General features: G+C 43.4%; 51 protein-coding genes (1 of these 51 running past the window's edge). 31 read left to right on the top strand and 20 right to left on the bottom strand.

The window, feature by feature from the left end; translation table 11 throughout:
- Together ABWY16_RS09625 and ABWY16_RS09620 are read right to left on the bottom strand one after the other, a co-directional pair.
- Window positions 1-357, bottom strand: partial view of an acetate uptake transporter gene (locus tag ABWY16_RS09625; protein WP_353904434.1) — the 5' portion only. It extends 243 nt beyond the left edge of the window; only the first 357 of its 600 coding nucleotides appear in the window; the start codon lies at window positions 355-357; the stop codon falls past the left edge of the window.
- Window positions 358-422: 65 nt separating this feature from the next.
- Window positions 423-806, bottom strand: a complete 384-nt coding sequence (locus ABWY16_RS09620; RefSeq protein ID WP_353904433.1) for a DoxX family protein — start codon at window positions 804-806, stop codon at window positions 423-425.
- 182 nt (window positions 807-988) lie between these two features.
- Here ABWY16_RS09620 and ABWY16_RS09615 point away from each other — a divergent pair, with 182 nt between their 5' ends.
- Genes ABWY16_RS09615 through ABWY16_RS09580 form a run of 8 tightly spaced genes read left to right on the top strand, consistent with a single transcriptional unit; the run spans window position 989 to window position 9,446 of the window.
- Window positions 989-2,044 carry an AAA family ATPase gene (locus tag ABWY16_RS09615; protein WP_502930990.1) on the top strand — a complete coding sequence of 352 codons (1,056 nt, stop codon included), beginning with the start codon at window positions 989-991 and terminating at the stop codon, window positions 2,042-2,044.
- A 22-nt stretch (window positions 2,045-2,066) separates the two neighbouring features.
- On the top strand, window positions 2,067-2,948 hold the full coding sequence (locus ABWY16_RS09610) for a DUF58 domain-containing protein (RefSeq protein WP_353904432.1): 882 nt from the start codon (window positions 2,067-2,069) through the stop codon (window positions 2,946-2,948).
- A gap of 8 nt (window positions 2,949-2,956) precedes the next feature.
- Window positions 2,957-3,994, top strand: coding sequence for a BatD family protein (locus ABWY16_RS09605; RefSeq protein WP_353904431.1), 1,038 nt, complete (start codon window positions 2,957-2,959; stop codon window positions 3,992-3,994).
- Window positions 3,987-4,985: a vWA domain-containing protein gene (locus tag ABWY16_RS09600; RefSeq protein ID WP_353904430.1), complete on the top strand. Its 999-nt coding sequence runs from the start codon at window positions 3,987-3,989 to the stop codon at window positions 4,983-4,985. The genes ABWY16_RS09605 and ABWY16_RS09600 overlap by 8 nt, the downstream gene beginning before the upstream one ends.
- Window positions 4,986-4,989: 4 nt before the next feature.
- Window positions 4,990-6,084 carry a vWA domain-containing protein gene (locus ABWY16_RS09595; protein ID WP_353904429.1) on the top strand — a complete coding sequence of 365 codons (1,095 nt, stop codon included), beginning with the start codon at window positions 4,990-4,992 and terminating at the stop codon, window positions 6,082-6,084.
- Window positions 6,085-6,089: 5 nt separating this feature from the next.
- Window positions 6,090-6,872, top strand: coding sequence for a tetratricopeptide repeat protein (locus ABWY16_RS09590; RefSeq protein WP_353904428.1), 783 nt, complete (start codon window positions 6,090-6,092; stop codon window positions 6,870-6,872).
- Between the two features lie 8 nt (window positions 6,873-6,880).
- Window positions 6,881-8,686 (top strand): BatD family protein, encoded by a 1,806-nt coding sequence (locus ABWY16_RS09585; RefSeq protein ID WP_353904427.1) that lies wholly within the window; start codon window positions 6,881-6,883, stop codon window positions 8,684-8,686.
- On the top strand, window positions 8,676-9,446 hold the full coding sequence (locus ABWY16_RS09580; protein ID WP_353904426.1) for a tetratricopeptide repeat protein: 771 nt from the start codon (window positions 8,676-8,678) through the stop codon (window positions 9,444-9,446). The genes ABWY16_RS09585 and ABWY16_RS09580 overlap by 11 nt, the downstream gene beginning before the upstream one ends.
- A 34-nt stretch (window positions 9,447-9,480) precedes the next feature.
- On the opposite strand, the gene ABWY16_RS09575 is transcribed toward ABWY16_RS09580, so the two are convergent.
- Window positions 9,481-10,197 carry a LytR/AlgR family response regulator transcription factor gene (locus ABWY16_RS09575; RefSeq protein ID WP_353904425.1) on the bottom strand — a complete coding sequence of 239 codons (717 nt, stop codon included), beginning with the start codon at window positions 10,195-10,197 and terminating at the stop codon, window positions 9,481-9,483.
- A complete protein-coding gene (locus ABWY16_RS09570) occupies window positions 10,198-11,238 on the bottom strand; it encodes a sensor histidine kinase (protein WP_353904424.1) in 1,041 nt (346 codons plus the stop codon).
- 241 nt (window positions 11,239-11,479) lie between these two features.
- Here ABWY16_RS09570 and ABWY16_RS09565 point away from each other — a divergent pair, with 241 nt between their 5' ends.
- Window positions 11,480-13,912 carry an outer membrane beta-barrel protein gene (locus ABWY16_RS09565; protein ID WP_353904423.1) on the top strand — a complete coding sequence of 811 codons (2,433 nt, stop codon included), beginning with the start codon at window positions 11,480-11,482 and terminating at the stop codon, window positions 13,910-13,912.
- A gap of 1 nt (window position 13,913) precedes the next feature.
- Here ABWY16_RS09565 and ABWY16_RS09560 read toward each other — a convergent pair whose 3' ends face one another.
- The 3 genes from ABWY16_RS09560 to ABWY16_RS09550 form a co-directional block, all read right to left on the bottom strand.
- On the bottom strand, window positions 13,914-14,933 hold the full coding sequence (locus ABWY16_RS09560) for an alpha/beta hydrolase (RefSeq protein ID WP_353904422.1): 1,020 nt from the start codon (window positions 14,931-14,933) through the stop codon (window positions 13,914-13,916).
- Window positions 14,934-14,939: 6 nt separating this feature from the next.
- Entirely contained in the window at window positions 14,940-16,256 is a 1,317-nt protein-coding gene (locus tag ABWY16_RS09555; RefSeq protein ID WP_353904421.1) for a glycosyltransferase, read from the bottom strand.
- Between the two features lie 61 nt (window positions 16,257-16,317).
- Window positions 16,318-17,718: a sigma-54-dependent transcriptional regulator gene (locus ABWY16_RS09550; RefSeq protein WP_353904420.1), complete on the bottom strand. Its 1,401-nt coding sequence runs from the start codon at window positions 17,716-17,718 to the stop codon at window positions 16,318-16,320.
- 210 nt (window positions 17,719-17,928) lie between these two features.
- On the opposite strand from ABWY16_RS09550, the gene ABWY16_RS09545 reads away from it, so the two are divergent.
- Entirely contained in the window at window positions 17,929-18,747 is an 819-nt protein-coding gene (locus ABWY16_RS09545) for a hypothetical protein (protein ID WP_353904419.1), read from the top strand.
- A 2-nt stretch (window positions 18,748-18,749) separates the two neighbouring features.
- Here the strand turns inward: ABWY16_RS09545 and ABWY16_RS09540 are convergent, their stop codons facing one another.
- Window positions 18,750-19,634: an alpha/beta hydrolase gene (locus tag ABWY16_RS09540; RefSeq protein ID WP_353904418.1), complete on the bottom strand. Its 885-nt coding sequence runs from the start codon at window positions 19,632-19,634 to the stop codon at window positions 18,750-18,752.
- A 243-nt stretch (window positions 19,635-19,877) separates the two neighbouring features.
- Between ABWY16_RS09540 and ABWY16_RS09535 the strand changes: the two genes are divergently transcribed.
- A complete protein-coding gene (locus ABWY16_RS09535) occupies window positions 19,878-20,459 on the top strand; it encodes a Crp/Fnr family transcriptional regulator (RefSeq protein ID WP_353904417.1) in 582 nt (193 codons plus the stop codon).
- Between the two features lie 6 nt (window positions 20,460-20,465).
- Here the strand turns inward: ABWY16_RS09535 and ABWY16_RS09530 are convergent, their stop codons facing one another.
- Window positions 20,466-21,545, bottom strand: a complete 1,080-nt coding sequence (locus ABWY16_RS09530; protein WP_353904416.1) for a universal stress protein — start codon at window positions 21,543-21,545, stop codon at window positions 20,466-20,468.
- Between the two features lie 157 nt (window positions 21,546-21,702).
- Here ABWY16_RS09530 and ABWY16_RS09525 point away from each other — a divergent pair, with 157 nt between their 5' ends.
- Both ABWY16_RS09525 and ABWY16_RS09520 read left to right on the top strand, forming a co-directional pair.
- A complete protein-coding gene (locus ABWY16_RS09525) occupies window positions 21,703-22,923 on the top strand; it encodes a BamA/TamA family outer membrane protein (RefSeq protein ID WP_353904415.1) in 1,221 nt (406 codons plus the stop codon).
- A gap of 120 nt (window positions 22,924-23,043) precedes the next feature.
- Entirely contained in the window at window positions 23,044-24,465 is a 1,422-nt protein-coding gene (locus ABWY16_RS09520) for a 3-keto-disaccharide hydrolase (RefSeq protein ID WP_353904414.1), read from the top strand.
- A 55-nt stretch (window positions 24,466-24,520) separates the two neighbouring features.
- Here the strand turns inward: ABWY16_RS09520 and ABWY16_RS09515 are convergent, their stop codons facing one another.
- The 5 genes from ABWY16_RS09515 to ABWY16_RS09495 all read right to left on the bottom strand — a co-directional run bounded on the left by ABWY16_RS09515 (window position 24,521) and on the right by ABWY16_RS09495 (window position 30,978).
- Window positions 24,521-26,236 (bottom strand): GMC oxidoreductase, encoded by a 1,716-nt coding sequence (locus ABWY16_RS09515; protein WP_353904413.1) that lies wholly within the window; start codon window positions 26,234-26,236, stop codon window positions 24,521-24,523.
- 11 nt (window positions 26,237-26,247) lie between these two features.
- Window positions 26,248-26,772: a gluconate 2-dehydrogenase subunit 3 family protein gene (locus ABWY16_RS09510; protein ID WP_353904412.1), complete on the bottom strand. Its 525-nt coding sequence runs from the start codon at window positions 26,770-26,772 to the stop codon at window positions 26,248-26,250.
- 41 nt (window positions 26,773-26,813) lie between these two features.
- On the bottom strand, window positions 26,814-27,092 hold the full coding sequence (locus ABWY16_RS09505) for a hypothetical protein (RefSeq protein WP_353904411.1): 279 nt from the start codon (window positions 27,090-27,092) through the stop codon (window positions 26,814-26,816).
- A 15-nt stretch (window positions 27,093-27,107) separates the two neighbouring features.
- Window positions 27,108-28,259, bottom strand: coding sequence for a M4 family metallopeptidase (locus tag ABWY16_RS09500; RefSeq protein ID WP_353904410.1), 1,152 nt, complete (start codon window positions 28,257-28,259; stop codon window positions 27,108-27,110).
- A gap of 154 nt (window positions 28,260-28,413) precedes the next feature.
- Complete coding sequence (locus ABWY16_RS09495) at window positions 28,414-30,978, bottom strand: PAS domain-containing protein (RefSeq protein ID WP_353904409.1); 2,565 nt, start codon at window positions 30,976-30,978, stop codon at window positions 28,414-28,416.
- 534 nt (window positions 30,979-31,512) lie between these two features.
- Here ABWY16_RS09495 and ABWY16_RS09490 point away from each other — a divergent pair.
- From ABWY16_RS09490 to xth, 9 genes are all read left to right on the top strand, one after another.
- A complete protein-coding gene (locus ABWY16_RS09490) occupies window positions 31,513-32,418 on the top strand; it encodes a hypothetical protein (protein ID WP_353904408.1) in 906 nt (301 codons plus the stop codon).
- Window positions 32,419-32,475: 57 nt separating this feature from the next.
- Complete coding sequence (locus ABWY16_RS09485; protein WP_353904407.1) at window positions 32,476-32,751, top strand: hypothetical protein; 276 nt, start codon at window positions 32,476-32,478, stop codon at window positions 32,749-32,751.
- Window positions 32,752-32,773: 22 nt separating this feature from the next.
- On the top strand, window positions 32,774-33,442 hold the full coding sequence (locus ABWY16_RS09480) for a DUF4142 domain-containing protein (RefSeq protein ID WP_353904406.1): 669 nt from the start codon (window positions 32,774-32,776) through the stop codon (window positions 33,440-33,442).
- A 75-nt stretch (window positions 33,443-33,517) separates the two neighbouring features.
- A complete protein-coding gene (locus ABWY16_RS09475; protein ID WP_353904405.1) occupies window positions 33,518-33,850 on the top strand; it encodes a YtxH domain-containing protein in 333 nt (110 codons plus the stop codon).
- Between the two features lie 11 nt (window positions 33,851-33,861).
- Entirely contained in the window at window positions 33,862-33,987 is a 126-nt protein-coding gene (locus tag ABWY16_RS09470) for a hypothetical protein (protein WP_353904404.1), read from the top strand.
- 39 nt (window positions 33,988-34,026) lie between these two features.
- Window positions 34,027-34,272, top strand: coding sequence for a hypothetical protein (locus ABWY16_RS09465; RefSeq protein ID WP_353904403.1), 246 nt, complete (start codon window positions 34,027-34,029; stop codon window positions 34,270-34,272).
- Window positions 34,273-34,403: 131 nt separating this feature from the next.
- Window positions 34,404-35,933 carry a GAF domain-containing protein gene (locus ABWY16_RS09460; RefSeq protein ID WP_353904402.1) on the top strand — a complete coding sequence of 510 codons (1,530 nt, stop codon included), beginning with the start codon at window positions 34,404-34,406 and terminating at the stop codon, window positions 35,931-35,933.
- Window positions 35,934-35,938: 5 nt separating this feature from the next.
- Window positions 35,939-40,786: a chemotaxis protein CheB gene (locus tag ABWY16_RS09455; RefSeq protein WP_353904401.1), complete on the top strand. Its 4,848-nt coding sequence runs from the start codon at window positions 35,939-35,941 to the stop codon at window positions 40,784-40,786.
- Window positions 40,787-41,082: 296 nt separating this feature from the next.
- Window positions 41,083-41,856 carry an exodeoxyribonuclease III gene (gene xth, locus ABWY16_RS09450; protein ID WP_353904400.1) on the top strand — a complete coding sequence of 258 codons (774 nt, stop codon included), beginning with the start codon at window positions 41,083-41,085 and terminating at the stop codon, window positions 41,854-41,856.
- A 37-nt stretch (window positions 41,857-41,893) separates the two neighbouring features.
- Here the strand turns inward: xth and ABWY16_RS09445 are convergent, their stop codons facing one another.
- Complete coding sequence (locus tag ABWY16_RS09445) at window positions 41,894-42,319, bottom strand: DUF1810 domain-containing protein (RefSeq protein WP_353904399.1); 426 nt, start codon at window positions 42,317-42,319, stop codon at window positions 41,894-41,896.
- 162 nt (window positions 42,320-42,481) lie between these two features.
- Between ABWY16_RS09445 and ABWY16_RS09440 the strand changes: the two genes are divergently transcribed.
- From ABWY16_RS09440 to ABWY16_RS09430, 3 genes are all read left to right on the top strand, one after another.
- Complete coding sequence (locus ABWY16_RS09440; protein ID WP_353904398.1) at window positions 42,482-42,865, top strand: hypothetical protein; 384 nt, start codon at window positions 42,482-42,484, stop codon at window positions 42,863-42,865.
- 95 nt (window positions 42,866-42,960) lie between these two features.
- Window positions 42,961-43,194 carry a hypothetical protein gene (locus tag ABWY16_RS09435; protein WP_353904397.1) on the top strand — a complete coding sequence of 78 codons (234 nt, stop codon included), beginning with the start codon at window positions 42,961-42,963 and terminating at the stop codon, window positions 43,192-43,194.
- A gap of 117 nt (window positions 43,195-43,311) precedes the next feature.
- Window positions 43,312-43,788: a hypothetical protein gene (locus ABWY16_RS09430; protein WP_353904396.1), complete on the top strand. Its 477-nt coding sequence runs from the start codon at window positions 43,312-43,314 to the stop codon at window positions 43,786-43,788.
- Window positions 43,789-43,790: 2 nt separating this feature from the next.
- Here the strand turns inward: ABWY16_RS09430 and ABWY16_RS09425 are convergent, their stop codons facing one another.
- Window positions 43,791-44,372, bottom strand: coding sequence for a helix-turn-helix domain-containing protein (locus ABWY16_RS09425; protein WP_353904395.1), 582 nt, complete (start codon window positions 44,370-44,372; stop codon window positions 43,791-43,793).
- Between the two features lie 733 nt (window positions 44,373-45,105).
- Here ABWY16_RS09425 and ABWY16_RS09420 point away from each other — a divergent pair.
- Genes ABWY16_RS09420 through ABWY16_RS09410 form a run of 3 tightly spaced genes read left to right on the top strand, consistent with a single transcriptional unit; the run spans window position 45,106 to window position 51,134 of the window.
- Window positions 45,106-48,261: a SusC/RagA family TonB-linked outer membrane protein gene (locus ABWY16_RS09420; RefSeq protein ID WP_353904394.1), complete on the top strand. Its 3,156-nt coding sequence runs from the start codon at window positions 45,106-45,108 to the stop codon at window positions 48,259-48,261.
- A gap of 16 nt (window positions 48,262-48,277) precedes the next feature.
- Window positions 48,278-49,642, top strand: coding sequence for a RagB/SusD family nutrient uptake outer membrane protein (locus tag ABWY16_RS09415; protein ID WP_353904393.1), 1,365 nt, complete (start codon window positions 48,278-48,280; stop codon window positions 49,640-49,642).
- Between the two features lie 40 nt (window positions 49,643-49,682).
- Window positions 49,683-51,134 carry a TlpA family protein disulfide reductase gene (locus tag ABWY16_RS09410; RefSeq protein WP_353904392.1) on the top strand — a complete coding sequence of 484 codons (1,452 nt, stop codon included), beginning with the start codon at window positions 49,683-49,685 and terminating at the stop codon, window positions 51,132-51,134.
- A gap of 58 nt (window positions 51,135-51,192) precedes the next feature.
- Here the strand turns inward: ABWY16_RS09410 and ABWY16_RS09405 are convergent, their stop codons facing one another.
- From ABWY16_RS09405 to ABWY16_RS09390, 4 genes are all read right to left on the bottom strand, one after another.
- A complete protein-coding gene (locus tag ABWY16_RS09405; RefSeq protein WP_353904391.1) occupies window positions 51,193-51,510 on the bottom strand; it encodes a hypothetical protein in 318 nt (105 codons plus the stop codon).
- Window positions 51,511-51,587: 77 nt separating this feature from the next.
- A complete protein-coding gene (locus tag ABWY16_RS09400) occupies window positions 51,588-52,007 on the bottom strand; it encodes a MauE/DoxX family redox-associated membrane protein (protein ID WP_353904390.1) in 420 nt (139 codons plus the stop codon).
- A 140-nt stretch (window positions 52,008-52,147) separates the two neighbouring features.
- Window positions 52,148-52,777, bottom strand: a complete 630-nt coding sequence (locus ABWY16_RS09395) for a hypothetical protein (protein WP_353904389.1) — start codon at window positions 52,775-52,777, stop codon at window positions 52,148-52,150.
- Between the two features lie 22 nt (window positions 52,778-52,799).
- Window positions 52,800-53,432, bottom strand: a complete 633-nt coding sequence (locus tag ABWY16_RS09390) for an outer membrane beta-barrel protein (RefSeq protein WP_353904388.1) — start codon at window positions 53,430-53,432, stop codon at window positions 52,800-52,802.
- Between the two features lie 687 nt (window positions 53,433-54,119).
- Between ABWY16_RS09390 and ABWY16_RS09385 the strand changes: the two genes are divergently transcribed.
- From ABWY16_RS09385 to ABWY16_RS09375, 3 genes are all read left to right on the top strand, one after another.
- A complete protein-coding gene (locus tag ABWY16_RS09385; protein ID WP_353904387.1) occupies window positions 54,120-54,662 on the top strand; it encodes an RNA polymerase sigma-70 factor in 543 nt (180 codons plus the stop codon).
- Between the two features lie 85 nt (window positions 54,663-54,747).
- Entirely contained in the window at window positions 54,748-55,845 is a 1,098-nt protein-coding gene (locus tag ABWY16_RS09380) for a FecR family protein (RefSeq protein WP_353904386.1), read from the top strand.
- Window positions 55,846-56,126: 281 nt separating this feature from the next.
- On the top strand, window positions 56,127-57,671 hold a 1,545-nt coding region (locus ABWY16_RS09375), incomplete at its 3' end, for a SusC/RagA family TonB-linked outer membrane protein (protein ID WP_353904385.1).

Here is a 57,671-nt window from a genome sequence, read left to right as displayed (position 1 = left end):
TGTGAAAACGCCCCAGATGCTCAGATACGCAGCCATGGCTCCGGCAGTCGTTGGAGCAGCCCAGCCAAGTTTAGGCATTACGAGCAGGCCTACGAGCGAGAGCCAGAAGAATCCGTATGAGGTAAAAGCAGTGAGGCCAAATGTATTGTTCTTTTTTGCTTCGATAATCCCTGCGATCACCTGTGCTAATCCGCCGTAAAAGATGCCCATGGCCAGGATCATCGAGTTCATCTCAAAAAAACCGGCATTGTGGATGTTCAGCAGAACGGTGGTCATGCCAAATGCACAAAGGCCTAGTGGAGCTGGATTGGCGGTCTCGGTTACAACGGCCACAATTGTAGGAGTAGATTCTGTCATACTTAATAAATATTTGGTTTTTGTTTTAAATATAAGAATTTACTCCCCGGAAATGCAAAAATTTATCAGACAGCTGTTTGATCCTGTAATTTATGGTAGGTAACATATGAAACAATCAGGATTCCAAAGAAAACCAGCGGAAAATACCACATTGATGTTAAACCGTCAACTGCGAGATGTGCAATGGTAGCAGAGATAAAATCGATACCCAGGGCTACGTAGGCCCATTCTTTTATCATCTTTGAAAAGATTGGCAGGATGAGGATGATGGCCCCGATCGGCTTGCCGATGCTCAGTTCATAGTGGAACCATAGGGGGAGGCCCAGGTGTGCAGTGCCCTCCAGCGCCATTTTACTGCCAATGTAAAGGACCCCCGGTAAAATAAATGCAGCTACAATACCCGTGCTGACCCAGTAAAGGATTTTGGTGTTTTTGTTTGTTGAACTCATACAAGATTTTTTAGGTTTGATAAATATATTACGCCGGTAACAGATTGCTGCGGTGCAGAAGTGCCAATCAGGAGGGGAGGATGAGACAAATTTTAACACTTTTTAACAATTATATCTGATATTTTTCTGGTGAAAAATGGATATACTGTTTATGTTTGCCTAGCTAAAAAATTAAAGGATTAATGGAAGAATTAAAGAGTAATACGGAGCATCAGCCGGCTGATGCTATGGCTGCTAATTCATCGTACTCAACGGATATAAGGGCTGTCAATGAAATGATTCAGCGTGAAAGTGCCTTTGTTGATCTTTTGAAAATGGAGATGGACAAGGTGATCGTTGGACAGAAATATATGGTTGAACGTTTGCTGATCGGTTTACTGGCCGACGGCCATATTTTGCTTGAAGGGGTTCCCGGACTGGCAAAAACGCTGGCGATCAATACATTGTCCAAAGCTATCCAGGCCGATTTCAGCCGGATCCAGTTTACGCCGGACTTGCTGCCTGCGGATGTGATCGGAACGATGATCTACAACCAGAAAAAGGAGGAGTTCGTTGTCAGAAAGGGCCCCTTATTTTCGAACTTTATTCTTGCCGATGAGATCAACCGTGCCCCTGCAAAGGTACAGAGCGCTTTGCTTGAAGCCATGCAGGAGAGACAGGTGACTATCGGCGAGGAGACTTTTCCATTGCCTACACCATTCCTGGTGCTGGCTACCCAGAATCCTATCGAACAGGAAGGAACTTATCCGCTGCCCGAAGCCCAGGTGGATCGTTTTATGCTCAAGGTGGTGATAGGGTATCCTACAAAAGAGGATGAAAAGAGAATCGTGAGGGCAAATATCGCCCCCGGCGGCATGTTAAAACCAAATGCTATTGTACATCCTGATGATATTATCAGGGCACGTAAAGTAGTGAAAGAGGTTTATATGGATGAAAAGATCGAGCAGTATATCATTGATATAGTTTTTGCAACGCGTTTCCCGGATCAGTATAAACTCGTCAACTATAAAAACCTGATCAGTTTCGGTGCTTCGCCAAGGGCAAGTATCAACCTGGCCCTTGCTTCAAAAGCCTATGCTTTTATCAAACGCAGGGGTTATGTGATTCCTGAGGATGTTCGGGCAATCTGCCATGATGTTCTGAGGCACCGTATAGGTTTAACATACGAGGCTGAGGCTGAAAATATGACTACCGAAGATATCATTACTGGGATCTTAAATGCAGTAGAAGTACCTTAACCCGGCATTACTGTAAACAAAAATGGCAAGAGACACCAAAGAGCTATTAAAGAAAGTACGGAAGATCGAGATTAAAACCCGCGGGCTGAGCAATCACCTGTTTTCGGGTGAGTACCACTCTGCTTTTAAGGGGAGGGGTATGGCTTTTAACGAGGTGCGGGAGTACCAGCCGGGCGATGAAATCAGAACGATCGACTGGAACGTAACAGCACGTTTTAATCATCCCTACGTGAAGGTGTTTGATGAAGAACGGGAGCTCACTGTGATGCTGCTCATGGACGTGAGCGGTTCCGAAAACTTTGGTACACAAAACCAGCAGAAACAGGATCTTGCTACAGAATTATGTGCTGTACTTGCTTTCTCCGCTATACAGAACAATGATAAGGTTGGCGTGATCTTCTTTAGTGACAGGATTGAAAAATTTATCCCGCCGAAAAAGGGACGCAGCCATATCCTGATGATCATCAGGGAACTGATTGATTTTAAACCGGAGAGTAAAGGTACCGATGTAGCTGAAGCGCTGCGCTATTTTACCAGCGCCATCAAGAAAAAATGTACAGCCTTCATCCTTTCAGATTTTATGAGCCCGGCTTTTGAGCAACAGCTTAAACTGGCCAATAAAAAACACGATGTGATTGCCCTGCGGCTTTATGATAAATCCGAAGAGGAATTTCCTGACCTCGGGCTGATCCCGGTGAAGGATGAAGAATCCGGACTTTTATCCTGGGTAAATACGGGTGATAAAAATGTGAGAGCGGCTTTTAAGGCGGATGCGCTGAAAAGAAATGCCCTGCTGAAGGATGTTTTTAGTAAATCGGGGGTAGATTTTACTTCAATCGGCACACATGAGTCTTATATTACGCCATTGAGAACCTTATTTAAAAAGCGGGAACGCAAACGTTAACAGAGGATATGACCAAGAATTTCATTAAATATATCCTGGTTTTAGGAGTGTGCATGTCTTGCTTTTTTATGAAGGCTGCTGCGCAGGATACCAGGGCAATTGCAAAGCTCGACCAGTCGGCCATCCGGATAGGTGATCAGACCAGGTTGCACCTGACTGTTTATCAGCAGGCAAAGGAGCAGTTTAATTTCCCCGCACTGGCGGATACACTGGCTGGTAAATTACAGGTTATAAGCACAAGCGCACAAGATACGATCCGTGACCAGAACGATCCTGAAAAGATCACAGTAACAAAAAGTTTTGTGGTTACGGGCTTTGATGCAGGCAGCTATACGATCCCCTCATTTATATTTACCGGCAGGGCTGGAGCAATCAGGACAGATGAACTGAAGCTGGTTGTGCAGTCGGTAAAAGTGGATACAACCAAAGCAATTTTTGATATCAAACAACCCCTGGCGGTATCTTATACCTTTACAGACTGGCTCAGGGACAACTGGCAGCTGCTGCTGTTCCCGTTATTAGGTTTACTACTGATCGCAGCTGCGGTGTATTACTGGCTTAAACGCAAAAAAACTCAGCCTGTAAAAGAAGTAATTGTACCTGCTTTGCCGGCCCATGAGATTGCTTTAAACCAGCTGACAGCACTGAAGGACAAAAAATTATGGCAGCAGCAGCTGGTTAAAGAATATTATAGTGAACTGACTGATGTGCTGCGCGAATATCTTGAGAAGAGGTATGCAATCAAAACTCATGAAAAAACTACTGAGGAAATTCTGGCAGGTTTAAAATACGCGGATATTAATGCAGAAAGCAGAAATACACTCCATCAGCTTTTGACGCTGGCCGACCTGGTAAAATTTGCGAAGGAAAAGCCATTGGCAATTGAAAATGAGCGAAGTATTGAAGATGCAATGTTGTTTGTAGCAGGTACCCGAAAACTGGTTACTGCTGCAACGGAACTTCCTGAAAAAGATAAGCTGAGCGATAGTAACACCGCAGGTGCTGAGTTAAATAACGATCGAAAAACAGGAGGTGAGGGTGTTTAAGGGAATAGAATTTGCAAATCCGGGTTTTTTCTGGTTGCTGCTGCTCATTCCGGTAACTGTGGCTTACTATATCTGGAGGGAACAGAAACTGCAGGGAAGTCTGAGTGTATCTGCGCTGAAAGGCTTCTCCCTTCCGGGTAAAAGTATTATTCCCCGCTTGCGCCATCTGGGCATCATCCTGCGGTCGCTCGCTTTGCTGGCACTGATCGTTGCGCTGGCAAGACCGCAATCCGCACTGAGCTGGCAAAACTCAACCACACAGGGAATTGATATTGTGATCGCTTCCGATATCTCCGGAAGTATGCTTGCAGAGGATTTTAAACCAAACAGGCTCGAAGCCGGAAAAAACATAGCAATAGATTTTATCAAGGACCGCCCTGATGACAGGATTGGCCTGGTTGTTTTTAGCGGCGAAGCTTTTACCCAATGCCCGCTGACGATTGATCATGATGTACTGATCAATGTGTTTTCTGCGGTTAAAAATGGTATGGTGGATGATGGTACGGCTATAGGGATGGGGCTGGCCACCGCGGTGAACAGATTAAAAGACAGTGAAGCCAAAAGCAAAGTGGTTATTCTGCTAACAGATGGCTCTAACAATGCAGGCTCTATTCCACCTGTTACTGCAGCAGAAATTGCAAAGCAGTTTAATGTACGGGTTTATACAGTAGGGATTGGCACCCGCGGTTATGCACCATACCCGGTGCAGACGCCTATGGGTGTGCGTTACCAGAATATGCCGGTAGATGTGGATGAAGGAACCCTTACTAAAATTGCCAGAACTACCGGAGGCAAATATTTCAGGGCTACCGACAATGAAAAACTGAAAAGCATTTACGAACAGATCGATAAGCTGGAAAAAGCCAGGATCGACGTTACACAGTACCATAAAAAAACTGAGGTATTTCTGCCGTTTGCGGTAATCGCAGTGGTACTTTTATTATCAGAGTTTATACTTAAAAACACTTTGCTGAAGGGGGCATTAACATAATCAGATGCTTAAATTTGCACATATAGAATTTTTGTGGGGCCTTGCAGCTATTCCTTTGCTGATTGCACTGTTTTTTGCGGTCAGCCGCTGGAAAAAGAAGGCTGTAGCGCGGCTGGGGGACAGGAAGGTAGTTGATCTGATCATCCCCGAGGTATCTTTTTCAAGACCCTGGCTTAAGTTTATCCTCTTTGTTACTGCTTATGCGCTGCTGGTGGTTGGTATTGCCGATCCGCGAATGGGTTCCAGGCTGGAGGAGGTGAAACAGAAGAGTGCAGACCTGATGATCCTGCTGGATGTATCCAACAGTATGTTATCTCAGGATATTGCACCCAACAGGCTCGAAAACGCGAAGCGCTCAATTGCCCAGTTAATCGACAACCTGCACAATGACCGTATAGGAATTATCGTTTTTGCAGGTGAAGCTTATGTGCAGTTGCCAATCACCACCGATTATTCGGCGGCCAAGTTGTTTTTAAATACCATTACTACGGACATGGTTCCCACACAGGGGACGGCCATAGGTGCCGCTATCGATCTGGGCATGCGCTCATTTGACTTTAAAAACGGTACCGGTAAGGCGATGATTGTGATCACGGATGGCGAAAACCATGAGGACGATGCAGTGGCCGCAGCGAAAAGTGCAGCCGATAAGGATGTAATGATCAATGTTATCGGGATTGGTTCTCTGGAGGGTGCGCCGATACCAATTTATGAGAACGGCAAAGAAATAGGTTTTCATACAGACAGCCTTGGTAAGCAGGTGCTCAGCAAGCTGAATGAAGAGATGGGCAAGGAAGTTGCCATAGCGGGAAAGGGTGCTTATGTAAGGGCCACAAATGCCAATAGCGGCATGAGTATAGTGATGGACCAGATTGCAGGTGTACAGCGCAAAACAGTAGATTCGAGGAACTTTAAGGATTATGAAGACCGCTTTCAGTTTTTCCTCGGCCTGGCGCTTCTGCTCCTGTTGCTGGAATTCTTTATCTCAAACCGTAAAAGTTTGAGGTTGAGCAATGTGAAGCTCTTTGAAGTGAAATCGCCTACGCCGGCAGCAGGATCCGGCCCAAGTCAGAACAGGATGAATACGGGGAAAAAATAAGAGACATGAAGTATTTAGTGATCATATCATTGTTTTTATTGCAGGGGACTTTGCTGTTTGCGCAGCAGGGTAAACGTTATATTAAAAAAGGAAATGATCTGTATAAACAGCAGAATTTTGCAGAAGCCGAAGCCAACTACCGCAAATCTGTGATGCAGAAAAACCAGAACCCGCAGAAAGGCCAGAATGTTGAAGGTAATTTCAATTTAGGGGATGCTTTATATAAACAGAAGAAATTTGCTGATGCACGCGAGCAGTTTACACAGATCGCCGGAAGTCCGGAGCACAGTAAAGAGGTAAAAGCACAGGCTTATCATAACCTGGGCAATTCATTTGTGAATGACAAAAAGCTGGAAGAGGGGATTGCTGCCTATAAAAAGGCATTGATGAATAATCCTAAGGATGAAGAAACACGGTACAATCTTGCCTATGCCCAGGAAATGCTGAAAAAACAACAGCAGCAGAAAAAGGACAACAAGGACAAAAATAAGGATCAGCAGAACAAAGACAATAAGGATAATAAGGACAAAAAAGATCAGGACAAGAAAGACCAGGATAAAAAAGACCAGGATAAAAAGGATCAGAATAAGGACAATAAGGATCAGCAGAATAAAGATTCTAACAAAAAAGACCAGGGTCAGGAGCCTAAACCCCAGCCCGGAACTTTGTCAAAAGAAGATGCCCAAAGAATGCTGGATGCGATGAACAACAACGAAAAGCAGACGCAGGATAAATTGAAGAACAAAAAATTTAAAGGAGAAAAAGTACGTGTCGCTAAAGACTGGTAACCGCTGTTATGTATAAAAAAATAAATTATATCGCATTGGTGCTGCTTTTTTGTACAAACCTGCTGTTTGCACAGGATACCCGGCTTACGGCATCGGTAAGCTCCAGTCAGGTAGGAACAGGGGAGCAGTTTGAGGTGTCGTTTTCAGTGAATGGCAATGGGGACCGTTTTACACCGCCGGATTTCAATGGCTTTCAGGTGCTTTCGGGTCCGAATGTGTCCAATAGCATGACTTCCATAAATGGTAATACCACGGTAAGCAGTGCATACAGCTATATTCTTGCCGCTGTGAAAGAAGGAACTATAACAATAGGTTCTGCAAGTATGGTTGTGAACGGCCGCCGCCTGCTCAGCAGTCCTGTGAGGATGACTGTGGTAAAAGGGCAGCCCGTACAGCAAAATCAAAATAATCCGCAGAATGCTCCGGATAACAGTATTGCAGATGAAAGCCCCGCCGATCTTTCCAAATCACTTTTTATTCGCGCTGTAGCGGATCAGACAAATGTTTACCAGGGACAGCAGATATTGCTTACTTATCGCTTATACACCAGGGTTGGCATTGTTGACAGCCGTCTGGATAAACTGCCCGACCTGACAGGCTTCTGGAGCCAGGACGTGAAGGATAACCAGCAACAGGCACAATGGCGGGTAGAGACTTACAAAGGCCAGAAATACAATGTCGCCGATGTGAGACAAAGCATTTTATTTGCAGAGCATTCCGGAAACATTAAGATCGATCCCTTTGAGATGACTTTTATTGCAAGGGTGCCTGCACCATCAAGGGATATTATGGACCAGTTTTTTGGCTCCTATAAGGATGTGAAGTACAATACGAAGAGTGCAGCTGTGGTGATTCATGTAAAACCACTGCCGGAAACAGGAAAACCTGCGGGTTTTACCGGCGCGGTGGGTAATTTTACTATGCGTACCGATCTGGATAAGACTGAACTGAGAGCAAATGAGTCGCTTACGTATAAAGTGAAAGTTACAGGGACCGGTAATATCAAACTGCTGAAAGACCTGACTGTAAATTTTCCGCCTGACTTTGAAAAGTATGATCCAAAGATCACAGATACGATTACGGAGACTGGCAGAGGGGTTTCGGGGACGAGGTTGTACAGCTTCCTTGTGATCCCAAGACATCAGGGGGATTACACTATAGACCCGCTGCAGTTTTCCTATTTTAATCCTGCAACCGGCAGATATGTGGTGCTTTCAGGAAAATCATTCAAGGTGAAGGTGAATAAGGGTACAGCAGAAAGTAACGTGACAGCCTTTTCAGCCGCCGCTAAGGAAGATGTGAAAGAGCTGGATAAAGACATCAGGTACATCAAAACCGGTGATGCCGGACTGAGCAGTATTGGTCAGCATTTTTATGGATCGATATGGTATTATCTGTTACTCGCATCCGGTCCTTTAGCCTGCGTAGCAGCATTTGTGTACAGGAACCAGGAACGCAGAAACAACAGTGATATCGTGAAGCTTAAAAGCCGCAAGGCTGGAAAGGTTGCCGCCCGTCACCTGGCGAGCGCGGAAAAACAGCTGGGCAACAGGAACGATTTTTACGAAGCTATTTTTAAGGGGCTGTATGGCTATTTAAGTGATAAGCTAAGTATCTCTGTAGCCGAACTGAGCAGGGAAACGATAGTTTCCGGTTTAGCTATGAGGAATATTGATCCGGAACTGACCAGGCAGCTGCTGGAAACACTTGATCAGTGCGAGATGGCACGTTATTCGCCTGTAACCTCCATGTCTGAGCAGGAAGTCCTGCAAAAGGCAAAAAATATTATCAACCGTATTGAAGATGAAATTTAAACGCGCCCTGCAGACTTTATTTTTATGGATAGCGCTTGTGCTGCCTTTATGGTCATTTGCCACCGTACAGCCCGGCGAACTCTTTAAAAAAGCCAATGCTTATTACGCAAAAGCCCGGTATGCAGAAGCACTGGACGTGTATGAAAAGATCATTTCTGGCGGGCAGCATTCTCCGGCGGTTTATTTCAATATGGGGAATGCAAGCTACAAACTGGGAGATCTGCCTTCGGCACTGCTGTATTATGAGAAAGCCCATGAGCTTGCGCCGAATGATGAAGAAATCAATGCAAACATCCGTCTTGCCAATTCAAAAACAAGGGATAAGATCGAAGAAGTACCTGAGTTTTTTATGAGCAGGTGGTGGACTTCTGTTTACCTGAGCTATTCTGCCGATACTTTAGCGGTAATCAGCCTGCTGCTCTCATTTTTTGGTTCCTTCTTTCTGATTATCTACTTTTTTGCGCTGCGGATCAGCATCAAAAAACCTGCTTTTTTTATCAGTCTGTTCTGTTTTGCAGCAGGGCTTTCCAGCATATTTATTTTGAGCCGGCAGGTGAGCTATTTTGAACAGCAGCACGGAATTGTATTTAACAGTCCGGTTTACGTGAAAAGTGCACCGGCAGAGGATTCTCGGTCCCTGTTCCTCATCCATGAGGGTTTAAAGGTAAGTATTCTGGAAGTTGGACAGCACTGGGTTAAAGTGCGGCTGCCAAATGGTAACGAAGGCTGGATCAAATCGGCCGATCTCCGGGAGATTTAAATTCCTGTGGTTGGCCATCGGCAACATTAAGCTACTACTTTGTGAAGCCCAGCTCGGCCAGCAATGCATCCCTGTAATTGCTGCCAATAGGTATTTCTGCACCATTGATCCATATCCTGTTGCCTTCTATATGACTGATCCTGGATTTGTTGATAATGAATGAACGGTGGGCGCGCAGAAAAATAGATTTTGGCAGCAGCTCTTCGAGCGTGGAAAAAGCCATTTTTGGTGAAAGTGTCTGGCTGGCTGTGTTGATCTTTGTATAGTTCCCCTGTGCTTCGGCAAAAAGCAGCTCATCATACTGAACCTTGTAAATCTTTCCCTCTGTTCGGATAAAGATAAAATCTTCGGCACTGCGTTCAGCAGTTTTAACGGTTTTCTCCGGTAAAGGGCTGATTTTCTCCAGGGCCTTGTCTACAGCGATGATGAACCTGTCGAAGGAAAAAGGTTTGAGGAGATAGTCGCATGCCGCCAGGTCAAAAGCGTGGTGCGCATATTCTTTGTAGGCCGTGGTAAATATCACCTGAGGCGGTGTCTTAAGCGTTTTTACAAATGAAATTCCATCCATGATAGGCATATTGATATCAAGAAACAGGATGTCTACCTTTTGCTGCTGCAATACCTGTTTAGCTTCCAGCGCGTTTCCGCAGGAAGCCACTACCTGTAACTGCTGCAGGTGTCCGCAATAGGTTTGTATGATATCCCTTGCTATGGGTTCATCATCAACGATAAGGCAACTGATTTTTTCCATTTATTTCATTTTTAGCTGCAGTTCAACCTGGTACTGTAGGGCTTCATCCTGTATATTGATCAGGTGGGTGCTGGGATAAAGCAATTGAAGGCGCTTGTTTACATTGCTGAGTCCTAAACCGCTGTTCCGGTTGAATTGTGTTTTTTCCTGTTTTTCATTTCCATAACTGTTTTTTGCGAAGAACAGGATTGAATTTCCCCAGGTCCTGATTTTGATATCAATATAGATATGCTCATCTGTGGTGTCTTTGGAATGTTTGAAGGCATTTTCTATAAAGACGATCAGGAGCATGGGGGCTATCCTGATGCGCGCATCACTGATCTCTTCAATATCTGTACTCAGCACCAGTCTTTCACCGATACGGATCTTTTCGAACTCAATATAGTTATTGATATAACCAAGCTCATCCTTTAGCGGTACATAGGTTTCTGTTGCATCATATACAGAATAGCGCAGTAGCTCAGCTAATTTTAAAAGGAGTTCCGGTATTTTCTGGTGATCGGTGATGGAGATCCCATACATGTTGTTGAGCGTATTGAACAGAAAATGCGGGCTTAGCTGCGACTGCAGCAGGTTCAGTTCACTTTTGCTGTGTGTGGCGATACTTTGCGCTTCCTGCAACTGGTTTTCTGTCACTGCATGGATCACTTTGATAAGCACCCCGGTGAGCACACTTACAAGGCCGAAGGGCACCCAAAATAACATCAAATTGATTCCCGTCCGACCTTCAAGAGGGAAATCGGCATGAAAAAACAGCCAACCGATGCAAAGGACGGTCAGTGTAGCCAGGGCGATAACCTCGAATTTGGGCAGGGTTTTTAAGCCGGCCGCCCAGAACTGGGAGATATAACGCCCCGCAAATACCCCCAGAATGAAACATACTGTTGAGGCAAAAGCTACGGCCTCATCTTCATTAACGACCCCAAGGGATACAACATAGGATTGGATTGCCAGAAAGAGGGGGACAGAAATCAGTAGTGACAGAAAGATGTAGAGGTAGTTTCCAAAGAAACCCAGCGGGTATTTTTTTTTGTCGGTCATTGTAATGTTTTGCGGTTCAGTTGAATTACCGGTACAAATCTGGGCAAGCCTGAGGTTTTTTTGCGTATAAAGTTGATGAACGGCCTGAAATCAGTGTCCAAATGCTTTCATCAGGTTTCCGTGCCATTGATCACCGTCAATCGGTAGTCTATCCTCTGCTAGCCAAGTTACGACATATTTTTTCTCTTTACTACTGCCTGCAATCAATATTTGCTGTATCATTTATCATAACCTTCAAATCATGAAAGCACTTTTAGCCCTGCTCTTTTCATCGCTTTTCGCCCTTACCTGCCTTGGGCAGCATACAATTTCCTCCATGCTGCGCAACAAAGGCAATGAACCCCTGATGAATGCTGATATACGGTTGTTGAATGCAAAAGATTCATCGCTGCTGAGCCATACCACCACGGATGGGAGCGGCAGGTTTGTATTCAGTGGGCTCGCGAAAGGCAGTTATATTCTTACTGCAAAAGCGCTGGGACATCAGTTATACAAGCTGCCAGTGCTGCTCGACGGCATAAAGGATACGACCTTTGTGCCGGTGATCGTCCTGCAGTCGGATAGAAAGAACAACCTCGCAGAAGTGGTAATCCAGGGAAAAAAGCCGCTGATGCAGATGGAAATGGACAAAACGGTAGTGAATGTGGAAGCAATGATCAGCAGCGCCAGCAGCAATACGCTGGAAGTGCTCGAAAAAACTCCAGGGGTAACAGTGGGAACCAATGGCGAAATTGGATTGAACGGCAGGACAGGTGTGCTGGTTTTGATTGACGGCCGTTCCAAATATATGTCGGCCCAGGATCTTGCCTCCTACCTCAAATCTATTCCGGCAGCGCTGCTGGATCAGATTGAACTGATTGATAACCCCTCAGCCAGGTATGACGCGGCAGGGAATGCAGTAATCAATATCCGACTGAAAAAAAACCGTGCAGGAGGGTTTACAGGGAGTGTTTCCACAGGGTTTTCACAGGGAAAGTACCTGCGGAGCAACAATAGCCTGAACCTCAATTATAATTATAAAAAGATCAATGTGTTTGGGAACATAGGTTATACTTATGATACGGGATATGTTGACGATAGTTATGACAGACTTTATTTTAGTCAGGGCAGTGCTGATCCCAGTTCTTCCATATCGCTTTTTAACAGCCAGCTCAGCAGGAGCAATTCGCTGAACACCAGTTTTGGGGCCGATTACTCCGCAAATGCGAATACAACCTACACTGTGCAGATGAACATAAACGAAATCCGCAGGCATGACAGGCTTAGTTATCAAAGCGGAAATTACAGCAGCGCTGTGCTTGACAGTCTGGGCAGCGGAGATACCAGGAGCGGTTATGATAAAACAAATTTGAGTACGGGACTGAGTATGATACACAAGTTTGGCAAATCAGGCAGGGAATTGTCGGCCGATGTAAACTATTTGAATTATGACGGCGCTAATGATCAGTATCTGCAAAATCTGGTGTTTCTTCCGGATGGGATGCAAAGCAGCAGCAGGCAGTTTTATTATCACCTGCCTTCGTCCATGAATGTTTATACCGCAAAGGCGGATTATGTACATCCGATGAGGGGCAAAGCTAAACTTGAAGCAGGGTTTAAATCCAGCTGGGTAAGCAATGATAATATGTCGGAGTATTATAATGTTATTGATAATGAGCAGTTTATTGACAATGGGCAATCCAACCACTTTAAATACAGGGAGAACATCAACGCAGTTTACCTGAATGCCATGAAGAGCGGGAAATACTTTGGCGTGCAGCTGGGGCTGAGGGCTGAAAATACCATTGCCAAAGGTAATCAGATGGGAAATGAGGTGGTGACAGGCAGTAGCTTTAAAAAAGATTATACCAAATTCTTTCCTGCCCTCTTCCTGAATTACAAACTCGATACCCTGGGCAATAATGCATTTACCCTGGGCATCACCAGGAGGATCAACCGGCCAAGTTACCAGCTGCTGAATGAGTTTCTGATCTTAAGGGACCAGTATTCTTACAGCACGGGCAATGCAATGCTGAACCCACAATACCAGTACAGGTTTGAACTCAAGTATCAGCATAAACAGCTTTTGCGTATGGCATTAAGTTATAACCGCTTTACTGATCTGATCTTTGTGACCACCCGGGTTGAGAACGAGATATTTATTACGCGCCCGGAAAATATAGGTAACGGTTTTATGCTGCTGCTCAACACAGGTTTATCTTTGTCGCCCGCCAAATGGTGGTCTTTAAATACTGATGTGTTGCTGTCAAGAATGGGCCTGCATGGAATATCCAATGGGATAAAATTTGATCCTGCAACCTATGTTGCGCGGATCAATGTACTGAACCAGTTCAGGTTTAATGATGTCTGGAGTGCTGAATTTGGCGGATATTATGCCAGCAGGGACCTGAACGGGCAGACCTTCACGGGTGGCATGTACCGTGTAAACACTAGTGTCCAGAAGAAAATCCTCAAAGGGCAGGGCAGCCTGAGGCTTGCTGCGGAAGATATCTTTCACTCCTGGGTATATCACAACCATTCCATAGGCCTGGAAAACGCCGATTACGCACAGCTGAGCAGATCGGATACGCAGCGTTTTGGATTTGCATTTACGTATCGCTTTGGAAAAGACATCTTTTCCCGCAAAAACAAACATCAGAACAATGCACTTGATGATGAAGCGGGGAGGTTGTAACCTAATCCCGCGTAACCGCCCTGGGTTTCATGCTTAGGATATCCATAGCGAACTTTTGTGTTTCGCGCTCCACAGCGGGTATATCTCCTGACAGCAGGGATGATGCAATGGGATGGACTCCGGTTTTAGGAAGGGCCATCTTTCTTTTTAAGGCGGCAGCTGTTCCGAGCTGATCAAACATTTTCAGCATGGCATCTACCTTTACCGTTTTATCCTGGTGGGCTTCGTCTTTGTAATAATAAAGCATCAACACGGGCTGTTTAATTTTTGAGAATACCTCTGGCCTGCTGGTAGTTTCTACAAATTCTTCCAGCTGGGGAAGGGCTTCTACACGGTATTTCCTGTACCAGTACTTTAAGACTTCAGGCTCTGTTCCATGTTCTTGTACATAGTCACCGCCCATTACAAGTTTTGCGATTTGCAGGCCCCAGGGATCATTCAGCAGCCATGCAGCGCCATTATTGATTTTAATATTTGGCGAATACAGGATCAGTGAATTTACCTCCGGAAAGGTTGAGGCAAGCCTCAGGGACAGTAATGCTCCATTAGATGTACCCATGAGGATCACTTTCTTCCCGAGTTTTCTGCCGATGGCATAAGCTTCGCGTGCTGAGGCCCAGATATTTTCAGCCGTAAACTGCAGCATGGCATCCTTATCTTTCAGCCCGCTGCCGGCCAGACGTGCCAGGTATAGGTTGCAGCCAAATTTCCTGGCAAAGTTGCGGTGAACGGGATTTGCTTCGCCCTGGCTGGCTGTAAAGCCATGGATGTAGACTACAGCATATTCCGTTTGTTCCTTCTTTGTACTGTCGGCCCATACAATTTCAGCCTGGTTGCCCGACTTTAAATCAGCGGCGGCTTCTTTAGCGCGGATATGGGCTTCGAGTTCGGCCAGGCCTGAAGGCAGCTCTGGCAATTCATCTGCGTATACCGGCGCAGCTGGTTTCGGGCCGCTTAGGTAAACAATGGCCAGCAGGCCAATGACCGCCACAGTTGAGTACAATACTTTTTTACTACTCATGGCTGATCAGCTATTGATGCAAGTGTGTTTTTCGATGAGCTCGCTGATGTAACCTTCGCAAAGTTCGTTGGCGTTACAGGCTTCAAATTTCTGGCGGAGAGCGGTCACATTGTTTCTGTACAATGTATTGTTCATGATCTCGGTTGCTGCCTCAAAGATGGCTTCTGCCGACGGAGTCTCCGTTTTCAGGTCAATCCCGTATTTAAAATAACCTATGCGCGCACACACCTCATTTTTTAGTTCATGCTGGCCCGCGGCTACCATAGGTAACTGGTGTTTGATACTCAGCATCGTTCCACTGTAGCCGCCGTTGGTTACATAGACACTGGCATAGGGCATCACATCATCGAAAGGTATATAATCAGCAATGATCAGGTTTCCGGCAGTAAACTTTGCTTTGAGTTCTTCTGTTCCGCTGCCGCCTGTAGTTGCTATTACAAGGACGTCGGTATTTTCAAATGCCTTCAGTGCTGGTTCCAGCAGTTTGCTGACATCAGATTCGATTGTTCCCTGTGTCACAAGTACAACCTTTTTGTACTGGTTGAGACGTTCATCAAACCAGGGCTCTTTGGGCTGATGTGTAGAATAGGGCATGAGCGCACCGATGAAGCGGATATTGCTGCCGAGGTCGCTTCGTTTGTATTCAAATTCCGGTATACCGATCTGCAGGTAGAGATCGGCAGCCCTGATGAGCATGTCCGGCAGGAGAGCTGGCTGGTTGGGAATGTTATATTGGTCTAATACGCTGGTAAATACAGCGGTGTGTGCTTTGAAAGTATTTTCGATTTTCCGGTACAGGCCTGCATATTCCGCGCGCATGGCGTCGTTCTCTGCCGGGGGTAGCGCTGTGCGGTAGGGGGCTGTATCCACTGAGGCTTCAGGCAGCGGGATGACCCCGATTGCCACTACAGGTATCTGCATTTTGTAACTCACAAATGGAATGGCTGTAAACATGTTGTCGGCAATCAACAGGTCGAATGAAAAACTTTCGTGGATGTCCCTGATATCTTCATAATACTCTGCTGCGCGTCCTGCGAACAGATTTTTCTGGTACAGCATGCTTTTTTGCTGGAAATCATCTGTTTGTTTCAATTCGGGTACCCGCTCATGGATATTGTTTCCGTTGATATCGGCTGCTTTGTTATAAGAATAATGCGGGATGTTTAATTTTTTTAATTTAGCTGTGTAAATTTCTGATACATACCAGCGTACATCGCAGCCAATTTGCTGCAGATAATTTGCCAAACCGGTAAGCGGGCTAAAATGTCCATCAGTAGGAACACACGCAAACAGGATTTTTTTTCCGGCCAGTTTACTTTTCATTTTTCAAAGGTCTGCAAAATGACAAGTGCCGGAAATAGCCAAATGTGGGGATAATTGCGTCCTACCCGCTGTTTCTGTCTTTATGTGAAGAGGTTTTTCTCTCAATACCGAGTTTTTTCATTCTGGAACTGAGTGTGGAGGAATTGATCTCTAAAATTTCTGCTGCGCCGCCTTGTCCGTAAATTTTCCAGTCGCAGCGTTCAAGTACAGCGAGGATGTGGTCCCGCTCATTCTCTGTGATGGTCTTTATGCTTCCATATTCCTGCGGCGGCGGGGTTGTCTGTTGATTTGCCGCCAGCTGCACTGAAGTGATCGTATCGCCGGTAGCCAGTAAAACGCTTCTGGCCATCAGGTTTTCCAGTTCCCTGACATTGCCAGGCCAGTTGTAGCTGAGCATATCACTGAGTACGGCATCGCTCAGTCCTGTAATTACTTTACCTTCTTTTCTGGCGTGGTATTGTACAAAGTGGTTGGCGAGCAGCGGAATATCTTCTTTCCTTCCACGCAGCGGAGGCAGTGTAACCGGAAAAACATTGAGCCTGTAATAGAGGTCCATCCTGAACCTTCCTGAGGCTATTTCTTCTTCCAGGTTACGGTTTGTAGCCGCGATAATGCGCACATCTATCTTTTTCTTTTTACCGCCTATAGGCTCAATTTCTTTTTCCTGCAGCACACGGAGAAACTTGACCTGCAGATCCAGGGGCAGTTCCCCAACTTCATCCAGAAATATGGTTCCCTGATCGGCCTGCTCAAACTTCCCTGTTCGTTTTTCGGTAGCGCCGGTAAATGCACCCTTTTCATGCCCGAACAATTCTGATTCTATCAGGCTGGCTGGAAGTGCGGCGCAGTTAACTACAATAAGCGGCTGTTTTTTACGCGGCGAGATCTGATGGATACACTGGGCAACAAGTTCCTTTCCCGTACCGCTTTCCCCTAAAATCAGGGCTGAGGTATCTGAAGGGCCAATAATTTTTACATTGTCGAGCAGATCGAGCATTGGTTTGCTGTTGCCCACAATTCCTTTAAACTCGTGTCCGGACAGTGCTGCCGGGGCTTTGGACTGTACGATTTTCCTGTATTCTGCTTCGCGTTTCTGCTGGTGCAGGTACCAGGCCACATCCAGCATTACCAGCACGTCTTTTTCGCGGAAAGGTTTTACCAGAAAGCCATAGGGCTGGGTTGCCTTTGCCGCATTCAGCACCTGTTTATCGGAGTTGGCAGATAAAAATACAAAAGCGATGTTGCGTTCATTTAAGATACTTGCCAGGTCAATCCCCGTTAAATGTCCTTTAAGCTGGATATCCAGCAGCACCAGGTCAGGCTGATCGCGGTCGATGATTTCCAGGGCTTCGGGCACAGAACCGGCAATAGGACATACCAGATAGCCCGATTTTTTTAGAATGATCTTTAAATTATTGGCTTCAATAAACTGGTCTTCGACAATAAGTATTTTAGCTTTCAATTTAACCTCCTCTTCTAATGATATTCTTCTGGTTTGCTTTTTAGTGCAATTGTCCTTTCAAAGATAATCGTTCTTGCTTATATAGTAATACTGTTACAATCATAATCTGTTAAAAAATGGTTAGTTATATGTTAGGTTACTGTAATGATGAAGAAAAAATATTTTATACTCCTGATTAATTATTAGTTTTAAGCCCTACACCTGATTACTATGAAACAACATCTTTATGTAATGCTGCTTTCCCTGGCCTTATTTAGCTGTAACCGCAAGGAGGAGGGGAAAATCTATTCTCCCAGAACTTTAAAAGGTAAAGAAGACTTTAACCAGTTTCAGCAGGGTGCAGAAAATGCACTGACTATTTACACACACACCGCTGAGGGTAATACCGGCGCAGGCGGTGGACAGGAGCGTTTTGGTGTAAAATTCAGGGACACAACTGTCCGTATCCAGCTTAATGCATCAGATAAAGATGCTGTAGCAGATCAGTTTGCCCTTGCGGAATTTCTGAATACACAGAAAACTGCTTTGCTGGTACAGCTTGCAGACAGTTCGGGCCTTACTGCCCCTTTTTATTTAATTGCGGTAAAAAATGGCAAGTTGGATGTAGTGAGCATTTATCGTCCCTCACAGGGCAGAGAAGATCATCGGTTTACAAAAGGTCTAAGCAGGATAGGCCGTTCGGGATACCTGATCAACAATGATTTCTTTATTACTACTGTTGATGCAAAAGTTTATCCGCTGACCAGGCAAAATCCCGGTGAAAGAATTCAGGGGCTGCACTTTTTAAATTCTGCGGATAAGAAAACTCTGGTATTCCTGGTTTCATCTTCCCTGTATGAGGTAAACTATCCAACCGGCGAGGTCTATACCCAGCCACTTTCTGCTGACATGCCTAAAGTTCCTGCGCAGGTATTTCCCTGGATTCAGAACAACTACAGCTGGCAGACAAATGCCAGGGGTGTGGCATTCCTGAAAAAGAATAAAGACAATGACCGGATTATTGACATCAGGGAATTTAAAAAGTCATAGGTTCAGCGCAGGCTCTTTATCCATTTCAATATAAAATCAGCATCTTCTTTCCAGGTTGGCTGCCCCAGTACATAGTGGTTTCTGCCCGGAAATTCCTTGTAATCCACAACTGAGCCGTTTCTTTTGTACCTTTTATAATTGCGCAGGCTGAGGCGGGGCGGAATTACATGGTCTTTATCTCCCGCCGTAAGCAGCAGGGGAACGTGCATCTTTTCAAAATCTACCCTTGCTGCCCTGCTCAGGCCCCCCCGGGCAACTTTTTTGGATTCGGGAACAGTATTCTTTTCGTATGCTTCCTGCTGCTCCGGCAAGGGCATTCCGTTTACAAATGCATATTGCCAGTCCTTAAAGGACATCAGATAGGTTTTACTTAGGGAACTGAATAATCCGAGTGATTTCCAGGCAGATTTCAAAAAGGAGGGCTCATAGGGGAAGATCCCGTGCGGAGGGGCAGAGTGAATGGCGATCCCTGCTGCCGCAAGATCGCGGTTTACCATGATCTGTGTGATCAGGCCCCCAAGTGAATGGCCGATGACAATGGGTTTTTCAGGTAAGGCTTTTGCAATGGCCACATAATGATCTACAAGTTTGCCTAATGTGAGTCCTGCGAGTTCAGTATTCTGGTGCCGCCTGTTTCTGAGTATTTCGGGCGCTTCGTCTTTGAAAGGCCAGGCGGGAGCGAAGGTGCTGTAACCCTTGCTGCTGAAATATTCTTTCCATTCGTTCCAGGCAGTATGACTCACAAACGCACCCGTGACAAACAAAATAGTTTTCGTAGCAGTAATTTTTGTATAATGTTTTTTAAGCTTCATTTTTAGTCTGGAAGCGAAAAGGTCATTGTAGTTATGGCTGTGGTCCGGGCCGGGCTGCTTGACTTTTTTATTCATTGTTAAATATTTTCTATAGGTATGAATAAATAATTATGCATCAGCAATTTATGGATTTCTGACCGAAATATCAACATTTTTGTGGTCTGTGCAGGCTCGGTTTTTGACGCCTCATATTTTTGTATGATAAGCTTATCTGATACCCTAAAACGGGTATTTTTTCTCCCAGATTGGGTATTATATTCCCTTTGTTGTCGTTTTCATTCAAAATTTTAATTATACTTGCATTTAAATAAATTCAAGATGGATTACGGCCTCTTACTTCGCAATATTGCCAGATATGTTAAACTTGATAAGGACGAGGAAGAATATCTGATTCCTCTTCTGATGTCCAAAAAGGTGAAGGCAAAAGAAGTATTGCTTGAAGCGGGGGATGTAAATACAAAGGTGATTTTTGTTACCGGAGGCTGTTTAAGAAGTTATGCATCAGATAATAATGGTTTTGAACATATCCTTCAGTTTGCGCCTCCGGGCTGGTGGATCATCGATATGCTCAGCTTTATTACGGAAGAACCCTCAAGGCTCAATATCGACGCCATTGAAGACAGTGAGATCATTTACCTCCTGAAATCTGATTTTGATACGATCTATCTTGAGGTTCCCAAGTTTGAACGCTTTGGGAGGATACTGACCATGAATGGTATGGCTACTTTTCAGCACAGGCAGATAGATAACGTTAGTTTGACTCCGGCAGAACGTTATATCAAATTCTGTAAATTATATCCTTCCCTGATCCGGGACCTTCCGTTACAGCAAATCGCATCCTATATCGGGGTGAGCCCTGAATTTCTGAGTAAGATGCTGTCCAGCGGCGTATTGAAATAGTTTACATTATGTATCTTCCTTGAATACAAGCAGGGGTAAATGGGTACGGTAGGCCAGGTTCCTGGTAAGGCTGCGGTGAAATATGCGCTCAAAAAAACCGTATTCTTTCGGGACGGTAATCAGCAGCTCCATGGTATTTTCGTCAGCAAAATCAAGAATTCCTTCCTCCACATTTTCATGATCTGTATAATAGTAACGGACATTGTTCTCGTTCCATATCTGCTGCAGTTCTTTCAGTTCTTCTTTTGCTTCGGGTTTTGGTGCTTCCTCAACTTTATTCACATAGAGGATGGAGAGCTTCGCCTTTAGCTGGCTGATGAATGTATTGATAGGATAAACGGGAATAGTTTTGGCAACATTTTTCAGGTCGCAGGCGAAAACCACATTTTTTATTTCTTTGTACTCTGCTTTGTGGGGGACAACCAGCAGGGAGGTGTGCGTTTCCTTTGCGACCGCTATGGTATTGCTGCCCACCAGAACTTTTTCGATTTCGCTTTTCCCTGCCATACCCATCACAATTAAGCCAATATGCTGCTGTTCTGTAATCAGGTTTACTGCCGGGATAAGCGGTCTGCCATCTGACAGGATTTTTACTGTAGTATTTTGGTGTACCAATCCCTGCAGCTGATCTTTCAGCCGGGCCATCTTCTGCGCTATGATTTTTTCTGAATGAACCATTTCTGCTGAAACAGGTGCAATTGTAGCTGTTACTACCGGCAGACAGTCGTGTGAATGGTAGATGATGAGTTCGGAGCTTTTCAGCTGATGGGTTAATCCGGCCGCATACCTGGCTGCATTAAAGGCTGATTCAGAAAAGTCTGTCAGTACCAGGATCTTTCCGGCGGCATGTAATCTGGTCAGATGTTCATCAATTGCTTTTTCCAGTTCCCGGAACTGTTCTTCTGAAAGCATTCGCTGCCCCTGATTTTCGATGCTCCAGCTGCCTTCTGCCGATCGTTGTAATCTTATAGGGTCAGGCTCGCCCGTGATCATTTCAACTTTAAATTTTTGCAGATGACCTGAGACTGTCACTATCGCGTCCAGATCAAGACTGCCTGCTTTAAACTTTACTGAAAATGTCTTCATCACAATAAAATTATATATGGTTAATGGTATAACAAGTGGGACATCAATTGGTTTGATGGTGATAAAAAGAGTGGAGAAAATCAAACTTTATAGTAATTTTAGCGTTAACGTATAATATTTGCTTTTGTCAACATATCAGGATTATAATATAAACTCTATGAGAAAGTATCTGCTACCTCTTTTATTTCTTTTTCCTTTTGCCTTGTCAGCACAGAACACACCTACTATGCTTCCCCAGAATAATATTGTAAAAGATACCACGAGGCAGACGGATCTGATAGATATCTATAAGGGACTTTTTCATGTCACCCCAAAAAAGATCAGGGCTGAAAACGGGAAAAGAATTTATTTCTCTGTGCTTCCTGTTGGAGGATCTGCACCGGGAGGTAGCGGAAATGCATTGGTAACCAGTACTACAGCTGCGATGTACCTGGGTAACCGCCGTACCACAAATATATCCAGTGCTACTTTTGCACCATACTGGAACTTTAAAAGCCGTTTTGGCCTGCCGCTGCGCTCCAGCATCTGGCTGCCTGACAATACCTGGGTGATACAGGGAGACATCCGCTTTCTGCGCTATCCTCAATATACCTGGGGGCTGGGCAACACGCGTGATAACGACAATGATATACTGGTAAACTATAATTATATCCGGTTTTATCAGAAAGCGTTAAAACGAATAAAACCCTATCTTTTTGCGGGTGTGGGTTATCATCTGGATTACCGCTCAAGTATTGGAAGTGATGATCCGGCAATTAGCCTGCAGGACTTTACCCATTATAATTACGGTGTAAAGGGCAATTCTGTTTCTTCGGGAATAAGTTTAAACCTGTTGTACGATACCAGGAACAATTCCATTAATCCACTGCCGGGTGCTTATGCCAACCTGGAGTTCCGGGAGAACCCATCTTTCCTGGGCAGTGACAATTCCTGGTCCTCAGTTTTCCTGGATGTAAGAAAGTATTTTTCTATGAACCCTGCCAAGCCGAACCAGCAGAATCAGCTGGCTTTCTGGTCGTACTTTTGGAGTTCCCTGAGCAATAAAACGCCTTATCTTGACCTGCCAAGTGTTGGCTGGGATCCCTACAACCGCTCGGGAAGAGGGATAGATCAAAACCGCTACCGCGGGAAATCCCTGTTCTATTTTGAAACAGAATACAGAAGGGATATCACTGAAAACGGCTTACTGGGTTTTGTAGTTTTTGCCAATACAAATACAGTAAGTGGCTCAGGCTCTTTGTTTACCTCCTGGCATCCCGCGGCTGGTACAGGTTTGCGGGTTAAGTTCAATAAAGGATCAAATACGAATATTGGTATTGATTATGGGGTGAGCAAGGGATACAGCAGGGTAATATTCAGTCTGGGCGAAGCTTTTTAACTCAGCTAACTCCATCTGACTTCTTTTTTTTAGCTGTGGTATTGTTTCCGGGAAATAAATTTTATACTTTGTAGAATATAACCAGATATATTCATTTTACACTGTATACACTTTACATCCATGGAAGAGTCAAAACGGAAATTTAAAACTAATCAAAGCAAAGGCGGTAAAACCGTTCAAAAGGGAGCATTGATGCTCGCAATCATGTTTGCCTTGCAGCCTGTTATGTATGCGCAAACTGCTAAAACCACAAGTTTATTCGACGGTAAAACATTAACGGGATGGAAAAAAACCGCTGGCAGCGCCACTTATGAAGTAAGGGATGGCGCTATTGTGGGCACCACAGTAAATGGTACTGGAAATTCTTTTCTTGCTACCGACAGGGAATTCAAAGATTTTGTGCTGGAAGCAGATGTGATGCTGGAAAGCGCCAAAGGCAATTCAGGAGTACAGGTAAGGAGCCATTTTGATCCGGCTGCAAATAACGGAAAGGGAAAAGTGTATGGCAGGCAGGCAGAAGTTGATCCTACCGAAAGGAAATGGAGCGGAGGGATCTATGATGAAGGGCGCCGTGAGTGGCTCTACCCTTTAACGCTTAATCCGGCTGCAGGAGCTGCCTATAAAGCTAATGCCTATAATCACCTGAAGATTGAGTGCATTGGCAACGAAATGAAAACCTGGATCAACGGTGTACCGGCAGCTTATGTAATTGACACACTGGATAAAAGCGGGTTTATCGCTTTGCAGGTTCATGGGATAACGGAAGCTGCCGAAGCAGGCAAAAAGGTGTTTTTCAAAAATATAACTATACAGACTACGGGTATTGTTCCTTCGGAATTTCCGGCCGGAATATTCGTGGTAAATTATACGCCCAATACGCTGAGCAGTTACGAAAAGAAGGAAGGCTGGCAGTTGTTATTTGATGGGAAAAGCAATAAGGGTTGGGTTGGTGCGAATAAAAATGCGTTTCCTGCCAAAGGCTGGAGCATTGCCAATGGAACCCTGAGTGTATTGCCTGCCGAAGGCAAAGAATCTACCAATGGCGGTGATATTGTCACAACAGCGGAGTTCTCCGCCTTTGACCTCTCTTTTGAATTTCAGCTTACACCCGGAGCGAACAGTGGGCTGAAATACTTCGTTACACTGAAAGAACAAACTGCCGGATCGGCCATCGGCCTGGAATACCAGGTACTTGACGATGAACTCCATCCGGACGCAAAACTCGGCCGCGACGGGAACCGGACCCTGGCATCATTATATGATCTGATCCGGGCAGATAAACCAAAACGTTTCATCCGCCCTATCGGGCAATGGAACACAGGAAGGGTAGTCGTTTATCCTGATAACAGTGTAGAACATTATTTGAATGGTGTAAAGGTCTTAAGTTACCAGCGTGCTTCCCCGGCATACCGTGAACTGGTTGCAATCAGTAAATACAAGGACTGGAAGGATTTTGGCGAAGCCGGGCAAGGCCATATTCTTTTACAGGACCATGGTAACAAAGTAAGCTTCAGGAGTATTAAAATCCGGAAACTGCAGTAGATTATTAAAGGCTTCATTAAAGACAGACCGTTTTGAGTAAAAGAACCGGGGGGATTTAGATTTCCCCCCGGTTCATTGCTTTTACCGCGTAATCAACGGACCTGGCAGTGAATGCCATGTAGGTAAGCGAAGGATTTTGTGTTGAGGTAGAGGTCATACATGCCCCATCAGTAACGAACACATTATGACAGCTATGCAGTTGGTTCCATTCGTTCAGGATTGATGTTTTTGGATCGCGGCCCATTCTTGCACCGCCCATCTCGTGGATGTCCAGTCCGGGTGCCTGACTGGAAACATTGGGCGTAATGTTTTTGAAGCCTGCTTCAGTAAACATTTCTGTAAGCTGTTCTATATAGTCTTTTTTCATGAGCTCATCGTTTTCATCGTAGGCTACGGAAATGTTCAGCTGAGGAATTCCCCAGGGGTCTTTTTCTGTTGCGCTTAAATTCACGAAGTTGCTTTCTTTAGGGATGGTTTCGCCCATCATATGCGAACCCATGATCCATGGGCTCAGTTTGCCATGCAGCAGATTGTCTTTGAGTGTGCCGCCAATTGCAGAACGGTCCCTTTCCATATACCTGCTCCCATAAATTCCGGCAGCATAGCCTCTTTTGAAATTGGTTTCCTGTTTGAATACATTTCTGAACCTGGGCATGTAACCGCCGCCGGCCGGGTTTCTGCCATCCGTTGCGAACTGTTTTAGTCCGTCATATTCTGCAGTGATCCTGGCGCTGTAGTTATGGAATGCTACATATTTGCCCAGCACCCCGCTGTCATTTCCCAGGCCCTGCGGGAATCTTTTAGATTTGGAGTTGAGCAGAATCAGGTTTGTGTTTAGTGCCCCTGCGTTGACAAATACGATTCTTGCATAATACTCTGTAGTTTCTTTGGTATTTGTATCAACGACCCTGACACCGGTAACTTTGCCTTTAGCATCGTCATAAATCACTGATTCTACAACGGAAAAAGGCCTTAATGTAAGGTTACCGGTTTTTGCTGCCCAGGGCAGCGTAGAAGCATTACTGCTGAAATATCCGCCGAATGGACAGCCTCTCTGGCAGAGGGTGCGGTTCTGGCATTTTGCGCGTCCCTGGTCGAGGTGGATCTGGTTGGGTTTAGAAAGATGGGCACACCTTGCACTGATCACATGCCGGCTGGCGTATTTACTTTTGATTATTCCTTTGAAGTAATCTTCTGCGGCATTCAGCGGGAATCCAGGTAGAAATTCACCGTCTGGCAATTCTGGTAATCCGTCCCTGTTACCGGAGATGCCGGCGAATTTCTCTACGTAACTGTACCATGGGGCAATGTCTTTGTAGCGGATGGGCCAGTCTACTGCGAAGTCATCCCTTGCAGGCCCTTCGAAATCGAAGTCGCTCCAGCGCTGTGTCTGGCGGGCCCAAAGCAATGATTTACCACCTACCTGATAACCCCTGATCCAGTCGAAGGGTTTTTCCTGTACGTATGGATGCTCCTTGTCTTTTACCATAAAGTGCATTGCATCTTCCTTAAATGCGTAACAGCGGCTGACAATTGGGTTTTCCTTTTTTATCGCCAAAGCAGGCTCGCCCAGGTGCTCAAATTCATACGGGAATTTATTTGTAGTAGGGTAGTCTCTGATATGCTGTACATCCCGGCCTCTTTCTAAAACCAGGGTTTTAAACCCTTTTTCTGTAAATTCTTTGGCTGCCCAGCCACCGCTGATGCCGGAGCCTATTACAATCACATCATAGGTATTGGCCCTTGCCGCATCTATATTCAAGTTAGACATCGTGTAATTAATTATGCAGTTTTAACTGGGAAATAACCGTTATAGCGACCAGGGACCAATTCGTAAATGACCAGGTTGGTCATTACATACTGAGAATTGAGGTATCCGTCGATGGTTTTTTCCTTCATGATTTTATAAAAGGCAGCAAGTTCTGCTGATGAGTTGTTTCCAAGTTTTGACAGCATGCTTTCGCGCTGATGAACTGAGAGTTTTGCAAAAGATTTGCTGAACTGGTCATGCACCTGGTCTTCGAACATGGACAGGCCTTTTACAAATTGTTTCTGCTCAGCTTCCTCATAGCAGTCGTCCAGCATTTTGAGTACGAAAAGATGGAGCTTCAGCTGCTTTGCACCGGGCGTTTTTGTTCTGGGGATGATCGTTTCAGCAATCTCGGCCAGCAGGTTTTCTTCGTTGAGACTGATCGAAATATTTTTTAGCAGGATGCTGGATTTTCCTTCATCCCGCAAGCAGGAGGGCAGCAGAGCCAATCCGCCAGCCATGATCAGTATTTGTTTGATGACTAAACGTCTTTCCATTACATGATTTGGTATAACCGAATATAGGATTATTTTTGCTTTTAGTAGTGCAGATTTGATTTTAACTTCGTCAGTATCCTGGTCAGTTCCGGCGCAAGGACTGCTTCATCGCTAACTGGCATCCGGATGCCCTTGTATTCTATACTATAGCTGAAAGTATCGCGGCTTGAAGACATTTGTGTTGCGCTATCTCTGTTCTGAAACTCTGAGAGCTGTTCATCCAGGTATGCCTGCAGTTGCTCGGGATGACCGGAAAGATCTTCTTCTGCAAATTTGGATTTACCTGCAAATCCGCCGGACTGGATCAGTTTGATTTTCATTTTACCTAAAGCTACTTAAACGCCTACAGTATTCCAAGCATTTCTGATAGATGCGGTTACCTTATCTTCAGCGCCGAACAGCGCGGTGGATTCAGTTAAGGTGGCATTCTTAAAATCTGCAAATGTTGCGTTTGTGGGAACGAGATCTCGGTTGCACATAGCGTTATACCAGACTTTACCCAGTTTTTCCCATGCGAAACCCCCAACATCTACGGCAGCGAGATAGAATGCGTGACTGGGGATTCCGGAGTTGAGGTGCACACCGCCATTGTCATCAGGATCGTTTTTATAACCGCTCATATGATGTGGCTGGGGATCTGTGCCCAGATCAGGGTGGTTCACATATGCGGTGCCGGGAGCCTTTAATGATCTGATGGCATACTGCTCTCCAATGACAACATTTTCACCAATGAGCCAGTTTGCAGCAGTTACATCCTGGTTCAGTGCTTTTTGCTTGACCATGATCCCGAATACATCCGCCAGCGACTCATTTAAAGCGCCGCTCTGATCTTTGTATTCCAGGTTACATTCGTACTGGACCACACCGTGGGTTAGCTCATGGCCGGTTATATCGATATCTGAAGTGAAGGATGCGAAGATCTTGCCATCGCCATCCCCGTAAATCATCTGTTTTCCGTCCCAGAAAGCATTGTCATAATTTTTGAGATAATGGACAGTTTGTATCATCATCATCCCTTTGTTATCAATTGAATTTCTGCCAAATACTGAATAGTATAAGTCCCATGTGGCACCGGCGGAATCATAAACTTTGTCTGCATCGGTATCTTTGGAAGGCTTGCTGCCTTCTTTTCTGATAATTTTACCGGGCAGTGATTGCCCGTTTTCTGCAGAATAGACGAGTCTTGATGGTTGTGGTAGCAGGCCCGGATCTGCTGCTATGGTCTGCAGAATGGATTTACTGATACCTCCGGCTTTGAACTGCTGACTGGCGAGGAGCAGCTTTTCAGCGGAATTAAGTTTAGCGTAGGCCTGACGGCGCGCCCTGATTTCTTCATCCAGACTGAAGTCGCCCAGATGCGCCTGCCTGATCTTCATTTTGTTTTCTTCGTCTGAAATCAAATGAAGCCTCATGTATGGAGGAATGATGCCTTGTACCGGATGCCGGTGATTATGATTGCATAGCTGCGGAAATGTCTCTTTCATCATGCTACAGTTTTTTAGAGCTAAGGACTAAATACCACCTAAGGAGATGATATAATCATGACCAGATGTGCCTGTTTGGATATGATCAATAGCTAAAGGTGTCATGATCCTAAGATACTGATATATAGCTTATATTCCAAATAGTTGTTTTTTTGTTTTATTCCATTGGCAACTGAAAATAAAAGGTGGAGCCTTTTCCTATTTCGCTGTCGACAGCTATTTTCCCGTCATGGCGTTCTATAATTTCGGCACTCAGGTATAATCCTATTCCAAAACCTGAAATATGCTGATTCTGACTGCCTTCCACGCGGTAAAATCTGTCGAAAAGTTTTTCTACATCATGGGGTTTAATTCCCATGCCCTTATCTTTCACACTGAAATGCACATGATTATCCTTCAGCTCACAAAAGATTTCTATCTCTTTTGCCAGTGGCGAATATTTTACTGCATTGCTCAGCAGATTGGAAATGACAGAACCGATTTTATCCCTGTCTGCATAAACCTGTAAGTGTTCTGCCACCGGAATAGAAATTTCGTGCGTGCTTGACGTCAGCCGTGATTCTTCAACCAGTTCCATGATGAGTTCGTCAATATAAAAATGTTCTTTCTGCAGATGGATTTTGCCCGACTCGAGACGTGAGATGTTGAGGAATCCATTGATCATGGAGGTCATTTTTTTGATCTGGGCGGTTACTTTTTCCAATGCACTGATTGTAAAGCGGTCGCCCGATTTCAACGCCTTTTGATGGAGTATCTGCGTGTATCCGTTGAGTGAGGTAAGCGGGGTTTTCAATTCATGACTGACCATGCCAATAAAATCGTTTTTGCGCAGTTCATCTTCTTTCTGCTCGGTAATATCCATAATCACGCCGGAGAAGTGACGGAGCGCTCCCCCTGTCTCTGTTTCAATTTTACCCAGGGCTTTCACCCAGCGTAAATTCTCCTCGCCTGAATCTTTGATTGGAAACTCGATATTGTAGTGGCTATCGTTGGCGGTTCCTGATCCCATTGCTCTCAGTACATCACTGCGGTGCGATTCTGGGATGTGGGCTATTGCATCCATATAGGTCAGTTCCTCACTGCTGCTGTAGCCAAATAGCTCTTTCAATTGCGCAGAGGCGAAAAATTCCTTTGTTTTATTGTTCAGGAACCAGGTCCCCACATTTGCAGCTTCTACCGAAAGCCTTAATGTTCCTTCCGTGCGCTGCAACTGTAATCTCGAGCTTACCTGCTCTGTAACATCAGTTGCTACGATCATCATTGTGGTAACCAGGCCTTTTTCATTTTGTATAGGCTGATAGATGAAGTTATAAAATCCTGTTTTCCGCTGTCCGTTTTGCATCAGCTCAGTAGGGATTTCGTTACAGAAATGAGTTTTACCGGTGGAAAAAACTTCCTGCAGCACTTTCAGCTCAGGCTGATTTTTAAGCTGTTCAAGCAAGGTTTCATATTTCTGACCAACAATACTGAGAGGCTTGCCCAGCACATGGAGCATCATATCATTAACGGATTCGATGATCAGTTCAGGGCCATTCAAAATACAGACTGCTACCGGTGCCTGCTGTACCAGAAACCGGAACCGGGCTTCGCTTTTCTCAACACTAGCGATGGTCCTTAAGAGGTTTTCTCTCGTTTCGGCCAGTTCTTCATTGGTTGTGATAAGTTCCTCGTTTGTGGCCGACATTTCCTCATTCATGGTAGAAAGCTCATCGTTCAGATCAAGCAGTTTCAATTGGTTTTCCTCCAGTTGCTTACGTGACTCCACTTTGTCGGTCACGTCGATAACCGTAGCCATTATCGATGTTCTGTTTCCGCTGTAATTTGTCAGTGGCTGATAATAGTAATCCACATAAAACTGTTTCGGCCCGTCATGTTTATGAAATATCACCGGCTTTTCGCGGTTGGCTATGGGAATGCCTGTTGCCAGCACTTCCTTCCATTGCGCGGGAAATGGCTGATGGGTAAGTTCAGGAAATACTTCGAGCATTGGCCGGCCGATTACTTCTCTGCGTTCTTTGTTCCAGAACGAAAGTATGGAAGCGTTGGTCAGTTCAATCACCTGATTTTCGCCACTCAGTACTGCCACGGGGGCAGGCAGCTGATGCAGGATCTCATCCAGTAGTTTTTTACTTTCTGCCAGGTCTTTCACCCTGGCTGCAACCCGCTGTTCCAGTTCATTGTTGAGCTCCAGCAGGCTCTGCTGCATGACATACATTTCTTCGTTTGTTGAATTGAGCTCTTCGTTGGCCGCACTCAGTTCTTCGTTGAGGGCCTGCTCATTTTCCAGAGCGCCGGATAAAGCTGCAGCATGTGCCATTGCCTGGCGGTGAAGGTTTCTTTCTGTTACATCATCAGCGGTATGCAGTATGGCATATACATGACCGTCTTCCTTTTTCAGGGCACGGTAGGTAAAATCGAAATAAAAGGTTTTCGGTTGTCCCGCCGACATCAGTTCTGCCGGGGTATCAATAGCTGTGTAGGTAATCCCTGTGTTCCATACTTTTTGCAGGAGAGCAATAAAATCCTGGTTTTTCAGTTCCGGAACAGCGTCCGGGAGAGGCATACCAATCACCTGTCTGTCTTTGTCCCAAAAACTCAGCATGGTATCATTTGCCATTTGTATGACCAGCTTTTCGGAGGTATATACAGCTGTAGCAGCAGGAGAGAGGGAGAGGATTTCTACTAGCTCTTTGTCGGTAAAACGCTGATGTTGATTATTCATTTAAATAAACGCAGTATGATGTGTCAATGTGGGTCTTTAATCGCAACGGGAATCAGCTACTGTTATTGTCTAATTCAGGGGCTGAGCATTAATTGTTACAATAATAACACCTCTTCTTGAGCAGGTAAAGGTATGGCATGCATAGATTATTCACAATAATTAAGTTCCTTGTTGAAAAATAAAATAGTTTTTTTGACAGGCTATTTCTGGTGACTGCTGATCGCTCTGTTTACCGCGATCATTTGATCGTTCACCACGGTCAAATTCCAGTTTACCATAATAAATAACTATATTATAGCTATTTGTTGTGGCTGTCATTTGAGTAATATTGTAATTATTTAACCTTTTTTAATTTGAAATTCTATTTATTGTGTTTATATTGAAATGTATTATTTATTTGGATAATAAACTGATTGAGTGGTGGGTGATGAGTTTGTCAAAACAATAATTTGTTTTGATATTGTGAACGATTTATGAATGGGACTAAAAGCAATATTTCCTTTTTAACTGATAAAACCTTTTACTATTTGCCGTATGAAAGAAGCCTCCACCTTTAAAGAAATTTTAAAGCAACAAATAAAAAAAGGTGATGTTGCCGCAGTGGTTAACTATGATAATTATATTAATCTGTTATTATCGATTCATAAAGACAGCAGTGAAACATTTAACTGGGATAATTTTGCCGGAAAGCCAGAACCTAAACTACCGCTGCGGCTGTCTGTAAACCAGGATATTGCTGAGCAGGCATATAAGGCCTATGAACCGACAGTACTCGACAAAATGCTGGGGCAGAGCAAAAAAAAACTGAAGGATCTGATGAAGAATACAGAACAGGCTAAACGGTATGATGACCTGATCTATAATGCCGCTCTGAAGGAGTTCAGGGCAGAGCACCAGAACTGGGAAAAAATCCAGTTTATTGCAAAAGGTATCAAAAATGAGGATCCTGCAGCCTATCAGCAGGCCATTGAGTTTTTTAATCCCTTTCAGCAGCTGATCCAGCTGGGGGCAAAACTGCGTTGCGAATCTTTCAGTGAATATGTGATTGCACATCTTAACCTTCACGCTGAGGAAATAATACCCGATTATATTGTCAGCCAGACTGAAGCAGGTAAAGTCCGGAAGAGTCAGATGCCCGAATTGAAATTCAATGAGATCTGCCATCATCATGTTTGTGCCTGTGCTTTAAGAGTTGGCAGGGAGATCTTTGCGCTTTTGCCGGTAAAATGTGTGTTTGTTAATGCTTATTCTTTTCTTCCTGAGAGAGCAGGCGGAGTTAATGAAAAACAGGTAATTCTATCAGTAAAATTTACCCGCAGTGAGTTGCTAAAACTTAATTTTAATGCCCTTAGCGGACCGGATCATCTTGCCGCTTTCTCACATAATATGGATTTCTCGGTTAACAGCGGCTTTTTACCAACACAGCCCGTAACCAATTAAACTGGTGCTGGTTTTTATTTGAACAAACATTAAACCCTGCGGTCTGTTAAATAGGATATGGAATCAACATATATTACAGAAGCCCAGGCTACGCTTCCGGATGGCGAAATTGCCAGGGGACCTATTATCACTACGGATCATGAAACTTTCATTTTCTCCAACGCAGTTGGCACAAGTCATTTAATTCTGGAACTTCAAAAGGGCGACCTTGGCTGGTACCAGTCGGGCGGTTCAGACATTGCCAATGCCGAACAGATGATAGATGAACTTGGTGTGTATATTGACAATCACCTGGGCAACAGCCCGATCGTCGCTAAAATCGGAACGGAGTAATACCAGATAAAATCAAAAACCTATGAAAAAACTAATCATCGGCGCTGTACTTATTACGGCAGCTTATACCATTCAATCCTGCTCGGCAACACGGTCTCCGACAGGCCCTGCAGGCGCTACGCCAGGTTATGGCAGTGCAGCAAATATATCTGCAGGCAGAAATGGTGAGGGTGTACCCAATTCGGGTATTCAGACCGAACCCGTACCCGGAAACGCAACAGATAATTCTGCAGGTGGAGCCGATTCCTTGTCCAATAAAGTAGATGCTGCCAAAAACAAGATCACACAGTTTATCAATCTGGCTGCCCTGACAAGTTACACTCAGGTAGAAGCAAGCAGTATTGCTTTACAGCAGGCTAAAAACAGCTATGTAAAGAGCTTTGCAGCAACGGTTTTGGATGACCATAAAAAGGCAGATGCCGAGTTGAAGGCGCTTGCTGCCACAAGAAATATTACGCTGGATTCTGCTGCAAAACACAAAGATGAGAAAGTGAAACAGCTGTCTACGGTTACAGGTGAAGAACTGGAGTCGGTTTATATTCAAATGATGACAAAGGAATATGAGCAGGCTGTTGCCTTGTTTGAAGATGGAGAAAAGCTGAAAGATCCGGAGGTGAAGGCTTATGCTGCGCAAAACCTGCCGATGCTGAAACTGCATCTGAAAAGTGTTTCTTCGCTGAATAAAAAATAATATCGAAAACCCTTTAGGACTGAAAGTGTTAAAGCATAAAAATCAATATTTTCTTGCCGCTAAAACTGAAATACTATGAAATTGAAACACACAAATTCCCTGATGACCAGTGTTGCACTGATTACAGGTGTAGCCGTGGGGGCTGTGATAAGTGCATTATTTGCGCCTAAAAGTGGAAAAGAGACCAGACGTAATGTTGCTGGTGCAATAAAAGGCATTTTGGGTGCGTCTTTGCCTGAGCGCAGCCTTGAAATTACGGACCACCTGGTAGAAGACCTGCGTACACAGACAAAAGAAAAGGCTGACCTGCTGACAGGTACTCCTGAGGATGGCCTGGATCTGACCAAAACTACAATCAAACAGAAAGGGCCTAAGTCAAGACAGGTACCTGCTGAATCTCAAATCTAAAAAACTGCGTTATGGCTGATAAAAAAGATGATAAAGATCCCTGCTGGAAGAATTATGAGCAGGCGGGAATGAAAACCAAAGCTGGCAAAAAAGTGCCTAACTGCATTCCAAAGAAAGCGGCTGATAAAAAAAAATAAGCTGAAAAAACATTATTTACTATATCAAAAAATTCAAAAATGGAAAACCAGAACAATTCCGGCCCAAACAGTTCTCACCATAATGATCAGCCTGCTGATCCGGAACAATTCAGTGCGGAGCTTAATGATCGTTTGACAAATGATAGTGGAAGTATTGGCTTAGACATAGATGGTACCAATCCAGGTTCCAGGTCTCATCCTATAGATTACAGAACACTGAATGATGTTCCTGAAAATGACAATCCGGAAAATAAAGACCTTTCAGAGGGTAGCGGTCAGAGATAGGTCGCTATCTTCTGCCTGTACCTTTGGTACATTTTTTGGGACTAACTGACCTGTAATCTGATTTTGCTCTGGAGAAGATTATAATTTACCATCAATTTTTTTGGTAGAAAAGTGTCGGAGATTAAATAAAAATGGCGGAAAGAAAGAACTTTGATTCGGATTTTTGTGGCAGTTTAGCACTGCACCATATCAATTCGATACAGGATTACGGGTATCTACTGGTACTGGATAAAAGCGATTTAAGTATTATACAGGCGAGCGAAAATCTTTCAGATGTGCTGCATAAAAGTATTCAGGATCTGGTAGGTACTTCATTAGCTGAATACTTTTCCGAAGAGGAACTGGATAAGATTCTTCAGATTTCAAATGCCGGATTAACGAGCCGGATACCACTTACCCTGACATCTGCAGAGTCTTTTGGAGCAGACAGATTTCAGGTTTTACAGCACACTAAAAAGGACTCCATTCTTCTCGAACTCGAGAAAACAGACAAAGATACAACCAGGAGTTTTACTGAAGTTTTTCAGACTGTAAAATATATCAGTGCTGCTATTGAACAGGCAGAAACTGTGCAGGAGGTGTGTGATACAGCAATCCGCGAATTGCGTAAGCTATCGGGGTTTGATGGTGTACTCATGTATAAATTTGATGGCGACTGGAATGGTACTGTCATCGCTGAAGATAAAAGCAGTAAACTGGAACCTTATCTTTCCCAAACCTTTCCTGCATCTGACGTGCCCAAACAAGCACGAGAATTGTACCTTCGAAATCCCTACCGCCTCATACCAAACCGCGCATACACTCCCGTGCGGCTTTACCCGGTGATCAACCCATTGACCAATGCTTTCACAGATTTGTCTGACTGTAACCTGAGAGGGGTGGCAGCGGTGCATCTGGAATACATGAAAAATATGAATGTGAATGCCTCTATGTCTATCAGGGTCATTCACAATCAATCACTGTGGGGCCTGATCTCCTGTCATCATATAGCGGAAAAATATATCAGTTACGAACTTTGTTCCATTTTTGAATGGTTGTCTGAGCTGATTTCCGGCAGGGTTACACTGATCCTGAATAAGGAAGAGTACAGGTTAACTCATGATCTGCAGGAGAGACGCATTGCATTAACTGACAGGATCTATGCCGAAAACCTTATTACAAGAGCACTTTTAAACGACGACACTGAGAATATTCTTGATCTTTTTAAAGCATCAGCTGCGGTTGTAACTTTGAACGGAAGAGTAGAAGCCAGAGGTGACATTCCTCCGAATGACGATGTGGATAATCTCATGCTCTGGCTAGAGGGAAAGAATATGAATGGAGTATATGCTACAACGCACCTGGCCGGGATTTACGATGATGCTGCTGCGTATGCTGATCAGGCAAGTGGAATCCTGGTTATTCCGATCAACAGTGACAAGGGCGATTTTGTGGTTTGCTTCAGACCAGAGGTGATCGAAGATATTCACTGGGGTGGTGATCCTAACCAGGCTATCAATTTTGAGAAAGACGGTAAAAACTATCATCCGCGCAACTCATTTAAGTTATGGAAACAGACGGTGACACAGCATTCCCTGCCCTGGACTAAACAGGAACTGGAAGTAGCAGAATCACTACGGAATTTTCTTTTTGAATTTAGTACAAAACAGCTGGGGAACTGATATCAATGACCAATAACGGAACTAAAGAACATACTTCGGCCAAGTATCCCAAAAGATATGATAAATACATTGTTGCTATTGGTGCGTCGGCCGGAGGCTTAGAGGCTATCCATGAGTTTTTTGACCATATGCCAGAGAGTTCCAGCTTCTCTTTTATTGTCATACAGCATCTGTCCTCAGATTACAAAAGCCTGCTGGTAGAGCTGGTAGCCAAGCATACCCACATGAAGGTGTTTGAAGCTGCCCATGACATGTTGATCCAGCAGGACTGTGTTTATATCATACCAAACAATAAACTGATGACCGTGAGCAAAGGACGGTTAAAACTTGCAGATAAATCACTGATCAAAGCCCCTAATACTGCCATTGATACATTTTTACATACTTTGGCCACTGATAAAAAAGATAAGGCTATAGCTGTTATCCTGTCTGGGACCGGGACGGATGGGACTAAAGGTATTCATAGTATCAAGGAGTCCGGAGGAATGGTTATTGTACAGGAACCGGGAACTGCAAAGTTTGATGGAATGCCGAACAGTGCTATTGCCTCTGGAAATGTGGATTTTATCCTCCCACCGGATAAAATTTATGAAGAGCTCTTCAACTATGTTCATGAAGAACCCGTGAAAGTGCTTGAAAACGGAAAGGTAGACGAGAAGCTGCTTGATGAGATTTTCAGTAAAGTGCACAAGCAGAGCGGTAACGACTTTAACCTGTATAAAACGCCTACGATCATCAGGCGGATAGGGCGCAGGATGAATGAAAACGGGTTCAAAAAGCTGGATGAATACGTCAGGTTTTTGAACGATAATGAGAAGGAGATCAGAATCCTCGGGCAGGACTTCCTCATAGGCGTAACCAAGTTCTTCAGGGATAAAGAGAGTTTCCAGATGCTTGCAGATACTATCATTCCTGATATCATTAATAATAAAGCAGACCGGGATGTGCTCAAGGTATGGATTTGTGCCTGCAGTACCGGCCAGGAGGCCTATTCTATCGCTATCCTGATCAATGAGTACCTTCAGAAATCAAAAAAGCTTATTGAAGTTAAAATCTTTGCTACGGATATTGATGGCAAAAGCATAGAAATAGCTTCCAGGAACCAATATCCCCAGAGTATCAAGAACGAAGTCAGTCCGGCCCTGCTAAAGAAATACTTTGTGCTGGAAGGCAATTTCTACAGTGTTATTCCTGAAATCCGTAAGCAAGTGGTTTTTGCTAAGCATGACGTGATCAAAGCACCTCCATTTATCAAAAACGATCTGGTGAGCTGCAGGAATATGCTGATCTATATGAACAGCGTGCTGCAGGAAAAGATCCTTTCTACCTTCCATTTTTCACTGAATAAGGGAGGTTACCTCTTTCTGGGCTCCAGCGAAACGGCAAATGCCCTGAAAGAAGGTGTTACTGAAATATCCGGTAAATTAAAGCTCTATCAGAAATCTGCCCCTATCAATTATGCTTCCTACAATACTTATAATACCGGGGGCAGAATGCTTGAGCAGAAGGAGAAGACTAAGCGTAACACTGCAGATCTTCCATTGACACCGGTAGAAAAGCGTTTCAATAAATTTATCACTGCCGATCTTGGATTTGTAGGTGTATTTGTTGATAAATCTTATGTGATCCGTGAAGCCGTTGGCAACTACCGCCAGTTTCTTACCCTTCCGGACCATAAAATTGAACTGAATATCCTGAAAATGGTTCCCAAGGAAATCTCTATTGTGCTGAATACTGCTTTGCGGAAAGTATGGAAAGAACAGAAGATGCTGAACCTGAATAAAATGCGTTTTCATCGTCAGGATGAAGACGTATACCTGAACATCTCGGTACAGCCAGCGGAAGAAGAGGGTGGGTATACGATGATCGTATTTAGTGAAAGCATCACGGAAATTATTCCTGATAAAGAAGAGCTCAGCTTGTTATCACTTAGTGGTGAGCAGCACAATGAATATATTTATGAGCTTGAAGCTGAGCTCAATGAAACCCGGAGCAATCTTCAGCTGTCAGTTGAGGAGATGGAGACCACCAATGAAGAGCTGCAGTCTACCAATGAGGAGTTATTATCCGCCAATGAAGAACTGCAGTCCAGCAACGAAGAATTGCAGTCGCTCAATGAGGAGCTGCATACCCTGAATACTGAGCACCAGTTAAAGATCAAGGAGCTGGTAGAACTGAATGATGATCTTGACAACTATTTCAGAAGTACGGATATCGGACAGGTATTTGTAGATTCAAGTCTGCATATCCGTAAGTTCAATCCAGCGGCCATCCACATGGTCAATATGATTGATGCGGATGTTGGCCGCTCTATTGAACACATCTCAAACAATATACAGGCAGAAAACTTGTCCGGGGACATCCGTTCAGTACTGTTAAGCAGTCATATTGTTGAAAAAGAAGTAGTGCTTAAAAACGGAAGCCGGAGCCTGATGCGCATCATGCCCTATCTGCGCAAGGATAAGAAAAAAGATGGTGTGGTGATTACTTTCGTCGATATCTCACATATCACCGAACTCAACAACATGATTACCGGTGTATTTAACGCAAGTTTAAGCGGTATCCTAGCCTTCACTGCGATACGAAACCATGATCATTTCATAATTGATTTTAAGTGTATTTCCTTTAACCATGCTGCCCTGGAGTTACTGCACATCAGCAAGGAAAACCTGACCAATGCCATGCTTGTGAAGCAAATTCCACAGCTGACTGATGGTAACCTGTTCCAGAAATATATCAGCCTGGTAGAAAAGGGATCAGCTATTGAAACAGAATTTGTGGGTGCTGATGACAAGTGGTACCATCTGGTGGCCGTAAAAATGGCGGATGGTTTTGCGGCTACGCTGACTGATATTACCAGTCAGAAAACCGCCGAGCAGAAGTTGAAGAGAAATTATGGTGAACTGGTAAAGACCAGGGAGATTCTTAAGAAGCTGAATACCGATCTGGAACTGAAGGTTCAGGAACGAACCCGGGAACTTTCCGAAAGTGAGGACCGCTTCAATCAGGTATCGAGGGCAACTAATGATACCATCTGGGACTGGAACCTGGCAAACAATACGATGTGGCGCAGTGATAACTTTACGTCGATGTTTGGTTATCAGCAGGACAAACACAGCAATACCATCGGTTTCTGGTTTGAGAAAATTCATCCTGAGGACAGGCAAAGGGTACGGGACAGCGTATTTGAGGCCATCAACAGCCATCATAAACAATGGTCTGCCGAGTACAGGCTGCTAAAAGAAGACGGAACATATGTGATTATCCTGGATCGCGGCAGTATCATGCAAGATGATTTTGATACACCTTACCGTATGATCGGCTCTATGGTTGATATCACCAGGCTGGTAGATGCAGAGACAAAACTTAGTTCAAGCGAAAAGAAATTCAGAAAAGTTTTTGATTCCAATGTGATCGGCATGTTGTTCTCCAATCTGGATAATTTCAGGATTGATGATGCAAATGATGCCTTTCTGAATATGATTGGATATACGAGAGAGGACCTTGACCTTATCTTATCATGGAAGGACATTACACCTCCTGAATTTATGGAAATCTCTCAGCTGGGGATTGAACAGGTGCGGAACAGTGGTGTTTGCCGGCCATTTGAAAAGCAGTACACACGCAAAAACGGGGAGAGGATTTCTGTGATGATCGGCTCAGCTTTGCTTGATGAAAGCAATGTAAGTGAGGTTGTTACCTATGTCATCAATACCACCGAGCAGAAAAGAATTGAGCAAAGGCAGGCAGAACTTCAGCAATTGATTTCGAAGCAGCAGGACGAGTTTTACAGCATTTTTAAAAATGCGCCTGCAATGATTACTATCCGAAGGGGTGCGGAACTGTTGTATGAGTTTACAAATAATGCATTTCTGGAATTTTTTGGAGAACAGGAGTATATTGGCAAGCCATCGGAGCGTATGCTTTCTGAAATGCAGGAGGAAAAAATCCGTGAAATGGAACGGCATGTGATGCAAACTGGAGAAACCTTTGTTGCAAAAACATTCCTGATCCAGCGTTTAAATAAAGACAATGAACTGTCGGACTATTGGTTTGACCTCATCTTTACGCCTGTATATACTGCGGATGGAGAGATTGACGGGATTGCATTTTTTGGCTTTGACGTGACTGACCTGCTCAAGGCACAGCAGGCTACCAAAGAGCTGATGCAACGGAAAGATGAGTTTATGAGTATCGCAAGTCATGAGCTGAAAACCCCGATTACCAGTATCCAGGGATTTTTGCAGCTGGCGCTTAAGCTGGCTAAAAAATCGCAGTCTGGCGATCAGATGCTGAACTTTATCGAGAAGGCAAACCGCCAGCTCGTCAACCTGACATCACTTGTAAATGATCTGCTGGATGTGACGAAAATACAGGCTGGTAAAATGCAGTTTAATTATGATCACTTCCGTATAAAAGAGCTGCTGGAAGAATGTATCGGGGACATTCAGAATACTGGTAACCATAATGTTATTGTAGAGCATGCAGATGATGTAGAGCTTTATGCTGATCAGCACAGGATAGAACAGGTGGTTAATAACTTTCTTTCCAATGCCATAAAATATTCTCCTGATCACAAAACAGTAATTGTCTTTACGGCAATCATTGGGGATGAACTGCGGGTTACGGTAAAGGATTTCGGTTTGGGTATTCCATCTGATAAGACAGAACAGGTTTTTGATCGTTTTTTCCGTGTGAATGATACTTCGTCAATGATTTCCGGTTTGGGATTAGGCCTGTATATTTCATCGGAGATTGTGCATCGGCACGGAGGTACTATCGGTGTGGACAGTATATTAAACGAGGGTTCGGAATTTTGGTTCCAGCTGCCCTTGCACAGTAACCTGAATTAAAATGTAAAAGAGAGCAATCTCCCGACTGCCCTCTTTTATCCAGTGAAAAAACACTCGTGAATTTTTAAAAACACACATGCTGAGTCCATCCAGACGAAACACCATACAAAGATAAGATTTGACGGTTAGGGCAATTACGTAATCCTTTTGGCAAAACACCCCTTTGTTTCTGCGGCGAACCGCAGGGAAGCAGGTATAGATATTTCCCTGCCGGTATTTGTTCTATTGTATTTTCCTGTGTAAATCTGGCTTGATTTTTATAGGTTTACCGAACATTCACACCTAGGTTTTTACTGATGAAAATAGCAACGTATAATGTAAACGGCGTTAACGGACGTCTTCCTGTTCTGTTGCGCTGGCTGGAAGAAACAAAGCCGGATATAGTTTGCCTGCAGGAACTGAAAGCTCCCCAGGAAAAATTTCCTGAACAGGCGATCCGGGATGCGGGCTACCATGCGATCTGGCATGGACAGAAAAGCTGGAATGGTGTGGCTATCTTATCGCGCAGCGGAGATATCAGGGAAACCAGACGCGGACTCCCGGGAGATCCGGAAGACCTGCATAGCCGTTACATTGAAGCTGTTGCTGATGGTATTGTGATAGGCTGTTTGTATTTGCCAAACGGTAATCCTGCACCGGGACCCAAACTTGACTATAAATTGAGCTGGTTTGAGCGCCTAACCCAACACGCTGCAGAACTGCTTTCTTCTGACCGTCCAGTGGTGCTTGCGGGCGACTATAATGTGATACCCACAGAGCTGGATGCCTATAAACCGGAACGTTGGGTGGAAGATGCGCTTTTCCGTCCGGAAGTGCGGGCGGCTTTTAAAAAGCTGACCGATCAGGGCTGGACTGATGCTTTGCGTACAATGCACCCTGATGAAGTAATTTATACATTCTTTGATTATTTCCGTAATGCCTATGGCAGAAATGCTGGTTTACGTATAGACCATTTTCTCCTGAGTCCACAGCTGGAAGGGCGACTGGTAGCAGCTGAAGTAAATCATAATGTAAGGGGTTGGGAAAAGACGAGTGACCACGCGCCGGTTTGGATTGAGTTATCGGAGTAAGGTTCAGGATACAGCAGATGTCTTAATGGGATTGCAATTATTTTTTAATGATCTGTAAAGTTTTCTGATCTTTTACTCCTTTAAAAAACTTTTCCAGTACAGCCTCAAATACCGGGTTCGTATCCGTAACTGATGCAAAGAGTGTCATAGATGATTTTAACTTCAGGTCATCAGGACTGCCGAATATTTTATTGGCGTCGTTTGATTCAAGTTCAACCAATTCTTCTGAAATTTTAACGATCCTCTTTCCCAGAATGGGGTGTTGCAGGTAAAGCTGTGCTTCTTCAAGATCTTTGATGGCATAAAACCTGGATGTTTCAGTTGATCCCAGACCGAGGATCTGAGGAAAAATATACCACATCCAGTGGCTGCGTTTTCTGCCACTTCTAATTTCTGACAATGCAGTTTCGTAATCTGAATTTTGCGCGTCAATAAATCTCCCGAGGTTGTATGCTGTGGCCATGTGATTGTGTTTTGACAGATGTTTATTTGATATCCCTGCTTATAACCAAACAATTGCGGAAAGGTTTTCTGAAAGTATTTTTTGAATGAGAATGCAGAACTGCAAAAAAATGAGTTTTCCACATAAGTTGTAATACTAAAAATATTAGTATAAATTTGAGGTATGGATTTAACAGAGGACCAGCAAAAAAGTCTGGTATCCATTCTGGATGAGTGGGTACAAAACAGCAGAATTATCAAAAATATTCCTGAGCAGTCTTGCTTTGTATATTACTTTGAGGGGAGGGTACACTTTAATCTCAGGCTGCTGCATGAAGACTATATGCTGAAGTTTGTCTTCTGTAATTACCGGAGCTATGTGAACACCCTGATAGACCATATTCAGCCTTCCCTGAAGAAGTGGCTGATCAGGAATACTATGGAAGAATACAACTTCAGTTTTGAATTCAGTTCTGCTGCTGAGATCAGCGCGAGAGAGATCAAGGTTGAGCTGAAGGGCCATTTTACCATGAAAGAAGCTCAGCCTGAGCAGCGCAGGTACTCCTGAGGGGAGTTGCTCTTTATGCTGATTCCGAGTCTTTCAGGAATTGAATCAAATCAAAAGCAGGCTGTTTTTGTTTTAACAGCATAACCCCAGATGTTATGAAAAAATATGAGTTTACTGGTGAAATCCAGGGGAAGTACCGACAGATAGAGATATCTCCCATTGCGAGTCTGAGAAGCCATTATTTAATACATTGGGACGGTTTTGAAGTTGGGGTCATTAAGAGGGAAAATGGCAGATGGCATACTGATCATGAAGCTTTGATTGGTTTTACAGACCAGCTGGGTAATTTTATAGAGCAGAAAGAACCTGAAATTTCGGATAGTGAGTAAATGGAAGGATGGCTGCGCATAATAACAGGTTACTGTTATTGGTGTAAAAATGCTGGAGTATAGCAGATTTATCTCAATTAGATACTACATTAGCTTAAGCTGATTATGATTTAATTGATGATGAATACGCAATACAAAAACTCACAGACAGGATGGTTAATGCTGGTCCTTTTTACACTAATTCCTATTCAGATTACTGTCTCCTATTTACGATTAGGTCAGGCGCATGTACCAACAACTGTATTTGTGATTTTGCTTGTCCTGTTTATTGGTTTGATTATTACCTTTTATAAACTTACTGTGAAAGCTGACAAGGAATGTATCCATTTGATCTATGGGCTTGGACTTGTACATATCAGGATTCGGCCGCAGGCGGTTACTGAAGTTAAGATTGTAAATACGCCCTGGTATTACGGTTATGGAATCAGGTTCACTCCAAAGGGAATGTTATATAATATTCAGGGCTCTTCAGCCGTTCAGATGACTTATCTGGACAGTAAAACTACAAATGGCAAACTGAAGACTGTTATGATCGGGACGAATGATGCTTCAGGTTTGCAGAAGTTTTTGCAGCAGGAGTATGGCCTGATTTAGCATTACTGATCATTTTGATCCCTGAAATACACATAAACTTCTCTGTCTGCCATTTCCCCGTTTTTCTTTTTTAATTTTCTCTTTTCACTCCTTAATTTCTTTGTTTCGACCAGGTAGTTGAGATTCTGAGACACTTGTTTACTCGACAGATTTATTCCGCGTTCCGCGCAGGCGTCTCTAACCTGCCATCCATATACTTCTTCTTTGAAAAGATCTGTTGGTAACAGTTCCTGTTCTATGAAATAGGAACTTTTCCTCGCTGCCTTCGTTTCCGTGAAATATTCAGGATTGCCTTTTTTGAATGTATTATGAAACTTTTTTACGGCAGGAGCATTACGGATGGAATCCGAGATCAGATAAGCTGGATTGAGGATCTGTGTCTTCCTGATTTTCAAAGGTACAGCAATCTTTTCTGCTATTTCAGTTGTTAAACCTTTTGTTCCGTTCGATAAAGCATAAATATGGCTTTCAGAGATGCCGGTGAGTTCGGCGAAGCCTGCAATCTCCAGGCCGATGGTATTCATTATATGGTTGATTCTGTTGCTGAAGCCTTCTTTTTTATTCAAATCAGTATTCTCTTCCATGTTCAAATGGAATGAATAACTTGTCCTAAAAATTATTCATAAAATTTGTTTTTCAATTTTATGTTGTTACCTTTACTATATAAACTTAATTCAGGCGATATGATGCGTATTTAAGAACAAACGTAATTCCCTAATTTGTGAAATACTTGTGATCAGTTATTTAATCAGGACTGCTGTACACATGCTGACGGGAACACCAATAAGAGATCAGCAAACGCTCATCAGCTATCTGATGGACCAGTCAGGGAAACTGCTTGTAATGTAGTAAGGCGACAAATGTAAGTTAAATAAATCTTGCTTTAGCGGGGCTGTAACCGAAATATATTATGAGAAAAAAATAAAGGCAAAATGTCTAATGGCTGTGCTTTGCCCAAAAAACCTTCTGGTAAACAAAATTATAAACCCTACAAAAATGAAAAAAACAAAGGTTCATTCATTGCGTACAATTCCAAAACCGCCTGATTAAGCAGTTGCAAAGCGGCCGTATTTAGGTTGGTTATGGTAATGACGGCCGCTTTGTATTTTTAATGCCCAGGCAATTCTACTTCCCGGTAAATAACTTACAACCATCATGGGTCAACGGTCTCAAAAAAAATTACAGTCCTCATGATCGCTTCGTAACATTTAAAAATAATTATTACTTCAGAAAAAAATGAAAGCGGAAAACAGCTTAATGGGATTGTTATGTCCAAATTTTCGAACTCAGATAAGAGCGGTTACGCTTTTTATCCTCATGCTCAACTGCTGTGCAAACCCTCAGGTATTTGCCCAGGCAGGTTTGCATTTACGGGGGACGGTGCTTTCCCATACAGACGGACAGCCTTTGAAGGGCGCGACGGTGAAAACTACAGAAGGGCTATCAGGCGTGCTCACAGATGAAAGAGGATTTTTCAGCCTTACTACTGCTGCACATCAGGGTATGCTTGTGATCAGCTATGTAGGCTATACTACAATACAGGTGGCATACAACACTGCCAGCAGAGGTCCTTTTAAAATATCGATGCAGCCAAATACTGGCGTGCTCGATGAAGTGACCGTAGCAACAGGATTCCAGACCCTGCCAAAAGAAAGGGCCACGGGATCTTTCAGCCTGGTGGACAGTACATCATTCAACAGGAGCGTATCCAGTGATGTGATCAGCAGGCTCAAAGGTGTCTCCAGTGCATTATTATTTGGTAATGTGACGGCTACGAACGGACTGGGTATAGCTGTCAGGGGCAAAAGCACGATCTGGGCAAACAGCCAGCCCCTTGTTGTGCTGGATAACTTTCCATATGAAGGGGACCTGAATAATATCAATCCTAATGATGTTGAAAACGTTACCGTCTTAAAAGATGCTGCTGCGGCATCAATCTGGGGCACCCGTGCCGGCAACGGAGTGATTGTCATTACCACCAAACGCGGAAGATACAATCAGCCGGTACAGGTATCCTTTAACAGTAATGTAAACACCGGCCGTAAGCCCGACCTGTTTTATGAGCGTAAGATCTCAGCCCCAGATTTTATCAGTGCTGAGAAATTTTTGTTTGAAAAAGGTAAATATAACAGTGCCATTAATGATGGTATTTCTGCTTTAACACCGGCTGTAGAGATATTGCTCAAAGCCAGGGCAGGTACAATTACTCCGGCACAAAGCAATGCACAGTTGACTGAACTGGCAAAACATGACCTGAGGAATGACCTGCTGAAATATTTTTACCGGCAGAGCGTAAGCCAGCAATATGCTTTATCGCTCAGAGGAGGAAGTGACAAACAGCAGTACTACGTATCTGGCGGTTACAATAAAAATCTGGGACAGGCAGTTGGGAACTCATATGACAGGATCTCGATGAATGCCAGTAATACCTATAGCCTGCTGAACCACAGGCTGGAAATCAGCACAGGAATTATTTTTGCAAAAAGTACTACACTTAACAATGCTGTGAGCCCAATATTTGGTGTGGGGGCCATCTATCCTTATGCCACACTGGCTGATGAAAACGGGAAGGCATTGCCAATAGCAAAATACCGTACCGGATTTCCGGGCAGTAAAGCCAATTCCAACTTACTCGACTGGGGCTACAAACCACTGGACGAACTTGGTTTCGCTGATAATTCAGTAAATCTGGTGGATTATCAGGTTTCTTTGGGAGGAAAGTATAAAATCATTGGAGGTCTGAACGCGGAACTTAAATACCGTTATGGAAAAGGTGATACAGAAACGAATAACCACTATAGTCAGGAAACCTATTACACAAGAAACCTGATCAACTCTTACACTCAGATCAATTCAGCAACCGGTGTAGTCACCAGGCCTGTTCCTCTGGGAGGAATACTGAATGTAGCTAATGGAAATTACCAGTCACAGAATTTACGCGGACAGCTTAACTTCAATCAGAACTGGAAGGAAAAACATCAGCTCAATATGCTGGCAGGTGCCGAAGCAGGAGAGTTGAACACGCTGTCAAACCGTTACAACCTTTACGGATATGATTCGCTGCGGGAAACGAGCCTGCCGGTTGATTTCTATAATTCCTACCCAAATTATATTACCGGAGCATCTGCAGTGATCCCTTCGGGATTGGGTATGGGCAGTTTAACAAACCGTACGCTCTCATTTTTTGGAAATGGAGCCTATACTTTTTTGGATCGCTATACTTTATCAGCCTCTGCCAGAAGCGATGGATCTAACTTATTTGGTGTAAAAACGAATCAGAAATGGGCACCTCTCTGGTCCGTCGGCTCGGGCTGGGCCTTAAGTAAGGAGGACTTTTATCATTCAGCCCTGCTGCCATATTTAAAACTGCGGGCCACTTTTGGATATAACGGGAATATCGACAAAAACGTTACTGCTTATTTGACTACCAGAATTACCACAACAAACCGGTACGGCGCTCTTTATTCTTCTGTGCTGAATCCGCCGAACCCCGATCTTACCTGGGAAAGGATAGGGCAGATGAATTTTGCAGCGGATTTTGGTTTCAAAAACAACCGTGTGACCGGAAGTATTGAGTATTACCGCAAGAACGGGAAGGATCTGATAGGGGATGCCCTGCTGGCACCAACCAGTGGCTATGCGAGTTTCAGGGGAAATACGGCTTCGATGAAAGGCAAGGGCCTCGATCTGACTCTGCAGGCGCAGGCACTGAATGGTGTATTCAAGTGGAATACAATGGGCCTGTTTTCTTACACCAAAAGCTGGATAACCGATTATCAGGTAATGCCTTTGAGCAATCCTGATTATATCTCTGGCAGTGTGCCGAAAGTGGGTAGAGATATGAGCGGTATTTATGTCTACAAATGGGCCGGGCTTGATGGACAGACGGGCGATCCTCAAGGCTATCTGAATGGTGTGGTAAGCAAAGACTACGCATCGATGGTTAGGGGAACCAATCCCCTCGATCTGGAATATAAAGGGCCTTCGTCACCGCCTGTCTTTGGGAGCCTACTAAATAGTTTCTCTTATAAGGGCCTTGTTCTTTCTTTTAATCTGATCTATAAACTGGGTTATCGGTTCAGAAGGGAGTCGATGAATTACAGCAGTCTTTTTAGTGGTACTTCGGGAACGGGGCATAGTGATTTTTCAAAAAGATGGCAGAAAGCAGGGGATGAACTCATTACGAATGTGCCTTCGATGGTCTATCCTGCGAATGCAAACAGAGATAACTTTTACCTGCAGTCTGCTGCCTTGATTGAGAAGGGCGACCATATACGTTTGCAGGACGTTCAGCTTTCCTATGGTTTATCTAAAAAGCAGGTACCCATGCTGCCTTTCAGGAACATCCAGCTGTACGGTTATGTAAGTAATCTGGGTATAATCTGGCGGGCAAACCATGCTGGACTGGACCCCGATGTATCTGCTTATCCACTGCCACTGAGCACTGCCCTGGGGCTTAAAATTGATTTGTAAATCTAAATATGACATTATGAAAAATTTAATGCTTTCTGAATACCTGTTGATCCTGTTTTTATTCGTGTTGTTCTTTGTAACCGGCTGCGGCAAATACCTGGATGCTGTGCCGGATAAGAGTCTGTCTGTTCCGAACAGTGTGGCGGATTATCAGGCGCTGCTGGAGAATGAGCTGATGTTTATCAGCGCACCAGCTTTGGGGGAGATAGGGTCGGATGATCTCTACCTGCCTGATGCATTATGGGAAACGCAGGTTTTATTTGTCAGGGATGCCTATCATTGGAGTAAAGATTTGAACGAAGGACTGAATTCATCCAACTGGAACAATCCATATCAGAAAATTTATTACGCGAATATTGTCCTCGAAGGGATAGAAAAGCTGGGGGAATCCCAGCCTTCCGCTGAATTGGATGTTCTGAAAGGCTGGGCATTGTTTTGTCGTGCAAATGCATTTTATGATGTGCAGGAAATTTACGGGCAGCCATATAAGCCGGGTTCAGCAGATCATGATTTAGGTATACCATTGCGGTTAAATACAAATCTCCGGGAAAAGACGCTCCGTGCTTCAGTTCTGAAAACTTTCCAGCAGATTTTAAAAGATCTTGATGAGGCGGTGCGATTGCTGCCGGCAACTGTATTAAAGACGAACAGGAACAGACCTACCAAAGCAGCTGCCTATGCGTTAATGGCTCGGGCAACCCTGATCATGCAGAATTACGGTCAAGCCCTGAAATATGCGGATGAATGCCTGAAGCATTACAATAGTTTAGTGGACTATAATTCCTTTAATCCAGGCTCTACCCTTCCGTTCAGCCCATTAAACGATGAAGTGATTTATACTGGTATCCAATTGTATTACAACGACAGGTCATGGCAGGTTGAACGGGATTTCTATTTATCATATGCCAGTAACGACTTAAGAAGATCCTTGTTTTTTACTGAAGATGCAGCATCAAAAGCAGTTGTATTTAAAGGCTTCTACAGTGCAAGCCCTTATGCGTTTAATGGCTTTACCACTGCTGAAGTGTATATGGTAAAGGCAGAGTGTGAAGCACGGACCGGCAATAATCCTGCGGCACTGACAGCATTAAATACCCTGCTTGTCAAACGCGCCAAGGCCGGTTCATACATGCCTTTTGATGCTTCTTCAGTGCCAGACGTGCTTAGTCTTGTGTTGACTGAAAGAAGGAAAGAGTGTTTATTCAGAAACCTGAGATGGTCTGATTTAAGGCGGCTAAATCAAGATCCTCAGTTTGCAAAAACGCTTACCCGGACAGTTAAGGGTGTGACTTATCAGCTTCCGCCAAATGACCCCCGGTATGCACTGCCAATTCCGGATAGTGAGATCAGAATGAATGATATTCCACAGAATAACAGATAACTATAAATGACAGATAATGAAAATAATAACCATAACACTAATGATATTCCTGACCGTATATGCAAAGGCCAAATCAATTGAGAGGCCACATTTTAATAATAAAAATGTTTCTTTCGAGATCGTTTTAGACCAGGCCATAAAAAATGTTCCTTATCTGCTAGTTTATGAGCAGGGAGTTTATCACCATGACGCAGCCAGGACGGGACAGAAGAACGTGACATCAAAAATAAAAAATGGAAATACCTATTTTTTTGACCTGAAAGCGCAGAACAAGCCACTTTATTTTTCTGTTATGTTATCCCATACAGAAAATGGCATCATAGTTTGTGACGAATACTTTTTTGAGCCAGGCGATTCTATCAAGATCCTGATTAAGCCAGTAAAGTACCCACAAAATTATGATATCCATTTTTCTGGTATCGGCTCGGCAAAATACAATTGTAAAAATGAATTTAAAACGGTTGGCCTGGATGATAAATCGAGAAAGTCTGCATTTATTAATGGCATAGAATACGATACAGCCAATTTTACGATCAGGCAGATTAACAGGTTATATCACGTTATTGAAAAATACAAACCTGAAATGTCTGCCTACTCATATAATTTGCTGCATGCAGATGTATTAGGCCGTGCAGGAAAAGATATTTGTTCATTGGTATGTGACTTGTTCAGGTCATTGAAATCAAAAAGTGATACGGTGTCGTATAAAAAACTTTCCGATAGCTTTAAAAACCGTTTTACGTACGACTTTACTAAGAATGTGCCAGATAACATTCTGTCAGAATCCAAGGAATACAACCAGTTTTTGTTAAACTACTTTTGCGCAAAAACAATGATGGAGTCAGGCTATATTGATTTCAAAATCTTTTTCAATTATATTAAGGAAGTGGATAATGTACCACTGCGGGACAAACTGATTTTAAATTACATTACCAGGTACTGGAGTTTAATAGCCGGTGATCTGGACTACTGCCTGAAAGAGTCACTGAAAATTATCAGTGACAAATCAATACGTGCCAGAGTTAAATTCTTTGAAAATAATGTGATTGGAAGTACTGCATATAACTTTTCTCTGAGGGATGCAAAAGGTAATACGGTAAAGCTAAATGATTATAAGGGAAAGGTTGTATTTATTGATTTCTGGTATACAGGATGTGGTGCTTGTATGGATTACTATGATCAGGTCCTGTCTAAGGTTGAGGAAAGATATTCAGATAATCCCAATATAGTTTTTATCACAATTTCGACGGATAAAAAGGAGATATGGCAAGAGAGTTTAAGTAAAGGCAAACACACATCCCGGAAGGTGATTAATCTATATACAAATAACGAGGGATACAATCATGAAATCATTAAGTATTATAATGTCCGGGGTTACCCAAGACCCCTTGTTATTTCCAGAAAAGGAAAAATTGCAAACATAGATGGCAGAGCCCTGAGAGATATGAGCAGATTGATTGCAGCTATTGAAAAAGAGCTGGATGTTAATTAATCTTAAACACCAGCAGTAGCTATACTGCTGGTGTTTATTTCCATCCTACTGCACTCAACTACAATGGCTCAAAACGCCCTTTTTGCAAAGTTTGAGATTCATCTTTTGGAATTAGATCACCTGGACTTAGGTTCAAATTTGATCCAATTTCACATGCAGTATTGAAACCGTCATTACATATATAACTACTGGTGGGATCTGTAACGTCAGCCTGGATTTCCCACTGGGATCCATCGGCTGTTTCCGCAACTCCATATTGATGTTGAAAAGAAGCTTGCGTGGGTTTCATCGCTATTGTTCCGAAACCTACGATTGTTACCAGTGCGATCGTAATCACACGGACTCTCTGTAAGAGATTTGCTTTATTACTAATCATAACGTTTAATTTAAAAATGAACCCGCATTTGTGTTCAGGGTTTGGGCATTCCCAGACCTGCTGGTAGCAGGATATCTTTATTCGCTTTGTTGTTTTGCCAGGCGTATACCAATTACGGCAATTGACAAAAAAACGGTATTTATAAGCAGATGTACCGGCCAACTCAGATTTTCGAAAGCTGTAGCGCAAGAACAGGGGATACGTTCATAAAATTTGAAGGTAACCAATGCGATATAGATGGTAAAAATGCTTAGTAAGATAGCTGCGCCATATAGCCCTATTAAACTGGTTTTGCGCCATAGTAATAAAATGGTCAGTAACAATTCAACCGCCGGCAGTGCAGGTGCCAGAATAGGCCTGAGTCTCTTATCAAATGGTTGGTTGTCGAGTTGCCAGACGAACCTGTTATATTGCAGGAGCTTGTCAACCGCTGTGTAGATAAACAGCGCAGCAAGAAGAAATATAATAAGTTCTGTGATCCAATGTTTGGCTTTCATAAGTTTAGATTTAAGATTATCATTTCTTCAAAAAAATGATAATCTTAAATTTACTAAATTATGAAGATGCTATCTCAGCCGAAAGTTTCAATATGGTATTAAGCTTTCATCCGTATCAAGGTTAATACAATTGCTGATGATTATTCAAAATAGTATTGAACGCCAACTCTTGGTGCCGTAAAATTTAAGCTGCCACTGAAGCTTTTAATGCTGGCTCCGATTGGAGAATCATTATAATTTATACGGCTATAGTAATAGCTGATGCCCCCCAGGGCAAAGTCAATCCCAAATTTAGATGTAGGGAAGAAAACAAGTCCGGGAGAAAGCTGTCCACCATAAACGTCTACCTTATAATCATTAATTGTATAATTATTTCCGGATTCAAATTTGGATTTACTGCGGTTATAATAACCCGATAACTGCGTGAAAAACTTGAATTGTTCGGCTATATTGATATACTTACGAACATATGGATTAAAGATAATACCGTGGTTTTTGGATAAAGGGTTTTCATTTACTACATCGGAACCAGTATTTTGCCTGTATCTGCTGTACTGATAACCGATTCCCGCCCCGATAGCCAGATTGTCTGCAATCAGATAACCTGCGTTTGGAAGCAATAGTAAGCCTCTGGTGCTGGAAAATGAACCATCGTTTTTGGCCGAACTGAATTCAACATCACCTCCAACAACAAATTTTCCTGCTTCGGTTTGTGCTTTACTACACAATGCTGTGGCCAAAAATGCCATACTAATTATTATTCTTTTCATTTTTTGATTTGTTCAGCAACAGTTAAAAATAATATTGGATACCAATTATTGGGCTGAATAAATCCGTACTGATACTAAAGTCATGGGAGGAAACAGAAGGGCCAGCTTCAGGAGTGGTTTTGATATAATGATAGCCAATACCTTCTACAGAAAATTCGATACCGAAATTCCTCGATGGAAAGAATGCGAGTCCGGGTGCCAGTGTGGCGCCAAGATTATGATACGTATTCACATCATGATAACTGCCGTTACCGACGTTTATCTCTTTAGCTTTTGTATTTCCGAAAGACATGGGCAGGGACAACTGGCCAAAGTATTTGAATTGTTCTGTTATCCTGCCATATTTTCTTAAGAAAGGATTAAATACAAATGCCTGATCTTTGGTAGTGGTATACTGGAAAATATTATTGTCAAAAAGATAAATGTTGCGGGTTTTATTGTAGCTGTAACCAATTCCTGTTCCCAGAGCAAGGTTCTCTGCTAGGAAATAGCCGGCACTGGGCAGAATGGCATAGTATGTGTTTTTATAATTATTATCCTGTTCCTGAGAATTGAAGGTAACATTACCTCCCAACATGAATTTTCCTTTTTCAGTTTGGGCGTAGGAATGCAGGGCTGCAAATCCGAATGCAGCAATCATAAATAATTTCTTCATTGTTTGAGTTATATATCTGGTTTTAATTGTTGAGACATTCTTTTATTTTGTAAATGAGATGTCGCAGCTAATTTATAAATTAAATATAAATAACAAAGTGAATTACTGATTAAGAAATGATTTATTTAATATTGTAAAGGGACAACTGATCCTTGTAGAAGTTGAGTAGAAAGGTAGAAGTACCTGGATAAGGTTCGGTTAATTAATAAGGGAGAGAGAGGGATGTACTATATGGACCACCGCAAAAGCGTTGCAAATGTATTGTAATCCATTTGAGAAGCAGTTGCTGTTAGAAACTTATTTACGATTGAAACTGCGTAATAGAACAGCGATTAACGAAATTGTAATAATGGTTGGTAACAGGTAGATCACCATATGTCCTAACTGATAACCAATCTGAAAAAAAATTGTATTAGTGTTGCCCATAAAACAAGTATAAATAAAAATTTTAATTTTTTATATACCGGTGGAAAACTTTTTAGGATAACCAGATCAATGGCGTATTTCTATGATCAGCGATAAACTGAATAGGGATAGCCTTTCATTCTATTTTGATCAATTGTAACCGTAATTGATCGGTATAACGCCTTTAAAGCAAGTCTAAGCCGGTATGTTCAAATTTTCATTTTTCCTGCCAAAAGCGATTTATTTTTAATATTATTGATTGATAATTAATAATCATAGGATTTGACTATACAAGACCTGATCAGGCGTATTCATATTGACGAAGACGAATCTGCCTTTAATGAATTGTATAAACAATATATAGCCAGGCTGTATCAGTTTGCCTATTCCTTTCTGGATGACGGTGAAGCTGCAGAAGAGATTGTTAATGACGTACTGATCAGGCTCTGGGTAGGGCGAAGGAATCTGGGAGAAATTCGCAATACACAGGTTTATCTCTACACTTCCATTAAAAACATGTGTCTTAATCACCTGCGAAGTGTATCTTCAAAAAAGAACAATGAGCAGAAAGTGTTTGAAGCTTATTATTTTCAGCTATCAGTAGATCCCTCGCAGCTGCTGATCAGTAAAGACCTGTCCGGCCACGTTTTGAAGGCGGTGAATCAGTTACCGGAACGCTGTAAACTGATCTTTAAAATGGTGAAAGAAGATGACCTCAGTTGTAATGAAGTTGCTTCCATTCTGGGTCTTTCCCCCAAAACGGTATTCGCGCAGCTTGCTATTGCACTTAAAAAACTCGATTCTGCTTTAGGTTTAAACAGCTAATTCGTTTTACATTCATTTTATTTTAAATTCCTTTAAGAATATGTGGATCCTCGCGTGTCTTTATAAGAGATACAGACAAATATTTATGGGAAAATCCAGATTTATTGAGCTTATGGCTAAAAACATCGGAAAATCTGCCACAAAAGAAGAACTGGAAGAGCTTGAAGTCTTTTTAAATCAGTTTCCTGAATATAAAAAGATGCAGGGCGTAGCAAATGCGTTGGAGCTGAAAGCGAAAGAGAATGCGGGTAGATTTGAGGAAAGAGATCTGAATTTGGGATTGGCTAAGCTCTGGGACCATATAGGGGAATTTGAAGCAGCTGATGCACAAGCTGCTGCTCAGGAAACAATATTAGCTCAGGAAAAAAGTACAGGAGGCTACAGGATCTGGATGGCTGCTGCTGCTGCTATACTGATAGTCTGTCTGACAGGTTTTTACTTCTACTCCAGCAACCGGTCGGGCAGTTCTGCTGATGAAATGGTAATGAACAAAATCTATGTTCCTTTTGGCAAGACCAGAGAATTAACTTTGCCTGACGGAACTAAGGTAAAACTCAATTCAGGCAGCAGTATCAGCTGGCCAAAGTCTTTTGCCAAAAACAGCAGGGAAGTAAATTTGAAAGGAGAAGGCTTTTTTGAAGTGACAAAGAACCTCAAAAGGCCATTTTTAGTCGTCACAGAGCAGCTTACGGTAAAGGTTCTGGGAACAATATTTAATGTGAAGGCCTATGCTGATGATAAAAATACTGAAACCACCTTATTAAGGGGAAAGGTACAGGTGGAGTTAAAGGACAAACCGGAGAAAAATATTATTTTGCTGCCGAACGAAAAACTAATAGTAATGAACGAATCTTTTCCGGCTGACGATAATGTTAATAATACAGAAGCCAGAACAGAATATCAATTGAAAAAACTGCCAAATATCAAACCTGAAGATTTCAAAGAGACCGCCTGGTTAACCAACAGACTGGTCTTTATCAATGAGAACTTTGAAGCTGTAGCCAGACAAATGGAAAGAAAATATAATGTGCAGTTTGTATTTGACAGTCAGGCACTTAAAACTGAACAGCTCAGCGGTGTGTTCGAAAATGAACCACTTGAAGAGGCACTTGGCATTATCAAAATGACAACACCATTCAACTTCAGGAAAGAGGGACGGATAATTCACATTTTACACCAATAATCATTAAATAGGAACCACCAGCTCATCAAACAAACAACTCACCAATTAACCATAAACCGAACCATGGAAAAACTCTACTTATCAGATTCCTGAAAATCCTTGTAAACAAGGGAAGAGCTGCAACTCTTCCCCTCAAAAATACGGGCAAATTCACAGGAGTAAGTATGTTAATGGGCTTACTCCATTCCTTAATTTTCTTATCAAAGGTAAGGAAACCTGCAGGAGCTATCAAATGATAGTTTTGGCGGGCTTCAGCACCTTTGGGAAACAATTTTAATCTCATGAAAAAAATTAAAAGAGACTTTCCTGTGCGTTGTGCAGGGCCGGTCCTCAAATTTATCCTGCTAATGAAAGTAGCGTTATTATTCGTAATGGTCACATGCATGCAGGTTTCTGCACATGTTTATTCCCAGCAAAAGTTTTCACTCGATCTGAAACAAACTGAGGTAAGCAGTATACTGACCCAGCTCCAAAAAGAAAGTGACTACCGCTTTTTTTACAATTATGCCAGTATCAAAAAGCTGGGTAAAGTAAATGTGCAGGTGAAAGATGCCAGCGTAGATGAGATTCTGGCCGCAATTATTGATAACAAGCTTCCCTATAAGATAGCCGATGATCATGTAGTGGTATTTTATGATACTGAAAACATAAACGCCCAGCTTACCATACGCGGTAAAGTAGTGGATAAAAATGGGCAGACACTGATCGGTGTAAGTGTCAAACTCCAGGGAACAAATGTGGGGGCGACCACAAATGCCAACGGCGAATTTTCGATCAAAGCACCGGATAATGGCGTGCTGGAGATCAGCTATATAGGATATGAAAAACAGATCGTTCAGATCGGTGGCAGGACAAGCTTCACGGTGACGCTGGCAGAAACCAATGCAAACCTGAACGAAGTTGTAGTTGTAGGTTACGGAACCACGAAAAAAATCGATGTTACAGGATCAATTGCCAGCGTAAAAGGAAGCGACATCCAGAACTTACCTGTCAGTTCTGTAACGCAGGCGCTTGATGGCCGTGCAAGTGGTGTAAATATTGTGCGGAATGATGGCTCACCCGGTGCCGCATCAAGTATCAGGATCCGTGGTACGGGTACGATCAACGATGCCAATCCTTTGGTAGTAATTGACGGAGTACCTTCAAGTAATCCGGATGCATTGAGTGATGTGAATCCAAACGATATCGCGTCGGTAGAGATCTTAAAAGATGCATCTTCGAGTGCGATATATGGTACGAGGGCAGCCAATGGGGTAGTTCTTGTAACTACCAAAAGAGGTACTTACAGTCAGAAACTGACAACTACGATCAATGCCTACACAGGTATTTCCAATTCAACGAAATATATCGACCTGCTTACCGCTCCTGATCTGTATACCCTGAAAAGAGAAAGATATACAAATGATAACGTGGCAATTGAAGCACCCTGGAATGATCCATATTATTCTACACAAAGGACCGACTGGCAGAAAGCAATCCTGGGAACAGGAAAGGTAAATAACGCTGATATCAGTATCCAGGGTGGAAATGAGGCTTCAACTTATTACTTCTCGTCGTCATATTATGATGAAAAAGGAATTATTGATAAAGCATACTTTAAACGTTTCAGCACAAGGATCAATTCTGAGCACAAGCTTAAGCCCTGGATTAAAGTGGGGCAGAACTTACAGCTGACTTACGGTGAAAGCAACTCATTTGATAACTTAAGCTCTCAGACCGGATTACTGTTCTCAGCACTGCGTTTTAACCCTGCTATCCCAACTGTAAATGAGGATGGTACTTTCGGTACATCCAAAGCTTATGCAAATCAGCTGGGAGATATCAAC

Source organism: Pedobacter sp., from assembly GCF_040513095.1.
In the GTDB taxonomy this organism is placed as follows: Bacteria; Bacteroidota; Bacteroidia; order Sphingobacteriales; family Sphingobacteriaceae; genus Pedobacter.
Note: the sequence above shows the minus strand (reverse complement) of the source record. Positions and strands in the feature narration are given on the sequence as shown.

Coding starts and splice junctions, on each gene's coding strand:
- ABWY16_RS09620 (WP_353904433.1), bottom strand. CDS start 806: ATGAGTTCAACAAACAAAAACACCAAAATCCTTTACTGGGTCAGCACG.
- ABWY16_RS09615 (WP_502930990.1), top strand. CDS start 989: ATGGAAGAATTAAAGAGTAATACGGAGCATCAGCCGGCTGATGCTATG.
- ABWY16_RS09610 (WP_353904432.1), top strand. CDS start 2,067: ATGGCAAGAGACACCAAAGAGCTATTAAAGAAAGTACGGAAGATCGAG.
- ABWY16_RS09605 (WP_353904431.1), top strand. CDS start 2,957: ATGACCAAGAATTTCATTAAATATATCCTGGTTTTAGGAGTGTGCATG.
- ABWY16_RS09595 (WP_353904429.1), top strand. CDS start 4,990: ATGCTTAAATTTGCACATATAGAATTTTTGTGGGGCCTTGCAGCTATT.
- ABWY16_RS09590 (WP_353904428.1), top strand. CDS start 6,090: ATGAAGTATTTAGTGATCATATCATTGTTTTTATTGCAGGGGACTTTG.
- ABWY16_RS09585 (WP_353904427.1), top strand. CDS start 6,881: ATGTATAAAAAAATAAATTATATCGCATTGGTGCTGCTTTTTTGTACA.
- ABWY16_RS09580 (WP_353904426.1), top strand. CDS start 8,676: ATGAAATTTAAACGCGCCCTGCAGACTTTATTTTTATGGATAGCGCTT.
- ABWY16_RS09575 (WP_353904425.1), bottom strand. CDS start 10,197: ATGGAAAAAATCAGTTGCCTTATCGTTGATGATGAACCCATAGCAAGG.
- ABWY16_RS09570 (WP_353904424.1), bottom strand. CDS start 11,238: ATGACCGACAAAAAAAAATACCCGCTGGGTTTCTTTGGAAACTACCTC.
- ABWY16_RS09565 (WP_353904423.1), top strand. CDS start 11,480: ATGAAAGCACTTTTAGCCCTGCTCTTTTCATCGCTTTTCGCCCTTACC.
- ABWY16_RS09560 (WP_353904422.1), bottom strand. CDS start 14,933: ATGAGTAGTAAAAAAGTATTGTACTCAACTGTGGCGGTCATTGGCCTG.
- ABWY16_RS09555 (WP_353904421.1), bottom strand. CDS start 16,256: ATGAAAAGTAAACTGGCCGGAAAAAAAATCCTGTTTGCGTGTGTTCCT.
- ABWY16_RS09545 (WP_353904419.1), top strand. CDS start 17,929: ATGAAACAACATCTTTATGTAATGCTGCTTTCCCTGGCCTTATTTAGC.
- ABWY16_RS09540 (WP_353904418.1), bottom strand. CDS start 19,634: ATGAATAAAAAAGTCAAGCAGCCCGGCCCGGACCACAGCCATAACTAC.
- ABWY16_RS09535 (WP_353904417.1), top strand. CDS start 19,878: ATGGATTACGGCCTCTTACTTCGCAATATTGCCAGATATGTTAAACTT.
- ABWY16_RS09530 (WP_353904416.1), bottom strand. CDS start 21,545: ATGAAGACATTTTCAGTAAAGTTTAAAGCAGGCAGTCTTGATCTGGAC.
- ABWY16_RS09525 (WP_353904415.1), top strand. CDS start 21,703: ATGAGAAAGTATCTGCTACCTCTTTTATTTCTTTTTCCTTTTGCCTTG.
- ABWY16_RS09520 (WP_353904414.1), top strand. CDS start 23,044: ATGGAAGAGTCAAAACGGAAATTTAAAACTAATCAAAGCAAAGGCGGT.
- ABWY16_RS09515 (WP_353904413.1), bottom strand. CDS start 26,236: ATGTCTAACTTGAATATAGATGCGGCAAGGGCCAATACCTATGATGTG.
- ABWY16_RS09510 (WP_353904412.1), bottom strand. CDS start 26,772: ATGGAAAGACGTTTAGTCATCAAACAAATACTGATCATGGCTGGCGGA.
- ABWY16_RS09505 (WP_353904411.1), bottom strand. CDS start 27,092: ATGAAAATCAAACTGATCCAGTCCGGCGGATTTGCAGGTAAATCCAAA.
- ABWY16_RS09500 (WP_353904410.1), bottom strand. CDS start 28,259: ATGATGAAAGAGACATTTCCGCAGCTATGCAATCATAATCACCGGCAT.
- ABWY16_RS09495 (WP_353904409.1), bottom strand. CDS start 30,978: ATGAATAATCAACATCAGCGTTTTACCGACAAAGAGCTAGTAGAAATC.
- ABWY16_RS09490 (WP_353904408.1), top strand. CDS start 31,513: ATGAAAGAAGCCTCCACCTTTAAAGAAATTTTAAAGCAACAAATAAAA.
- ABWY16_RS09485 (WP_353904407.1), top strand. CDS start 32,476: ATGGAATCAACATATATTACAGAAGCCCAGGCTACGCTTCCGGATGGC.
- ABWY16_RS09480 (WP_353904406.1), top strand. CDS start 32,774: ATGAAAAAACTAATCATCGGCGCTGTACTTATTACGGCAGCTTATACC.
- ABWY16_RS09475 (WP_353904405.1), top strand. CDS start 33,518: ATGAAATTGAAACACACAAATTCCCTGATGACCAGTGTTGCACTGATT.
- ABWY16_RS09470 (WP_353904404.1), top strand. CDS start 33,862: ATGGCTGATAAAAAAGATGATAAAGATCCCTGCTGGAAGAATTATGAG.
- ABWY16_RS09465 (WP_353904403.1), top strand. CDS start 34,027: ATGGAAAACCAGAACAATTCCGGCCCAAACAGTTCTCACCATAATGAT.
- ABWY16_RS09460 (WP_353904402.1), top strand. CDS start 34,404: ATGGCGGAAAGAAAGAACTTTGATTCGGATTTTTGTGGCAGTTTAGCA.
- ABWY16_RS09455 (WP_353904401.1), top strand. CDS start 35,939: ATGACCAATAACGGAACTAAAGAACATACTTCGGCCAAGTATCCCAAA.
- xth (WP_353904400.1), top strand. CDS start 41,083: ATGAAAATAGCAACGTATAATGTAAACGGCGTTAACGGACGTCTTCCT.
- ABWY16_RS09445 (WP_353904399.1), bottom strand. CDS start 42,319: ATGGCCACAGCATACAACCTCGGGAGATTTATTGACGCGCAAAATTCA.
- ABWY16_RS09440 (WP_353904398.1), top strand. CDS start 42,482: ATGGATTTAACAGAGGACCAGCAAAAAAGTCTGGTATCCATTCTGGAT.
- ABWY16_RS09435 (WP_353904397.1), top strand. CDS start 42,961: ATGAAAAAATATGAGTTTACTGGTGAAATCCAGGGGAAGTACCGACAG.
- ABWY16_RS09430 (WP_353904396.1), top strand. CDS start 43,312: ATGATGAATACGCAATACAAAAACTCACAGACAGGATGGTTAATGCTG.
- ABWY16_RS09425 (WP_353904395.1), bottom strand. CDS start 44,372: ATGGAAGAGAATACTGATTTGAATAAAAAAGAAGGCTTCAGCAACAGA.
- ABWY16_RS09420 (WP_353904394.1), top strand. CDS start 45,106: ATGCTCAACTGCTGTGCAAACCCTCAGGTATTTGCCCAGGCAGGTTTG.
- ABWY16_RS09415 (WP_353904393.1), top strand. CDS start 48,278: ATGAAAAATTTAATGCTTTCTGAATACCTGTTGATCCTGTTTTTATTC.
- ABWY16_RS09410 (WP_353904392.1), top strand. CDS start 49,683: ATGATATTCCTGACCGTATATGCAAAGGCCAAATCAATTGAGAGGCCA.
- ABWY16_RS09405 (WP_353904391.1), bottom strand. CDS start 51,510: ATGATTAGTAATAAAGCAAATCTCTTACAGAGAGTCCGTGTGATTACG.
- ABWY16_RS09400 (WP_353904390.1), bottom strand. CDS start 52,007: ATGAAAGCCAAACATTGGATCACAGAACTTATTATATTTCTTCTTGCT.
- ABWY16_RS09395 (WP_353904389.1), bottom strand. CDS start 52,777: ATGAAAAGAATAATAATTAGTATGGCATTTTTGGCCACAGCATTGTGT.
- ABWY16_RS09390 (WP_353904388.1), bottom strand. CDS start 53,432: ATGAAGAAATTATTTATGATTGCTGCATTCGGATTTGCAGCCCTGCAT.
- ABWY16_RS09380 (WP_353904386.1), top strand. CDS start 54,748: ATGGGAAAATCCAGATTTATTGAGCTTATGGCTAAAAACATCGGAAAA.